Source organism: Thermus sp. NMX2.A1 (genome assembly GCF_000511705.1).
Classification (GTDB): domain Bacteria; phylum Deinococcota; class Deinococci; order Deinococcales; family Thermaceae; genus Thermus; species Thermus scotoductus.
The window spans coordinates 1-47,889 of the sequence record NZ_ATNI01000080.1; the positions used below are offsets into that span (position 1 = coordinate 1).

The window sequence follows — 47,889 nt, forward strand, 5'->3', positions numbered from 1 at the left end:
AGTTCCAGGATCCCTTGGCGAAGAAGGGCGGGGAGGAGGGTGGACCGCCCCCGGCCTAGGGCCGCCCTTGCCCGCAAAGCGGCTCGCCACAAGGGGGTCGTGGTAAGGCGGATGTGCCCCTGTGTACGGGGGGTATGCCCTTCTCGAAGCATCTCCTCCAGCACACAAACCCCTACACACTATCCGGTCTCTTCTCCCGGGAAAAGGGGGTCCGGGAAGCCCTCACCCTCCCGTGACATAGACCCTAACCACCAGCCCCACACAGAAGAGCATTCCCAGGGCCACGTAGACCTCGGGGCGGCGCGGGGGGTCCTTGAGGCCCCGGTAGAACCACGCCCCTGGCTCCAAACCTCCCAGATAGTGGAGCCCAGCGGCGAGGAGCAAGCCGTAGAGGAGGTGGAGGCCGTCTTTGGGCCTAAGGCCCTGGAGGAAGAGGAAAAAGCCCAGGAGGACCTGAAGGATGGCCACCCAAGCCACCCCCCGCAAGGCCCGAAAGAAGCCCCCGGGCAGGGGCCGAAAAAACCCCTGCAAGCCCACCAAGGCCAAGGCGGGCACCGCCAGGAGGAGCAAAGCCCCCAAGGAGGCATGCAGGAAAAGCAAAACCGGCATGGGGCCATGATAAGGCACCCCAAAGCGGTTCATTTGGGGTAGGGGCCCCAAAGCGGAGGGCATCCCGGACATTATTGGTAATATTACCAATCTCCTCCCCGGGAACACGCGCCCTCTTGGCCCATCCTTAAGGGGAAAGTGCCGCATTCCTTCTGTGGTATACTAAGGGGGTGAGCTACGACGCTTCCGCCATTAAGGTACTCAAAGGCCTAGAGGGGGTGCGCCACCGCCCCGCCATGTACATCGGGGGCACGGGGGTGGAGGGGTACCACCACCTCTTCAAGGAAATCCTGGACAACGCCGTGGACGAGGCCCTGGCGGGCTACGCCACGGAGATCGTCACCACCCTCAATCCCGATGGCTCCCTCACCGTGGAGGACAACGGCCGGGGCATCCCCGTGGACCTGATGCCCGAGGAGGGCAAGCCCGCGGTGGAGGTGATCTACACCACCCTGCACTCCGGCGGCAAATTTGACAGCAGCGCCTACAAGGTCTCAGGGGGCCTCCACGGGGTAGGGGCCAGCGTGGTGAACGCCCTTTCCGAGTGGACGGTGGTGGAGGTGTTCCGGGAGGGAAAGCACCACCGGATCGCCTTCAGCCGGGGCGAGGTCACCGAACCCCTTGCCCTGGTGGGGCCCGCTCCCAAGGGCAAGACCGGCACCCGGGTTACCTTCAAGCCCGATCCCCTCATCTTCGGGAACCAGGCCTTTGACCCCAGCAAGATCAGGGCCCGCCTGCGGGAGGTGAGCTACCTGGTGGCGGGGCTCAAGCTGGTCTTCAAGGACCTCATCCACGGGCGGGAGGACGTCTACCTGGACAAAGGGGGGGTGGCCTCCTTCGCCAAGGCCCTGGCGGAAGGGGAGGAGCTTCTTTACGAAAAGCCCTTCCTCCTCAAGGGGCAGGAGGGGGAGGTGGAGGTGGAGGTGGGCCTCATCCACACCAAGGGGTACAACGCCGAGATCCTCACCTACGCCAACATGATCCCCACCCGGGACGGCGGTACCCACCTCACCGCCTTTAAGAGCGCCTACAGCCGGGCCCTGAACCAGTACGCCAAGAAGGCGGGCCTAAACAAGGAAAAAGGCCCCCAGCCCACCGGGGACGACCTGCTGGAGGGGCTTTATGCCGTGGTGAGCGTAAAGCTACCCCAACCCCAGTTTGAGGGCCAGACCAAGGGAAAGCTTTTAAACCCCGAGGCGGGGAGCGCCGTAAGCCAGGTGGTCTACGAGAAGTTTTTGGAGATCCTCGAGGAGAACCCCCGCATCGCCAAGACCATCTACGAGAAGGCCCTGCGGGCCGCCCAAGCCCGGGAGGCTGCCCGGAAGGCCCGGGAGCTGGTGCGAAGGCAAAACCCCCTGGAGTCCGACGACCTTCCCGGGAAGCTGGCCGACTGCCAGACGGAAAACCCGGAGGAAGCGGAGCTTTTCATCGTGGAGGGGGATTCGGCCGGGGGAAGCGCCAAGCAGGGCCGCGACCGGCGCTTCCAGGCCATCCTGCCCCTTAGGGGCAAGATCCTCAACGTGGAAAAGGCGGGGCTTTCCAAGGCCCTGAAAAACGCCGAGGTGCGGGCCATGGTGGCGGCCATCGGGGTGGGGATCGGGGGTACGGGCGACGAAGCCCACTTTGACCTCGAGGGCCTCCGCTACCACAAGATCATCATCATGACCGACGCCGACGTGGACGGAAGCCACATCCGCACCCTCCTCCTCACCTTCTTCTACCGCTACATGAGGCCCCTGATTGAAAGGGGGCACGTGTACATCGCCCAGCCGCCCCTTTACCGCCTGCAGGTGGGGAAAAAGGTGGAGTACCTCTACTCCGACGAGGAGCTTGCCGCCCGCCTGAAGGAGCTAGAGGGGAAAAGCTACGAGGTGCAGCGCTTTAAGGGTCTCGGGGAGATGAACCCCGAGCAGCTTTGGGAAACCACCATGAACCCGGAGAAGCGGGTTTTGAAGAAGGTGGAGCTCCAGGACGCCCTCGAGGCCAGCGAGCTCTTCGAGAAGCTCATGGGACAGGAAGTAGCCCCCAGGAGGGAGTTCATCGAGGAGCACGCCCGCTACGCGGAAATTGACATCTAATACCACCCCATGCAGGCCCAAGCCTGCATGGGGGCCCCGGTAGGGAGTCCCTGTGAAGTTTTTTGGGAACCTGGAAGCGCAGGAACCAAAAGTAAAGGGTATAAGCCCGTACCCCGGTTTCCTCCCCCCGGCCCCGAGGGGGCCAAGGGGAGCGGGCTCGGCCCCTGGAGGGGTGGAAGGCAGGGCACCAAAAAACCCGCCGCCCGCGGGCGGCTTCCCTTGCTCTGACTCCTTCAGTATACCACGGGTTTCCGGTATGTAAAGTGGTATGCGATAAACCCCGTCCCCAAAAGGGGTTTGACGGGGGTTAGGCGAACTAAAGGAACTCAATCCAAATTAGATCCCGAAGAGCCCCGGGGCCTTCTCCCCAGAGCATCCTTGGGGTTTCCGGAAGGGAAAAGGAGGCACCCCATGGCCCGGTACCTGGGGTGGCCCAAAAGCCCTTGGCGGCAAAGCCAAGGGAGAACCTAGGGCAGGACCTCGAGGCCGAATTCGTCCTCTGGTGCCCGCCATACTCCCGCCCGGGTGGGTCTATGAGGAAAACGAGAGGCAAAGGCGGGCCCAGGCAGAAGCCGAGGCGGCCAGGCAAGCCCTAGAGGCCCAGGGCATCCCCATCGCCTTGGCCAAGGCCGGGGACGTCTCCCCCCTCCTGGCCCATCCCGGGACCTGCCGGGCCACCCTCTCCCGGGGCTTTCCCCCTGGCTCAGGCCGAGCGCTTCGGCCTGCCCGTGATCCACGTGATCGCCCACTGAGCTCCCGCCTCCTGCGCTTGTTTCTCATCCTGGCCCCGTATACTCGGCCTGGTGCTGGGTCGGTATGTCCTCAAGGAGGTCCTGATCCCCTACCTGGTGGGGGTCCTGCTTTTCGCGGCCCTCCTCACCTTTGACCTCCTCTCCAGCCTCTCCGGGGTGCTCCTAAGCCGGGGAGCCGGCGTGGAGGCCATCGCCAGGCTCATCCTCTACCGCCTGCCCTGGACCCTGAGCCTGGCCCTTCCCCTGGGCCTGGTCTTCGCCATCTTGGTGGGTCTTGCCCGCCTCATCCGCCAATCGGAGCTGAAGGCCGCTTACGCCGCAGGCGTACCCCCCTGGGCCCTTTTGAAACCCCTGGCCCTTCTGGCCCTTCTGGTTAGCCTCTTCAACCTCGTCAACCTGGCCGAGCTTCGCCCCCGGGCCCTCGAGGCCTACGACCAGCACCTGGCCCGGCTCCTCTACGGGGAAGGAGGCCTAAGCGGGGTGTTGCGCAAGCAGCTTTACGCCGCGGAGGGCCTTGGGGTCTACTACGCGGAGGAGGTACGGCCCGAGGTGGGGCAAAACCGCCTCTACGGCATCCGGGTGGTGGACGAAAGGGGCCGGATCTATAGCGGCCAGGAAGGAGTCTGGGACAAGGAGGGGTGGCACTTCCGAGGGTACGTCCTGGAGGGAGGAAAGCCTAAGCCCTTTGCCGGCACCCTTCCCTTCCCCACCCAGTTCCGCCCCAAGGAAAGCCTGGGCTCCCGCGATCCCTACGACTCCACCACCCTGCGGGAGCTTTGGGAAAGGAGCCAGGTGGAGCCCAGTGCCCGCTTCGCCCTGTACCGCCGGCTTTCGGATGCCCTCGGGGGCTTCTTCCTGGGCTTGGTGGCAGCTGCCTTGGGGCTTTCCTTCCGGGAGGCCGCCTGGGCCTTCCTCAGCATCGTCCTCCTCATCTTCGGCTACTACGTGCTCTGGACCCTGAGCGCCCAGCTCGCCCGCTACGACGTGAACCCCCTCCTGGCCTTCCTCCCCAACGCCTTCTTCGCCGCCTTGGCCCTTTACCTCACCTGGAGGCTCAGATGAAGACCCTGGACCGCTACCTCCTGCGCGAGGTCCTGGCCCACTTCAGCCTGGGGCTTGCGGTCATCGTCCTTCTCTTCCTGGCCGGGGCGGTCTACGAGGTCCTGGCCCCTTTGGTGGCCAAGGGTGCGGATCCCTACACCCTTCTCCTCTACCTCTTCTACCGCACCCCCGAGGCCCTGGTGCGGGGAGCCCCCGTGGCCTACCTCTTCGCTCTACTCTTCCTCCTCTCCCGCCTGGGCGAGGACTCGGAGCTCAAGGCCCTCCTGGCCCTGGGGATAAGGCGGGAACGCGTGCTTTTACCCCTTTTGGGCCTCGGGGCGCTCCTGGCCCTTTTGGGCTTCCTTTTGGGGGAAAGCCTGGTGCCCAAAGCCCTGGCCCAAGGGCAGGACCTCCTTCGCAGGCAGGTGCTGGAACGGCCCAGGGCCCTTCTCACCCCGGGCACCACCTTCCAGGACGCCAGGGGCAGGGTGGTCTACGTGGGGGAGGTGGCCGGGGATAGAATCGGGAAACTTAGAATCCTCTCGCGGGAGGAGGTGGTCTTGGCGGAGGAAGGAAGATTCCAAGGAGGGGTCTTGCGGGTGGAAAGGGGCCTAAGGATCACCTACGAGGGGGATAGGCCCAGGACCGTAACCCGCTTCCAAAGCGGGGAGCTGGTCCTCAAGGACCTAACCTTTGAGCCCTGGCAGAACCCCGCCAACCGCATGACCCTATGGGAGCTTAAAAGGGAGGTGGAGAGGCTTAGGCAGGCGGGGGTGAAGGCGGGCCTCGAGGCCACCACCTACTACCGCCGCTACGCCGAGCCGGCGGCCAGCCTGGTCTTCGCCCTCTTCGCCACCGGCCTGGCCTTCTACCTCCTGGGAGGGTCCCGGAGTCTAGGGCTTGTGGGGGTGGCGGTCCTCACCTTCTTCTACTACGCCACCTGGAGCGTGGGGCGGATCATGGGGGAGCAAAACGCCTTGGATCCCATTTTGGCCGCCTGGGGGCCCAACCTGTTCTACGGGATCCTGGGCCTCCTCCTCTTCCTGGGAGGGCGGAGGTGAGCCGGCCCTGGCCTGGGGCTATCCGAAAAGCCACTTTTGGGCTGGCCGCGGTCCTGCTCCTCTTCTCCCTGGCCCTGGCCCAGGAGAAGGTGTTGAGGATCCTGGAGGCGGAAAAGCTGGAGCTAAGGCAGGAAGGAGGGGAGGAGGTCTACGTGCTCACGGGAAACCCCGTGCGCCTGGAGCGGGATGGGGAGGCCATCGAGGCGGGAAGGGCCACCTACTTTCGCACCCGTAAGCTCCTTTTCCTCTCGGAAGGGGTGCGCTACCGGGACCGGGAGGGAAGGCTTGTGGAGGCGGAGGAACTTCAGATAGACCTCTCCGACGAAAGCTTTGACGCCCTCGAGGTGCGCATCGAGGCCAAGGACCTCCTGCTCACCGGCCCCCTTTGCCAGCGGGTGGCAGGGGCCATCCTCCTGGAAAACGGCTACGCCACCCCTTGCGCCTCGTGCGGCCAGGAGGTACCCGACTACGCCTTCCGCGCCCGGGAGATCGTCCTGTACCCAGGGGACCGGGTGGTGGCCCGGGGGGTGGTGGTGCTGGTGCAGGAGAAACCGGTTCTGGAGCTTCCCGTCCTCCTCCTCTTCCTCTCCGAGCGCCGGCCCCGGTTCGAGGTGGGCCAGGACGAAGGGGGCTTTTACCTGAAGGCCGCTTTGCCTTACGTGGCCGACTTCGGCCTGGGATTCACCCTCCTCTCCTACTACCAGGGCCGGGGCTACGGCTTCGGCTTTGACCACTACGGCACCGGGGAGGCCAAGGAGCGCTACTTTTTCCTCCACACTCCCCCGGACACCTTCCAGTACCGGGGGGAGTACGCCCTAAAGCGGCAGGGGTTTTCCCTCAGCGCCCTGGTGGAGCGGGACGATACCCGGGACAAGATCTCCCGCTTCCGCCTGGAAGCCCTTCTCCCCGGCATCCCTACCCCCCAGGACTGGCGGTATGCCCTAAGGCTTGAGGGCTTCCTGGACCACGACCCCGCCACCCCACCCCCCCGCACCCTCCAGCGCCTGCCCGAGGTGGAGGCCCAAAGCCCTGTGTTCCGGGAAGGTCCTTTTAGCCTGCAGGCAGGCTTCGTCCTGGGCCGCTACCTGGCGGAGACCAACCCCCTAAACCGCTCCACCCGGGTCCTCGGGCCCTATGCCGAGGCGGGAAGAGCCCTCCTTTCCCATAGCGAAAGCCTTTCCCTCTCCCCCTGGCCCGGGGCCACCTTCCGGGCCGAGAACCGCTTCCGGGGGTTTTACTACACCACACAAAACCCCGATGGGGAGCGCGAGCGGCAGGTGGACTGGACCACCTCGGCCAGCCTGCGGCAAAGCCTGGGGGGATTCAGCGTGGAGGTGGGCTATGCCCGAAGCGTCCAGGAGGGGGAAACCCCCTTTCGCTTTGACGCCCTACCCCAAAGGCGAAGCCACCAGGCCACCTTGGCCCTGGGTTTCCAGGAAAGACCCCTTTCCTTGAGCCTGAAGGCGGGCAGGAACCTGGAGGAGGAAAGGTACCTCCCCCTGGAGGCCCAGGTCCTCCTGCAGGACCAGGGCTACAGCCTCACGGTGGGGCACAAGCGGGGCCTCGAGGGGGAAGGCCCCTTGGAAACCCGCCTCGAGGCGGGCTTCACCCCCTATCCCTTCTCCCTCAAAGCCAGCCTCCGCTTCGACCACCCGAAGGCCCTCTTTGACCCCCTCCTCCTGCAAGCAGGCTATGCCCTTCCCGGAGGAAGCCTCAACCTCACCCACCGTCACGACCTGAACGGCAAGGGAGCCCTCACCACCGACCTCACCTATGCCCTGCGGGAGGGAGTTACAGCCTACACCCTGCAAGGCCGGCGGGACTGGGAGGTGGACACCCTGGCCCTGCAAGGCCAGGCCATCCTCGGTCCGGAAAGCCTCTCCTTGCGGACCACCCTGGATCCCAAGGCCCTGGGCTACGCCCTGGGCTACCGCTTTGGGGCCGTTCCGGGACCCCTATTGGACCTGGAGCTTTCCGGACGGTACCAGGAGGGCTTCCGGGCCACCAACCTGCGCCTGGGCTTGACCCAGGCCCTCCCCGAGGTGGGCTTCCGCCTAAACGCCAACCTGCACCTGCCCGAGGTGGAGGATAAGGACATCTACCTCAAGGACGCCACCTTCAGCGGCGGCATGGAGCTTTGGAAGCCCGTGCCCGCGGACGAGGCGGGGGAAGGAGCCATCCCCGGGCTTTCCCTCTCGGGAAGCCTCACCTACACCCGAAGGCCGCAAACCCCCGAGGGCTACGGCCTGGCCTTACGCAGCTTCGGACCCACCCTCACCTTCCTGGGCAGGGAAAACACCAAGCTCCACCTGGCGGCCCTTCTCACGCAAAACCTTCCCGGAGAACCCTTAAAACCCCGCTTCATCCTGGTCCTGGACCGGTGTTGCTGGGCCATGCGCTTCACCCTGGACGCCGCCAAGGGGAGCGTGGGCCTGGCCTTCCTCTACGGGGGACAGGCGGCAGGGCTTCTCCTTTCCGAGGAGGGGGTAAAGCTGGGAGGTGGCCGGTGAAAAAGCTTTGGCCCTTACCCTTAGCCCTCTTGGGGCTCATCCTGAGCGCCTGCACGGGAAGCCAGGAGCCTCCCCTGCCCGCCCTGGTGGCCATGGGGGGACAGGACGAGGTGCGCTTCTTCCGGGCCCGGGACCTCCAGGCGGGCGCGGCAAGCCCCGTGGCCACCTGGTCTACCCCAGGCCTTCAGGACCTGGCCAACTCCAACGCCTTTCGAAGGCTTTACCTTCTCTTCCCGGACCGCCTCGAGGCCTACTCCACCCAAGGCTTTAGCGAAAACGGAGCACCCCAGGCCTCCCCCACCACGGCCAACCTCCCACCCGGGGTGGACTGCACAGAGGGGTATCTCCGCCTTGGCCAAAACCGGCTTTTGGCCCACTGTCCAAACGCCACCCGGGCCTTCCTCTTTAGCCTGGATGGGTCGGGGAGCCTGGAGGAGGCCGACCTTACGGACCTCGCCCCGGAGGTGCGCCTGGCCCTTTTCCCCCAAGGGGGGCAGGAGCTTCTGGCCTATATGAGCCGGCAAGCCCTGGGCTACCGTCCTGCCCTGAATCCCACCGGCACCCCCAGCCTGGAGAAATCCCTGGACCCCCAGGCGGACCAAGGACCCTATGACCTTCAGCCGGACCGCCTTCAGGGACGGCTTCTCGGGCTTGCCGCCACCCTGGCCGAGGTACGGCTTTACACCCTGGAAGGCGAGTCCCTCTCAAGCCGCAAGGTTCTGGCGGATTTTCCCCGGCCTAGCCGCCTGGCCCTGGATCCCGTGGGGGGAGGGGTGGCCTATGGGCAAGGATTCCAGGTGCTCTTTCCCCGGGAGTCCCCCGTGCAGCGGCAGTTCGACACCTATACAGCCGGGCTCGTGGGCCAGGATGGCTACCTTTACCTGGTCCAGGGGCAGGCCCTGGAGGTCTACGATCTGGTACCCTCCCCGCCCCTTTTCCTGCGGAGCCTGAACCTGGGCTTCAGTCCCACCACCTTGGCCTTCATCCCGGTAGAATGAGGCATGCTCCAGGGTAAAGCCTTCTTGGTCACGGGGGCCGGGGGGGCCTTGGCCCGGGCGGTGATCCCCGCCCTGCACCGCGCCGGGGCCCGGCTTTTCCTCTCCGACCCCCGGGAGGAACGGATGGCGGAACGGGCCCGGGCCTACGGGGCCAAGACCTTTGTGGCCGACCTCACCCGGCTGGAGGAGGCCGAGGCCTTGGCCCGCTTCGTGGAGCGGGAGGCTCCCCTTTTCGGGGTGGTGCACACCGTGGGCGGGTTCGCCGCCGGGCGCTTTTTGGACTCGGACCCCGGGCTTTACGACTGGCTTCTGGACCTGAACCTGCGCACCACCTTCAACCTCCTCAAGGCCACCCTGCCCTACCTGGAGGCTCGAGGCGAGGGGTTTTTCGCCGCCATCGCCGCCGGCCCCGCCTGGACGGGGGCCGGCCCAGGAAGAGCCCTCTACACCATGGCCAAGACCGCCTTGGCCAGCCTCATCCGCTCCCTCCAGGGGGAGGTGCAGGGAGTGCGCTTCCTCCTCGTCTACCCCATGGGTACCCTGGACACCGAGGCCAACCGGAAGGCCATGCCGGAGGCCGACCCCAGCCGCTGGATCGCCCCCGAGCTGGTGGCGGAGATGGTGGTCCAGGCGGCCGGAGCTAGGGGCGGCCGGCTCCTGGAGCTCCCCATCTACCCCCCCACCTAGCCCCCAGACAAGCTCCTAGAAAGTCCGCCACAAGGTCCCAGCCGAAGGCCTCCCGTCCGGGAACCCAGCTTTGGTGCCACTCGTCCACCACCCCGTAGAGGGCGGCCAGGAGGAGGGCGGGACGGAAATCCCCGAAGGCCACCCCCAGGAGGAAGCCCAAAAGCCCGTAGGCCAGGAAATGGGCACCCTTGTCCCAGGGATGGGGCAGGCCCATCCCGGTGGCGGGCTGGTCCGAAAGCCACCAGAGTAGCCCCATCTCCCCCAGGGCGAGGAGGGCCGGCACCCAGCGGAACCCTGGCCTACGCACCCTCCGTCTCCACCAGTTCCCAAAGCACCCCGAGGCCAAAGCCGGGGTGGAGGAAGACCACCCGGTGCCCGCCAAAACCCGGCCGGGGGACCTCGTCGATGAGCCTGGCTCCCACCCCCTTCAGCCGGGCAAGCTCCTCCTCAATCCGGGAGGTGGCAAAGGCCAGGTGATGAAGCCCAGGGCCCCGCTTGGCCAGAAAGCGCCCCACCGGGGTATCCGGCCCCAAGGGGGCGAGGAGCTCCAGAAGGGTCTCCCCTTCCCCCCGGAGCAGGGCCACCCGCACCCCCTGGGCGGCCACCTCCCCTTCCGCCACCACGCCAAAGCCCAAAAGCCCGTAACGGGCCTTGGCCTCCTCTAAGTCCTCCACCGCAATGCCCACGTGGTGCAGCCGCATGGGAGGATTCTACAGGTCGTACCAGGGGGGCTTCCCCCGGTAAAGCTCCAGCTCCTGGAAAAGCTCCTCCTTACCCGCCTCCTCGAGGCGGATCACCTGAGGCGGGCAGCTTTCCACACAGGCCCCGCATCCCGTGCAGGCCTCCACCTTGAGCCTGAGGACATACTCCTCCCCCTCCCGCACCCTATAGACCGCCTCCGTGGGGCAGACGTTGGTGCACACCGGGCAAAGGGTGCATCCCTCCTCCACCAGGATCCTGGGCCAGCGCACCTCGGAAGCCCGCCTGGCCGCCAAAAGGCGCAGGCGAAGCTCCGCCGGCATACCCTTTTCCTCCTCCGGGGCAGGAAGGGGAAGCTCGGGCACCAGGTCGGCGGCGGTGCGCTTGGCGCTTCCCATAAGGGCCTGGAAAAGTTCCCTCCGCCCCACCTTCTCCCCGGGAAGCTCCCCTTGCAGGACCTCCACCTCCACGGGGTGGTAGCGCTGGGCCTCCTCCACCATCCTTTCCAGGTGCTCGGGCACCGCAGGCCCCCCGATCCTACAGGAGGCGCAATCCCCCCGGGCCAAGACCACCTTCCCGAAACGGCTACCCGCCTCCGCCAAAAGCCCCGGGGTCAAGCGGCCCAGGCACAACACCTCCTCCCCCTTGCCCTCGGCCTTGGAGCAACGGATCTGCCCCTTGCCCCGGATCAAGGCCTCCTGGATGCCTCCCAAGGGATACTCCAGGGCCACCCCAGGGCAGACCCCCGTGCAGAGGCCGCACCCGGTGCAGAGCACCTCGTCCAGCTCCACCCGGAAGCTTTCCAAGCGTACCGCCCCCTTGGGACAGGCCTGGTGGCAACGGTCGCACCCCCCCACGCTGTTCTTGTAGAGGAGACAACGAGCCTCCGTGTAGCGGGGCCTGGGGTCCGTGGCCTTGAGGAAGGCGTTCAGAAGGTTATCCAAGAAGCCCATTCACGCCCCTAGAAGGTCCTCTATGGCCTTAAGGAAGGCCTCAAACTGCCGGAAGTCCATCTGCTGTTGGTTATCGGAGAGGGCTACCTTGGGGTTGGGGTGGACCTCCACGTGCACCCCATCCGCCCCCACCGCCAAGGCCGCCCGGGCCAGGGGAGCCAGAAGATCCGTGCGTCCGGCGGCGTGGGTCACATCCACCACCACAGGCAGGTGGGTTTCCTGCTTGGCCAAGGCCACGGCGGAAAGGTCCAGGGTGTTTCGGGTCCAGCGCTCAAAGGTGCGGATTCCCCTTTCCGCCAGGATGACCTGCTCATTGCCCTGGCTCAGGATGTACTCGGCGGCATAGAACCACTCCTCCATGGTGGCGGAAAGCCCCCTCTTGAGAAGGACGGGCTTACCCGAGCGCCCCACCTCCTTGAGGAGGGCGAAGTTCTGCATGTTCCGGGCCCCGATTTGGAGGATATCCGCGTATTCCGCCACCACCTCCACGTCCCGGGTATCCATGACCTCGGTGACGAAAACCATGCCAAAAGCTTCCGCCGCCTTGCGGCCAAGCTTCAGCCCCTCCACCCCCAGGCCCTGGAAGCCATAGGGGCTGGTCCTGGGCTTGAAGGCCCCGCCCCTTAGGACCTTGACTCCCTTGGCGGAAAGGAAGCGGGCGGTTTCCATCATCTGCTCCTCGGACTCGATGGAGCAGGGTCCGGCGATGAGGAGGGGCTTTTCCCCAAAGACCACCTCCCCCACCCGCACCCGGGTGGGCTCGGGCTTGTGCCTGCGGGAATAGAGGAACTTCTTCTGGTCCTCCCGCTCCTCGAGGTCCAGGCTGGCCTTGAAGATCTCTTTGAAAAGCTTTCGGATGGTTTCCGGAGGAAAGGGACCGGGGTTTTCCGCGGTGAGGTAGGCCAGCATCTCCTCTTCCCGCTTGGGGTCGTAGTGGGGCAGGCCGAGCTCGGTCTGGATGCGGCCGATCTCCTGCACCAGCCTTCCCCGTTCGGAGAGGAGGCGCAGGATTTCCCGGTTAACCCGGTCCACCTCCTTACGCAGGGCCAGGATGCGCTCGTCCATGGGCTATTCTATGGGGCAAAGCCCCTTAGGGTGTCAAGCGGCTTCTTCCTTGGGCCTGGCCCGCTCCGCCACCCTGGCCACCAGCACGGAGATCCAGTAAAGGACCAATAGGGGACCGGTAACGATGGCCAAGGACACCACGTCCACCGTGGGGGTGATGAGGGCCGCCAGGGTGAGGAGCAGGACCACGGCGATCCGCCAGTTGCGGGCCAGGAAGGTGGAGGAAAGGATCCCCAGGCGGGCCAAGAGGTAGCTCACCACCGGCATCTCAAAGACCAGGCCCATGACCCCCATCATCATGAGGACCTGGCCCATGTAGCGGCCGATGGAGATCTGCGGGGTGATGACCTCACCCAAAAAGCCCAGGAGGAAGGGTATGGCGAAGGGCAAAAAGCCGTAGTAGGCGAAGAGGGCCCCCAAGGCGAAGCTAAACCCAGCCCCCAGCAAGAAGGGCACCGCCAGCCGCTTCTCGTGCTCGTAAAGCCCAGGAGCGATGAAGGCCCAGACCTGGTAGACGATGAAGGGCAGGGCCAACACCAGCCCCCCGAAGGCCGCCACCTTCAAGGAAACCAAGAAGGGCTCGGTGATGTCCAAGACGATGAGGTTCACCTGGATGTGGTTCTGCTGGGCCGCCAGGTCCAAGGGCCGCTTCAGCCACTCCAGGAGCTGGACCCTAAAACTCCAGGCCACCCCCGTACCCACCACCCAGGCCACCAGGGACCAGAGGATACGGGCCCTGAGCTCCTCCAGGTGTTCAACCAGTGGGGCTTCCTTCAAGCCTTGCGCTCCTCTTGGGGTTCGGAAACCTCGGGGGCCTTGGAGGAAGCCTCAGAAACCGGCTTCTCCCTAGCTAACCTAGCCCCTTCGGGGCCCTTATCTTCCCTAGCCAGCCTAGCCCCTTCGGGGCCCTTATCTTCCCGCACGTCCACGCTTTTCTCCAGCTCCTCCCGGATCTCCTGGGCCCCCCGCTTGAACTCCCGGATGCTCTGGCCCAGGGAACGGCCGAGCTCGGGGAGTTTCTTGGGCCCGAAGATGAGGAGGGCCACCACCAGGATCACCAGGATTTCCGGCATGCCCAGGTTCATACCCCCCAGTTTACCACCCGGGCTGAAAGGAAGGTGAAACCCTAGTCCCCCTCCAGCTTGCGCCGGGCGTAGCCCTCGAGGTTCCGCTGCCTCTCCCGCGCCACGGCCAGTGCATCCTCGGGCACATCGTGGGTGATCACGCTCCCCGCCCCCACCATGGCCCCATCCCCCACCCGCACCGGGGCCACCAGCACGCTGTTGGAACCGATGAAGGCTCCCTTGCCGATGAAGGTTCTGTGCTTGCGCTTGCCATCGTAGTTGGCGGTGATGACCCCGGCCCCGATGTTGGTGCCCTCCCCCACCTCGGCATCCCCCAAATAGGCCAGGTGCCCCGCCTTGACCCCGGGGTGGAGGAGGCTATTCTTCACCTCCACGAAGTTGCCCACGTGGACCCCCTCCCTGAGAACGGCCCCGGGGCGTAGCCGGGCAAAGGGCCCGGCGTCGGCTCCCCTACCGATCACCGCCCCCTGGGCCACGGTGTGGGCCAATACCCGGGCCCCCGGTTCCAGGAGGGTGTCCTCGAGGACCGCATAGGGTCCCACCTCCGCCCCCTCGCCGATCTGGGTCTTTCCCTTAAGCACCACCCCTGGCCAGAGGGTCACGTCCGGGGCCAGCTCCACGCTGGCCTCTAGGTAGATGCTCTCGGGAAGGATCATCCGCACTCCCTTTCGCATCCACTCCCGGCGCAAGGCCGAAAGGAGCACTCCCTCCACCCGGGCGAGTTCCTCCCGGGTGTTCACCCCCAAGGCTTCCTCCACCACGCCCTTCACCGCCACCACCCTCCGCCCCCTGGCCCGGTAGATGGCGATGAGGTCGGGGAGGTAGTACTCCCGGGCGGCGTTTTCGTTTCGCACCTCCTTAAGGGCCTGGAAGAGGAAGCCGTCAAAGGCATAGGCCCCGGCGTTCACCTCCCGGATGGCCTTGACCTCAGGGGAGGCATCCTTCTCCTCCACGCTGCCCAAGACCTCCTCCCCCTGGCGCAGGATGCGGCCGTAGCCGGTGGGGTCAGAAAGCTCCACGGTGAGGAGGGCCATCCCCGCTCCCTCCTCCACCCTTTCCAGAAGGTCCCTTAGGGTTTCCGGGCGAAGAAGGGGCGTATCCCCCTGGGTAACCAGGGTGGGGCCAGGAAAGTCCTTTAGCAAGGGCTCCGCCTGCAAAAGGGCGTGGGCGGTGCCGAGCTGCTCTTCCTGCACCGCCACCTCCACCGGATAGGCCTTTAGGACCTCCATCACCTGCTCGGCTCCATGCCCCACCACCACCACCAGCCTTTGGGGTTCCAGGGCCAGGGCCGTTTCCACCGCATAGGCCAGCATGGGCTTGCCCAGGAGGGGATGGAGTACCTTGGGCAGGCGGGATTTCATGCGGGTCCCCTGCCCGGCGGCCAGGATCACATGGGCGTGCATAGGGCTATTTTAGGGCGTGGGCTAGGTGTGGTCCTGGACCACCTCGAGGCCCACCCCCCCGAGCTCCCGCACCAGGGCCCGCACCGCCTCCTTCACCCCCTCGGTGATGAGGGGGCTACCGAAGCGGCTAACCCCTGCGTAGAGTCCGTGGGCACTCCTCCTCACCTCCAGAAGCAAATCCTGGGTGAGGTCTTCTTCCTCCACGTGGGTGAGCACGTAAAACCCTTCCTCCCCCCGGGCTACCTCCAGAAAGACCGCCACCCCCCCGGGGATGGCCACGGGAGCCTTGGCAAGGGTAAGCTCCTTGGGCAGTTCCCCCCTTAACAGCGCATGGGCCACCTCGTACCTCCTTATGGGCGGCCAAGGCGTGGGATCCTCGGCCACCTTGGTGAACACCGCATGGAAGAAGGTCCGGCCCGCCTCCTTCCACTTGAGGGCATACTTGGTGCGCAGGTGGGCCTCAGGGGGCTCCTTAACTTCCACCCGGTAAAGCCCGCTCCGTTTCGCCTCCTCCAGGGCGAAGCGGAAGTACTCCTCGTGGTCGGTGGTGAGGAGGAGGTCCCCGCCCCCCATGAGCCTAGTGGAAAGCCTGCGGAAAAATCCCTCCTGCAAAAGCCGCTTCCGCTGGTGCCGCTTCTTGGGCCAGGGATCGGGGAAGTTGACGATGACCCGCCTTAAGCTCCCCGGCGGCACCAGGTTCCTCAGGGCGAAGGGGCCTTGCCCGTGGTAAAGGCGCACGTTTCCTATGCCCTCGCGCTTCAGGCGCCTATAGGCCCTCAGGACGCTGGCCGCCGAGACCTCAGCCCCCAGGATGAGCCATTCCGGATGGGCCTTGGCAAGCTCCGCGGTGAAGCGCCCGTCGCCAAAGCCCACCTCGAGGACCAAGGGCCCTTCCCGGCCAAAGAGGTCCTTCACCCGAGGAGGCCAAAGGGGAAGAAGGGCGGGCCGCACCAGCACAAGGGGGGATTATACGGCCTTTTCAAATCGTTTTCACAGGGGGGGCTCTAGGGTGAAGGCAGGAGGTTGGGTTATGGCCCTGTTTGGAAGCCTCAATGCACTGCCCCTCGAGAAGCTCCTCCAGCTTCTCGCCCACAAGGAGGGGGCCCTGGAAACTTGGAACGTGAAGGATATTCCCGCCACCACCCTTTACTTGAAGCCCGGCTATATCCGCTCCATTGACCAGCACGGCAAGCCCCTCGAGGCCCTGGCCGCCAAAGCCACCCTGCAAGCCTTGCTGCAAGCCCGGGAGGGCAGCTTCGAGTTCCTCCCCGGAGCCAAGCCCAAGCACAAGGTGCGCTTGAACTGGCCTGTGGAGAAGGTTCTTCTGAGCACCGTCACCCTCCAGGATGAGCTAGAGCGCTACCGCCCGTACTTCCCCCATCCCAAGGCCATCTTCAAGGGCCAAGAAGCACCTCCCGGAGGAAAGCTTTCTGGCCAAGTCGCTTCCCTACCTGGAAAAGGGGGTGTCCGCAGAAGGCCTCTCCAAGGCCCTCAGCCTGCCCCTGGACCTGGTTCGGTTTCACCTCTTCCGCCTGGAGCGGAAAGGGCTGGTGCAACGCACAGGGCAAATGGAGAGCAGCCGCCCAGGGCTTCTGGACCAGCTACTCAGCGGGGTGAGGCTATGAAACACCCCCAGTTCCCCCATGCAAAAGGGTGTTGCTGGTAGACGACGAACCCATCCAGCGCCTCCTCCTCATGCGGGCCTTGGAGCCTTTAGGTGTGGAGGTCCAGGAGGCGAGAAACGGGCAAGAGGCCTTGGACCTCCTTCGGGATAGCCTCCCCCATGTGGTGCTCACCGACCTGCACATGCCCATCATGGACGGCCTCGAGCTCACCCGCAGGGTAAAGGCCCTGGACCCCTTGCTTCCCGTCATCCTCCTCACCGCCGATGGGGACCGGGAGGTGCGCCTTAAGGGTATTGAGGCCGGGGCCGACGACTTTCTAAACCGCCCCGTGGATTTGGCGGAGCTCAGGCTTCGGGTCAAGGGCCATCTGGCGCGCCGGAAACTGCAAGAGAAGCTGGAGGACCTGGAAAGGGCTCTTCTCGCCCTGGTGCGGGCGGTGGAGGCCAAGGACGTCTACACCGCAGGCCACGGGAAAAGGGTGGCCCAGTACGCCGCGGAGGAACTCGGGGCGAAACCCGAGGAGCTCGAGGACCTCCACATGGGAGCGCTTCTTCATGACGTGGGCAAGATCGGCATCCCCGACCACATCTTGCGGGGAGACTACGCCCTCACGGAGCACGAGTGGCGCCTTATCCGGGAGCACCCGGTGAAGGGAGACGAGATCATCCGGCCCCTAAGGGCCTACACCCGCTTAAAACCCTACGTGCGCTGGCACCACGAGAAGCTGGATGGCTCCGGCTACCCCGACGGCCTTACCCAGATACCCCTCTTGGTGCAGGCGGTGACCGCCGCCGACATCTACGATGCCTTGACCAGCGTGCGCACCTACCGCAAGGTAGCCCGGCCCGAGGAAGCCTTGCAGGCCCTGGAAAACGAGGTCCGCCAAGGACGCCTGGAGCGGGAGGTGGTCCGGGCGTTTAAAAGCGCCCTCCTTCGCAACCGGGCCCTGCGAACCGCCTAAAAGCCGTACTCCTCCCAGCGGGAGTCCACCAGGGCTTTGATCCGGGCATCCATAAGGATGCGCTCGGGCCAGGTGCGGGCAAAGCCCTCCTGGGGCAGCTTGCGGGTGCCGTCCAGCACCAAGACGGGGCCCTCCACTCCCTCCATCACCCGGGCATCCCGCTCCGGATCTATGTTGTTAAGCACAGCCCAAAGAAGCTCCTCGGGGGTAAGGAGGATGTCGTGGTCTGCCAGGAGCATCAAGCGTATGCCAGCGCTTTGCGGGGTCTTGAGGAGCCTTTCCGCCAGGGCCAGGGCCTGGCCTGGCCTCTCCTTGCCCAAAGTAACCCCCCAGATGCCCGGCCACTGCCTTTGGGCCTGGGCCTCCGGGTCCTGGGGAAGCTCGGCATGAACCCTGGGGATGAAGGGTACCTCCCCCCCCTCCTCGGGAAGCTTACGGGTACCATCCACAAGAAGCTTCCCACCGAAGGCGAAGCTCCTTGAGCTATGGTCCAGCACATCCATAGGCCCCCGAAGGAGGAGGGTATCCCGCCCGGGCAGGGCATGCTTGAGGGCTTCCAAAAGGGTTTGAAACCCCGGCCTCACCGGAACATCCCCATCCACGGCCACGATCACCTTGGCGAACATCATCTGCCCAAGCCCCAGCATCCCGTAGGCCACCTTGTAGGCCTGGCCCGGATAGGCCTTGCGCAAGGCCACGTTCACCCAGTTGTGGGCCACCCCTTCCGGGGGCATGTGGTAGTCCACCACCTCGGGAAGGATGAGGCGCAAAGGCGGCAGGAAAAGGCGCTCGGAAGCCTCGATAAGGTAGGCGTCCTCCATGGGAGGTACCCCCACGATGGTGGCGGGGTAGATGGCCCTTTTCCGGTGGGTAATGGCGGTCACGTGGAAGCGGGGATAGAGATCCACGGGGGTGTAGAAGCCCGTGTGGTCCCCAAAGGGACCCTCCTCCACCAGGGGCTCTTCCGGGTCAATGTAGCCCTCCAGCACGAACTCCGCCTCGGCGGGGACAGGAAGGTCCACGGTGACACCCCGGGTGAGCTCCAGGGGTGCACCCCGCAGGAATCCCGCCAGGTGGAACTCGCTTACCCCGGGAAGAGGGGGCAAAGGGGCGGTGGCGGCGTAGGTGAGGATGGGATCCCCCCCCAGGGCCACGGCCACCTCCAGCTTTTTCCCCAGCTTCCTGGCCTTTTCCAGGTGCTGGCGGCCCACCTTGTGGAGCTGCCAGTGCATGGCCGTGCTCCTTTTGTCCAGAACCTGCATGCGGTACATGCCCACGTTGAGCTCTCCGGTCTCCGGATCCTCGGTGATCACCAGGGGCAGGGTGAGGAAGGGCCCTCCGTCCAAGGGCCAGCACTTCAGGATGGGAAGGCGGAAGAGGTCCACTGCCTCTCCCTTCAGGATCACCTCCTGCACCGGGGCCCTCCCCACCCACCTGGGGAAGAACCCTCTAAGAAGGGGAAGCTTGGGAAGAAGGCCCATGAGGGCGGAGATCCCCCCCCTTCCCGGCTTCAACTCCAGCAAGCGGGCCACCTTCTCAGAAAGCTCGTCCAGGTCCCGAACCCCCAGGGCGAAGGCGGTGCGCTCCCGGGTGCCGAAAAGGCCGATGGCCACAGGGAAATCCTTCCCCGCCACCGTTTCAAAGAGGAGCGCAGGACCCCCCGTCTTCACCATGCGGTCGGCGATCTCCGTGATCTCCAACTCGCTGGAAACGGGTACCCTGATCCGCTTGAGCTCCCCCCGCCTCTCCAAGGCTTGGAGGTAGGCCTCGAGGTTCCTAAACACCCCCAAGCTTACCCAAAAGGGGAAAGCCGTGAGGATTGCCGCCTACACTTCCAACACCAGGTGCTCTATCCGGTGGGCCCTCGGGGTCCCGTGGACCAGGATGGCCTCGAGCCTCACCGGGAGATCGTCCCGACCCAGGAGATAGCGGGCGCTTTTCAGCAGGCGCTCCACTTTCCTAGGGGTAATGGCCTCCAAAGGACTTCCAAACGCCCCTGAGCTCCTTTGCTTGACCTCCACCAGCACGTAAATCCCGTCCTGTTCCAGAAACAGGTCCACCTCCCCAAAGGGGGTGCGGCGGTTGCGGCCAAGAAGCCGGTAGCCCCGCTCAAGAAGGTAGGCGAGCGCCAGGTCCTCGGCCCAGCCTCCTTTCACGCCTTCCTCCCCAATCCAGGGAAACCTCAGGGGGCCCACTCCTGGAAGAGCTCCCCGTCCAGGTAAAGGCGGAAGTGGGCCTCCCCCACCGCTTCGTAGGTACCCGAAACCCTCAGGCCCTCACGGCCTTCCCCCTCGTAAACCAGGTGCTCCCCCCGGTCGTCCACCAGCACCAGGCGCACCTGGCGTCCTTCCACCTCCGGGGGCAGGTTCAGGGCCAGGGTCACGGTACGGGCCTCGGGCTTAGGGGCAGGCAGAGGGCTCAAAGCCCCCACCCGCACCTCTCCCCTCGCCGCCACCCTCAGGCGCACCCCGCTTCCTGGCGGCATGGGGGTGCCGGGGGCGGGCTCCTGGGCCAGCACCGTGCCGGGCGGAGCCCCGGAGGGCACCTCCTCCACCTGGACCTGCAGGCCCATGGCGTTCAGGAGGAAAAGCGCCTCCTTCTGGCTTAAACCCGTGAGCTGGGGAAGGGGCACCGTGGGACCCAGGGAAGCACCCCGGGAAACCAGAAGCCGCACCGGGGCCCCAGGAGGCAGGGGGGTGCCAGGAGGTGGGTCGCTGGCCAGGACCGTGCCCAGGGGCTCGGGGCTTTCCACCTGGGCCACCCCGGCCAGGCGGTAGCCCAGCTCGGAGAGCCGGGCTTCCGCCTCCTCCTGGCGAAGTCCCTTGAGCTCGGGCAGAGGGTTCAGCCGGGCCTGGTTAAGGGTGAGGCGCACGGTGCGCCCCGCCCTAAGGCGGGTTCCCGGTGGAGGCTCCTGGGCCAGCACCACCTCCTTGGGCTTGGCCGGGTCGTTTCCCTCCACCACCTCCAGCCTGAGCCCCATATCCTTCAAAAGGAGAAAGGCCTCCCGGGCGGTTTTGCCCACCAGGTTCGGCACAGCGTACTCCGGAGGGTTGAAGTAGCGGTAAACCCCTTGGGAAAAAAGCCATAGCCCCAGGAGGAAGAGGAGAAGGCCCGGGGCTACCCCTAGAAGGAAGCCCGGCTGGAGGCGGGAAGGACCCCGGGCCAAGGCCCGCCGGCTAGACCCCAGGGGCCAGGGGGAAAGATAGGCCACCCCTTCCTCGGCCATGGCCAGATGCTCCGGGCCAAAACCCAAGGGAGCCAGGGCCTCGAGGGCAGCCCGGGGCGGAGCCTTACGGGCCAGGGGACGTTCGGGAAAAAAGGCGTAGTAGCGCCCGGGCTTGGCGGAAACCGCCGCCTCCACAAGCCCGAGCTCCTCTAGGCGTTTGATGGCCGCCCGGTACCGGTAAAAGCGCTCCTTGTCCTCGGGGGTGCGCACCTGGAAAAAGAAAACCACCCCGCCCTCCACCCGATAAAGGGTGATCCCCTCCTTCTCCTCGAGGGTCTCCAGCACCGGGTAGCGGTCGTCCAAGATCATGCGCCGCCGATTATACCTTGCCTTCTCTCCTCCGTTCCCGACCCATATACTCTAAAAGGTATGTGGGACGTTCTCGTGGTAGGCGGCGGCCCCTCGGGTCTTTCCGCGGCCCTTTTCCTCGCCAGGGCCGGGCTTAAGGTCCTGGTGCTGGACGGGGGCCATTCCAAGATCGCCCAGGTAAGCCGGGTCCCCAACTACCCTGGCCTGCTGGACGAACCCTCGGGCAAGGAGCTTCTAGAGAGGCTAAAAGAGCACGCCCGCCGCTACGGGGCAGAGATCCAAAGGGGCGTGGTCAAGGGAGTGCGGGACCTGGGAGGGGTCTTTGAAGTGGAAACCGAGGAGGGCGTGGTGGAAGCGGAAAGGCTTCTCCTTTGCACCCACAAAGACCCCACCCTGCCCTCCCTCCTGGGCCTTACCCGCAAGGGAGTCCACATAGAAACCGACGAGGCTGGCCGTACCAGCTATCCCAGGGTCTACGCCGCTGGGGTGGCCCGGGGCAAGGTGCCGGGACACGCCATCGTGAGCGCAGGGGACGGAGCCTACGTGGCCATCCACTTGATCTCCGACCTGCGGGGAGAGCCCTACAAGGACCACGCCACGTGATGCCCTTTTTCGCCATATCGGTAAAAGTCTAAATAGCACGGGCCAGGGATTGGCCGGGCCCCGCCCCCCACCCTGGCAAAACCAGGGTGGGGCGGCGCTACACTGGCCTACCCGCCATCATGAAGCTGGCCGTCATCCCCCCGTCCACCACCAGAATGGCCCCGGTGATGAAGCTGGCCTTCTCCGAGGCCAGGAAAAGCACTGCCTCCGCCACTTCCTCAGGCTGGCCCAGCCTCCTCAGGGCGTGAAGGTCCTCCCAGTCCCGGCGGGTCCTCTCCGGGTCCTCGGAAAGAGCGATGGCCTCCAGTACCGCCTCCGTGGCAATGGCCCCCGGGGCCACGGCGTTCACCCGGATGCCCAAGGGAGCCAGGTCCAGGGCCAGGGAACGGGTGAGGTTGACCAGCCCTCCCTTGGAGGCGTTGTAAGCGGCGTTTTCCTGCTCGGCGAAAAGCGCCTGGACACTGGCCACGTTCACGATGGCCCCCCCGCCCACCTTGGCCATCTCCCTGGCCGCCAGGGCGGAGAGGTGCATGGGAGCGGTGAGGTTCACCTCCAGAACCCTTCGCCACTCGGGGAGCTTCACGGTCAGGGCCGACCCTGGGGCGCTGATGGCTGCGTTATTGACCAGTACGTCCACCCGCCCCAGGGCATGGGCTGCCTCCTCCACGAAGCGCACCCGGTCCCTTTCCTCGGCCAGGTCCGCCTGCACGAAGAAGCCTCCGATCTCCTCCGCCACCCCCCGCCCCACGGGATGCAGATCGCAAAGGGTCACCAGGGCCCCTTCCCGGGCGAAGGCCCGGGCGATGGCCCGGCCGATACCCCGGGCCGCTCCCGTCACCAGGATTCCCTTTCCCTCAAAAAGCCCCATGGCCTCACCTTACGAGGCTTGGATCCAAGGCCGCGGCCACCTTTTCCTTGGGCAGGCTTCCCTGGACCACCTCCTTTCCCCCGCCCTTGGCCCCAAGGGCCTTAAGCCTTTCCAAAACCTCCTGCCGGCCGGGGCCCAGGGCGGCGAAGCGACCCTCGGGGGAAAGGAGCAAAAAGGTCTTCTCGCTCCAGGAAAGAAGCCTCTTGGCCAGGTCCCCCAGGACGGGAGCCGGCACCAGGAGCACCCGCTCCTCGAGGGCCCGGGGCAGGAGGGCCTCCACCAAAGCCTCCTTAAGCTCCAGGTTCTCGCCCTTTAGGGCGTACACCTCTTCCTGAAGCCGACGCACCGGTTTTTCCAGCTCCAGGGGGCTGGTGGAGAAGGAAAGGGCCAGGCGGGAAAGCAGGGCGTGCTTGGCATGGTAGTCCTCCAAAGCCTCCCACCCCGCCATGAAGTACACCCGGCTTCCCCCCTTGTACCGCTCCCACTTCAGGACCTTGATGGGGCCCGCCTGAGCACTGGTCCTCAGGTGGGTGCCCCCGCAGGCCGCCAGGTCAAAGTCCCCGATCCGCACCAGGCGCACCTGGCCCTGAACCTTGGGAGGCCGCCTTAAAGGGTAACGGGCAAGCTCCTCCTCAGAAACCCAAAAGGCCTCTATGGGGTAGTCCGCGTACACGGCGAAGTTGGCCAGGGCCTCCGCCTCCTGGAGCTTGGCCTCCTCCACTTCCTCCTCGAGGTCCACGGTGGAAACCGGGCTATCCAGGCTCACGGCGATGGTGTGGTACCCCCCGGCCCTGAGGAGGGCCTGGGAAAGAATGTGCTGGGCGGTGTGGCGCTGCATGTGTCGAAACCGCCGGTTCCAGTCAATCTCTCCCTCCACCTCCGCTCCCTCGGGGATAGGGCCGTCCACACGGTGCACCACATCCCCGAAGGCCTTGGCTTCCTCAAAGACGTAAAGCACCCGCACCTGGCCAAACTCCCCTTTCAGCACGCCCGTGTCCGCAGGTTGCCCCCCGGACTCCGGGTAAAAGAGGGTTTGAGAAAGCACGACATGGTGGCCCTGCTCATCGCTCCAAGCCCGCACCACCCGGGCCTGGAAGCGGGTGGCGTAGCTGTCCTCCTGGTAAAGCCTCATGCCCTTTAGAATAAAGAGGATGGCACCCCTGGACTGGGAGGAATGGGCAAGATGGCACGCGCAAGCCCAGCATACCCTGGCCTCTGGGAAGCGGGACCTGGAGGAAGGGGACTACGACTGGGCCAGCTTTAAGGCCCACCAGGCAGGGGAATACGCCCTTAAGGGCCTGCTACGGGGACTAGGACAGCCCGCCTTTGGTCACGCCCTGATCCGCCTGCTCCAGGCGCTGAAGGAAGCGGGCCATGAGGTCCCCGAAGCCTTGGAAGAAAAGGCGCGCACCTTAGACGCCCATTACATTCCCGCCCGCTATCCCGATGCCTACCCCGAAGGAAGCCCCTACGAGTACTACACGCGGGCCCGGGCTGAGGAGGCCCTAAGGGCAGCCGAGGGCGTTCTGAAATGGGCAGAGGAGGTTTGGCGTGGCCTCGGAAGCCCTTAGGCTGCGAATGGCCGCCTGGGAGGCCCTCCTGGAAGAGGCCCAAGCCTACGCCACAAGGGTGCGGGCAACCCTGGGAGAGGCCCGGGTTTACCTTTATGGCTCGGTAGCCCGGGGTAGCTTCAACCTGGAAAGCGACATAGACCTCCTGGTGGTCTCCCCCCATCTGCCGAAAGACCCCTTAGAGCGCTTCCTCTTCCTCCAAGGCCTCAACCCCGGGCGGGTGGAGGCCAAGGGCCTAACCCCGGAGGAGTTCGCCCAGGCCATGGCCAAGGGGGCCCTGTGGTGGCTGGAAGGAGCCTTGGAGCTATGAGGGGGGAAAGGCTCGACAAGCTCCTGGCCCGCCTGGGCCTGGGAAGCCGTAAGGAGGTGGCCCGCCTGGTGCGAAGCGGCCAGGTACAGGTGGAAGGCCAGGTGGTCAGGGACCCAGCCTTTCACGTGCCCCCAGGTGCCCGCCTCGAGGTGGACGGTGAACCCCTTGTCTTGCGGTGCCACCACCACATCCTCCTGCACAAGCCGGCGGGGTACGTGACCAGCCGGAGGGAAGGCCCTTCGGTCTACGCTCTCCTGGAAGGCTTTCCCACCCGGGACCTCTCCCCGGTGGGCCGCCTGGACAAGGACACGGAAGGGCTTCTCCTCTTCACCACCGACGGCGAGCTTCTCCACCGCCTCACCCATCCCCGGCACAAGGTGGAAAAGCGCTACCTGGTCCATCTGGAACGCCCCGCCACAAGGGAGGACCAGGAGGCCTTTAGAGAGGGCCTGGTTCTAGAGGGCACGCGGCTTCTTCCCGCGGAGCTCTCCTGGGACCAAGACCCCACCCGGGTGGAGCTGGTCCTGAGGGAAGGGCGCTTTCACCAGGTAAAGCGCATGTTCCAGGCTCGAGGGAACCGTGTCCTCTACCTGAAGCGGCTCTCCCTGGGCCCCCTCACCCTAGGGGACCTCCCCGTAGGACAGGCGCGCTACCTCTCCCAAGAGGAGGAGGAAGCCCTGTACCGGGTGGTGGGGCTTTTCACAGACCTTTAACAGAACACGTGATAGATTGCCCCCATGCTTCGGCGATTCGCCTGGACGCTGGCCCTGGGCCTTGCCCTGGCCCAGGGTAGCACCACCCCTGATTCCTCCCCTATCACCGCCATCCTGGTCCTGGAAGAGGACGTCATTGAAGATGGTCAGATTCTCAGCTATGTAGGTAGCCAACCCTATCCTGTGGCCACGGAGAAGGAGCTGAGAGTCCTCATCAAAAAGCTGGCCCGTGAACCCAAAAGGCCCCGCTTCATCCTGCAGGATGGGCGCTGGCGGGGGGTGGAGAAAAAGGGGCTCGCCTTTGACGAGGCCGAGGTTTTGGCCGCCTATCGCGAGGCTCTGGCCAACGGGCGCAAAAGCTTCCGCCTGCCCGTGCGCTACCTCCCGCCCACCCCAAGCCTCAAGGACCTCTACGCCCTGGGAATCCGGGAGCACCTGGCCACCGGGGAAACGGACTTCCAGGGTTCCAGCCGGGAGCGTGCCCACAACCTGCTCCTTGCCTCCAGCAAGCTGGACGGCCTCTTGATCCCCCCGGGCACCTTCTCCTTCAATCAAGCCCTGGGGCCCATCACCGAGGAAGAGGGATACAAGGAAGCCTTCGTCATCGTAGGGGACCGCACGGAGCAGGGGGTGGGGGGCGGGGTCTGCCAGGTTTCCACCACCTTGTTCCGGGCGTTTTTCCTGGCCGGGCTACCCATAAAGGAGCGCCACGCCCACAGTTACCAGGTGGCCTACTACAAGCCCACGGGCCTGGACGCCGCGGTGATCCAACCCTACAAGGACCTCAAGGTGGTGAACGACACCCCGGGGCACATCCTGGTGCAGCGCTCCGTGGTGGGCACCCGGCTCCGCTTTCACCTCTTCGGCACCAAGGACCGGGAAGTGCGCTGGGAAGGCCCCTTCATCTCCGATAGGAAGCCTCCCTTACCCCCCCGGGAGATCCCGGCCCCCTCCTTGCCCCCTGGCGTGCGCAAACAGGTGGACTTCGCCGCCGAGGGGGCCAGGGTAGAGGTGAGGCGCACCGTGCGCTACCGGGACGGCCGGGTGCTGGAGAACAAAGTGGTGAGCGTGTACAGGCCCTGGGGTGCCGTGTACCTGGTAGGGCCTACCCCACTTCCAGAAGCACCACCCGCTCCACCGGCACAAGGCGGTGGGGCTCCGTAACCCGGGCGGCCTCCCCCCTTTTCAGGTGCAGATACTGGCCTTGGGGCAGGTCAATGACCAACTCCCCTTCCAGAACCAGGTAAAAGGCCATATCCTGGCGTTCTTCTTCCCCCACCAGGGTATAACCCCGCACCGGCACGCCGGGTACCTCCACCTTCCCCTCCCGGGCCAGGCGCAGGAGGTGGAGCTTGAAGCTTTCCATCAGGTAACCGCCTCCTTCCTGGCGCGGCCCTTCTTCATGCGTAGCTTGAAGATGGCCCGCTGGGCCAGCTTGGCCGCTTCCGGGGAAAGGACTTCCCCAAGGGCCAAGGCCTCCGCCGCCTGGCGCTCTTCCGGGGTGAGTTCCCCAAGGAAGGGTTTCAGCTCCTCCCAGTCCTTGGGAGGTTTGGGTGGGGAAGGTTCCTGAACCTTCGCCTTGGCCTTCGCCCCAGTGCGGCTTTCTCCTGCCCTAGCGGCCTTGCGGCGGGAGGACCTCCTGCCCCTGGAAGCCAAATCCCCTGACGAGGAGGCAGCCCGGCTGGAAGCTTTGGGGGGAGGAACCAGCTTGGGGTCGTGAACCGGGCAGGCAGGGTTCATGCAGGCTCCTTCCCCCTTCTTCACCAAGGGCCAGCCGCAGGAGGGGCAGGTCTGGTCCAGAAGGGGATAGAAGGAAAGGAAATCGCAGGCGTTGTTCTCGCACTTGTAGTAGGGCTTACCGCGGCGGCTTCGCTTCTCGAGGACCTGGCTTCCGCACTTGGGGCAAGTATGCCCCGTGGGCTCGCCATCGTCCCGGGTGTAATCGCACTCGGGGTAGCCGGAGCAGGCGATGAAGCTGCCATACCGGCCCTCCTTGCGCACCAGGGGTCTTCCGCACTTGGGGCAAGCCTCCCCGATGGGCTCGGCCTCCTTTTTCCTCTCCAAAGGCTCGGTGTAGGTGCACTCCGGGTAGCCCGTGCACCCCAGAAACTGGCCGAACCGGCTTACCTTTAGCTCCAAAGGCCTCCCGCACCGGGGACAGGTCTTCTTGGGCACCTGGGAAAGCTCCCCCAGAAAGGGCTCGTAGAACTCCCAAACCACCTTGGGCCAGGGGGCTTTCCCCTCCTCCACCTGGTCCAGGCGGTCCTCCATGCGGGCGGTGAACTCGTAGGCCACCACCTGAGGGAAGCGCTCCTTGAGGTAGTGGGTCACCTGGCGGCCCAGGGGAGTGGGCAGCAGGGTGCGCCCCTTGCGCATCATGTACCCCCGCTTTTCCAGGGTTTCCAGGGTGGGGGCATAGGTGGAGGGACGCCCGATGCCAAGCTCCTCCATGGTCTTCACCAGGGTGGCGTCCGTGTACCGGGGCGGGGGCTCGGTAAAGTGCTGCTGGGCCTTGACCTCCAAAAGCTCAGCCCCTGTGCCCTCCGCCACCGGGGGCAAGGGGGGTTCCACCTCCGCCTCTTGGCCCTCATTTACCGCCTGCGCCACCCCCCCTTCATCCCCCCGCCCCCAGGCCTTCAGGTACCCCTCAAACTTAAGCACCGAGCCCGAGGCGCGGAAGGTGAAACGGGGCTTCTCCCCCTCATCTTTGAGAAGCACCACCGTCTGGTCGTAGAGGGCATCCCGCATCTGGCTGGCGACAAAGCGCCGCCAAATGAGGTCGTAAAGGCGATACTCCTCGTCGGAAAGGTACTTCCTCACGCTATCGGGAGTGCGCCGCACGTCGGTGGGGCGGATGGCCTCGTGGGCGTCCTGCACCCCCTCCTTGCGGTTCCGGTAAACCCTGGGGCCTTCCGGCAGGTACTCGAGGCCAAAGATCCTTTGAATGACCTCCCGGGCCGCTTGCAATGCCTCCGGGGAAACCCGCACCGAGTCGGTGCGCATGTAGGTGATGAGGCCCACCGTCCCCTCGGGAAGGTCCACGCCCTCGTAGAGGCGCTGGGCGATGCGCATGGTGCGGCTTGCCGTGTAGCCTAGACGGCTGCTGGCCGCCTGCTGCAAGGTGGAGGTGGTGAAAGGAGGCGGGGGGGATTTGCGGCGCTCCCTGGTTTCCACCTGGACCACGCGGTAGGACGGCCCCTTGACCTCCTCGGCCAAGGCCTGGGCCTGGGCCTCGTTCGCCAGGTGGAGCTTCCCCTCCTTCTCCCCCTGGCCGGCCCATAGCCGCTTGCCCTCCACCTCATAGAGGCTTGCGGGAAGGGTTCGGTCCTGGCCCAGGGCGAAAACCCCCTCCAGGGTCCAGTACTCCTCCGGGCGGAAGGCCTCGATCTCCTCCTCCCGCTCCACTAAAAGCCGCAGGGCCACGCTCTGGACCCTTCCCGCGGAGAGGGCCCGCTTGCGGAACTCCAGGGAAAGAAGAGGAGAGAGGTTATAGCCCACCAGACGATCCAGGACCCTCCGGGCCTGCTGGGCATCCACCAGGTTCTGGTCTATGGGCCTCGGGTTTTGCACCGCCTGCCGCACCACCCTGGGGGTGATCTCGTGGAACTCCACCCTTAGAGGCTCCTTGGGATCGCGGCCCAGAAGCCTCGCCACATGCCAGCCGATGGCCTCCCCCTCCCGGTCAGGGTCGGTGGCGATGAGAAGGCGCTTGCCCTTTGCAGCCCGCTTCAACGCCTCCACCACGGGCTTCTTGTCCTTTTTCACCTCGTAAGTGGGGGCGAAGTCCCGCTCCACATCCACCCCGAGCTCTCGTTCCGGCAGGTCGGCCACGTGCCCCAAACTCGCCCGCACCTCATAGCCGGGCCCCAGCATCTTTTGAATGCTCCTGGCCTTGGCGGGGGATTCCACCACCACCAGGGTGGAAATCCCTCCCTCCCGGGGAGTCCCGGCCCGGTCGGCATCCAGGCTGGCCGACGACGCAGGGCTCGCGCGCTGGGTATCTTTCAAGCCTTTCTCTCGTCCTTTGGTCGCCTTTCGCGCCCCCTCGGGCCGGCTCTTGCTCGGCATCGCCCCCTATTTAGGAGCCTCATCCCCCCACTTGTCAAGGCCGCTAGGCCCCAAACAACCAGGAAAACCTAGGGCAACGCCTTCCTAGCCAGAACCCTTAGGCCCCAAGTCGATGCCCGGATAAACCCTGGGCAGAAGCCTCCTCTCCCACGCCGCTTTCAAAAGCTCCTCCCGGAAGTCGGGGTGGGCCACCTCGATGAGGGCCAGGGCCCTCTCCCTTAGGGAGCGGCCGAAGAGTTCGGCGATGCCCCACTCGGTGACCACGTAGTGCACATCGGCCCGGGTGGTGACCACCCCGGCCCCCGGCTTCAAGTAGGGAACAATGCGGCTTTGCCCCTTGGCGGTGGAGGGCAGGGCGATGATGGGCTTGCCCCCCTCGCTCCGGCCTGCCCCGCGGATGAAGTCCAGCTGGCCGCCGAAGCCCGAGTAGATGCGGGTGCCGATGGAGTCCGCCACCACCTGGCCGGTGAGGTCCACCTCGATGGCGGAGTTGATGGCCACCATCTTGCGGTTCTGGGCCACCACGAAGGGATCGTTCACGTAGTCCGCGGGGTGGAGTTCAAAGAGGGGGTTGTCGTGGACGAAGCGGTAGAGCCGTTCCGAGCCCAGGACAAAGGTGCCGATCACCTTGCCAGGGTGGAGGGTCTTGCGGGCCCCGGTGATAAGGCCCTTTTCAAAGGCCTCCAGAACCCCGTCGGAGATCATCTCCGTGTGGATGCCTAAGTCCCGCCTGCCCTCGAGGCTGGCCAGCACGGCATCGGGAATGGCCCCGATGCCCATCTGCAAGGTGGCCCCATCCTCAATGAGGCTCGCCACGTGCTCCCCGATCCTCCGCTCCACCTCGCCAAAGCCCTCCCGCTTCAGCTCGGGCAGGGGCCAGTCCAGCTCCACGATGGCCGTGAAGCGGGAGACGTGGACGAAGGTATCCCCCAGGGTTCTCGGCATCCTGGGGTTCACCATGGCGATCACAATGGGAGCCGCCTCGAGGGCCGCCTTGGTGGCGATCACCTCCACCCCCAGGGAGCAGAAGCCGTGCTCGTCGGGTGGGGAAACCTGGACGATGCCGGCATCCAGGGGAAGGATGCTCCTTTTGAAAAGCCACGGCACCTGGTGGAGCATGATGGGCACGTAGTCGGCCCGGCCCTGGTTCACCGCCTCCCGGTCGGTGGGCCCCACGAAGAGGGAGCGGCGCCGGAAGTGGCCCTCCATCTCCGGGGAGGCAAAGGGATCCTCCCCCAACTGGAGGAGGTGCACGAGCTCCACGTTCACAAGCTCGTCCTTGCGATCAGCCAGGGCCTTCAGGATGGGGGTAGGGGTGGCGGCGTTTCCGGAAACGAAGACCCGCATCCCGGATCGGATGAGGGTGACGGCATCCTCGGGGGAAGTCAGCTTCTTGCGGTAGCTCATTCCAGGTGGCCTCCTTTCTGGCCCAGGAGGAGGTAAGCCCCTTGCCGGAGCTCGGGAACCCCCAAGGGATCCTCCTCCACCTCCAGGAGAAAGGGCAAAAGGGTGGCGGTGAGGGCGTGGCTGCTGGTACGGGGCACCAGGGCGGGAACGTTGGGGAGGCAGAAATGGGTAATGCCCATCTCCTGGTACACCCCCACCCGGCTGGTTTCCGCAATCCCCCCCTGGTCGATGGCGAAATCCAGGAGCACGGCCCCCGGGCGCATGCGAGAGAGCAGGGCCCGGCTTAGGAGGAAGGGGGCCCTCTCCCCAGGCACCGCCACCGCCCCCACCAGGACGTCGGCAAAGGCGGCGTACCGCTCCAGCCGGCTTTGGGTGATGAGGGCGGCAACCGCCCCCTTGGCCTCCTTGGAGGCTTCCTCCAGGGCGGAAAACTCCTTGTCCAGGAGGTAGACCGAGGCCCCCATTCCCAAAAAGGAGCGGGCCGCCGCCCTTCCCAAAACCCCCGCCCCCAGGATGACCACATCCGCAGGGGGAATCCCCGGCAGCCCGGAAAGAAGCACCCCGGGACCAAAGGGAGCCTCCAGAAGCCTCCCGGCGATCTGGGGGGCCAGGCGGCCTGCGATCTCGCTCATGGCCTTGAGCACGGGGCGCCTCCCCCCGGCCCCGATGAGTTCGTAGCCGATGGCGGTCAAACCCTTTTCCGCCATGGCCTCCACCAGGGAGGATTCCGCCACCGCCAGGTGCATGAAGGCCATGATGGTGGCTCCGGGCCGGAGCAAGGCGATCTCCTCGAGGGTGGGCCTTCCCACCTTCAAGACCACCTCCCCACGGCCAAAGGCTTCCTCCCGGCTCACCAGCCGGGCCCCGGCCTCCTCGTAGGCCCCATCGGGGAAGCCCGCCCGCTCCCCCGCCCCCCGCTCCACATAGACCCGGTGGCCCCTCTCCACCAGCTCCCGCACCCCTTGGGGGGTAAGGGCCACCCGCCCCTCCCGCACCTCCCCGAAGGGGGGTTGGGTCTTGACCACGGCTTGCTCCTTGGGTAGGCCAAACTCCATACCCGCCTCCTCGCCTCGAGCTTAAGGCCCTGCCTCAGGGCGGATGTCCTTTTCCTTCTCATGAAATCCCACCCTAGGCTTTTTTCATGGATACCTTCGCCGACTGGCTCTTCGTGGTCCTTTGGGGGGCGGGGGTGCTCCTCACCCTGGTGCCCTTCGTCCCCGCCACCCTCCTGATCCTGGCGGCCGCCCTCCTCCACGAGGCCCTGGTGGGCTTCCGGGAGCTTTCCCTGGGCCTGTGGCTGGCCCTGGGCGTCCTGGCCCTTCTGGCCATGAGCCTGGACAACCTCGCCACCCTCCTGGGAGCCAGAAGGTACGGGGCCGGGCGGGCAGGGCTTTGGGGGGCCTTTCTGGGGGGAATCCTAGGCCTTTTTCTGGGTGTCCTGGGGGTGCTGATTCTTCCCTTCCTCCTGGCCTGGCTCTTTGAGTACCTTTCGGGAAGAAGGCCGGAGGAAGCCCTTAAGGCCGCCTGGGGAACCCTGGTGGGCCTCATGGGGGGCGTGGTGGCCAAGGCGATCGTCCACGTGGCCATGGGGATCCTGGTGATCCGGGCCATCTTCTGATGGCACCCCAACCTGGCCAAACCAGGTTAGGGGCCCCTGGCGGTACTACCCCAGTGCAAGGTATGCTTTTCCCCATGGACCTGGTCTTCGTCACCCGCGAGGGGTGCGGCCTTTGCGAAAAGGCGGAAAGGGCCCTCTGGACCCTGGGAATACCCTATGTGCGCCGGGATGTGGACCAGGACCCCGGGCTTTTCCGCCTCTACACCTTCCGGGTACCCGTGCTCCTCCTGGGGGAAGAGGTGCTTTTGGAAGGAGCCTTTGGCGAGAAAGACCTGCTGGCCCTGGTGGAGCGCTGGCAGGAGTCCAAGGGAGGTGAGGCATGAACCCCACCATGATCCAGATAGGCCCCTTGCGCATCCAGTGGTACGGGTTCCTCCTGACCCTGGCCATCTTCATCGGCTTTGAGCTGGCCAAGCGCAGGCTTAGGGCCTGGGGGTTGGATGCGGAGAAGTTTGAGGTGGTGGCCTTCTGGGCAGTCATCTTCGGGGTGGTGGGGGCCAGGCTGGGCTACGTGCTCACCTCCCCCAGCTACTTCCTGCAAAACCCCGTGGAGGTCCTGTACATCTGGCAGGGGGGCCTCTCCTTCCACGGGGCCATTCTGGGCGGGGCTTTGGTCTTCTTCTACTTCCATAAGCGAAAGGGCTACCCCCTCTGGCCCTACCTGGACGCCGCCACCCCGGGGGTGGCCTTGGGCATCATCGCCGGCAGGATCGGGAACCTGATGAATGGCTCGGATACCGTGGGGCGCCTCACCTCCTTGCCCATCGGCTTCACCTGGCCGGAGTGGGCCAAGGGCTTCCCGGGAATCTGCCCTGGCATAGAGGACATCTCCCAGGTGTACCGGTGCGCGGAGCTCCTCCGGGGCCCCGTGCACCTCACCCAGATCTATGGGGCCCTGGTGGGCCTCATCCTTCTGCCCCTCTCCTACTACTGGCTTCGCAAAAAGCCTTTTTACGGGTATGCCTTCTGGAACTTCATCCTCTGGTACAGCGTGCTCCGCTCGGTCCTCGAGGAGCCCTTCCGGCTGAATCCCCTGTGGCTTCCCGTGTACCGCAATGACGAGCTGGGCATCGGCCTCTTCACCGCCACCCAGGTGGTGAGCCTGCCCCTCATCCTCCTTTCCTGGTACATGCTCCGCCGGCTGGGGAAGGGCCCCGGTTAAGATAACCCCATGGAGCTTCCGCCCCGCAAGGACTCCCTCAAGTGGAGCACCTATCCGGAAGGTGTCCTGCCCCTGTGGGTGGCGGACATGGACTTCCCCGTGGCCGAACCCATCCGCCGGGCCATAGAGGAAAGGGCCAAGGGGTTCTTGGGCTACCCACCCCGGGAAGGGGACGAGGAGCTCCAGGCCCTCCTTCTTAAGAGGTGGGGCCTGGAAGGCGAGGTGGCCTTCATGCCCGGGGTGGTGGTGGGGCTCTACGGGGCGGTGGCCGCCTTCACCGCACCCGGGCAGGGGGTCTTGACCCAGGTCCCCATATACCCCCCGTTTCTGGCCGCCATCCGCCAGCAAAGGCGCACGGTTCTGGCCAACCCCTTACGGGAAACGGAGGAGGGGTACAGGCTGGACCTCGAGGGCCTGGAGCGCCTGGCCTACGCCAGCAGGCTCCTTCTCTTCTGTCACCCCCATAACCCCACAGGTAGGGTCTTTGGCGAAGAGGAACTTGCGGACTTGGCCACCATCGCCCGCAAGCACGACCTCATCGTGGTTTCCGATGAGCTCCACGCCCCTTTGACCTACGAGAAGCCCCACGTGCCCCTGGCCCGCTTCCTCCCCGAGCGCACCCTCACCCTGCTGGGTCCGGGAAAAGCCTACAACCTGGCTGGGCTGCCCATAGGGGCGGTGGTGGGGCCTAGGCCCCTGGTGGAGGCCTTCAAGCGCCACCTGCCCCACACTTTCCCCAACGTGTTGGCCATGGCCGCCTGGAAGGCCGCCCTGCTGGAGGCTGGGCCCTGGCTTCGGGAAACCCTAGCCCGGCTTAGGGCCAACCGCGACCGGGTGGCGGCCTGGGCCAAGGAGGTGGGCCTCGGGCACTTCCCCCCGGAGGGCACCTACCTGGCCTGGTTCAAAACCCCCATTCCCCAGGCGGCCTCCTTCTTCCTCAAGGAGGCCCGGGTGGCCCTGAACCCCGGGGAAAACTTCGGGGAAGGATACGACCGCTACGTGCGCCTCAACTTCGCCACCTACCCCGAGGTGCTGGAGGAAGCCCTGAAGCGCCTTGCCGAGGCTCTAAAGAAAGTGTAAACCCCCCGGGGACGTTCCCCAGGAAGGGAAGGAGCTTCCGGGCTTACTGGACCACCTCGATGGGGATCCGCTTGGCCCGAGCCTCGGCCACCTTGGGCAGGGTGAGGCGCAGGATCCCGTGGCGGAACTCCGCCTTGGCCTGGGAGGCATCCACCTCCACGGGGAGGGTGAAGGTGCGCACGAAGGAGCCGTGAGGGATCTCCTGCAGGTAGTAGCGGCGCACCTTAACCTCCTCGGCGGGCTTCACCTGGCCCCGTACGGTGAGCTTGCCCCCCTCGAGGCTCACCTCCAGGTCCTCGGGAGCCAGGCCCGGCACCGCCATCTCCAGGACCAAGGCCTCGTCGGTCTCGTAGAGGTCGGCCGGAGCCACGTAGGTGGCCACGGGCCGGGCAAAGTCGCCCAGGACCTCCTCAAAGAGCCGGTTGGCCTCCTCCAGGAGGGAGAAAGGACCCCAGGTACGGAAGGGAGTGATCTCCGCAGGACGCACATCCCTACGAACCAGGGCCATACCTATCACCTCCCTTTTCACTTATATCACCTGCGCGCCTTCTTGTCAAGTACCTTTAGGCTTATGCACCTACCCTTGCGCCCCCTATAATCAAGGGCATGGAGATCCCTCCTGAGGCTGTCTTGGTGGACACCCGGCCCAGGGCCGCCTACGAGGCAGGCCACCTGCCAGGCGCCCGCCACCTGGATCTTTCCGTTCCCAGGCTCCGCCTGCGGGAAGAGGCGGAGCTTAAGGCCCTCGAGGCCGGCCTCACCGACCTCTTCCAGGAACTTGGCTTACGAAGCCCGGTGGTCCTCTACGACGAGGGGCTCACCAGCCGCCTTTGCCGCACCGCCTTCTTCCTGGGCCTTGGGGGGCTAGAGGTGGAACTTTGGACGGAGGGCTGGGAACCCTACGCCACCGAACGGGAAGAGCCCAAGCCCGAGCGCACGGAAACCCGGGCCCAGCTCCGGCGGGACTGGCTCCTCACCGCGGACGAGGCGGCCAGGCACCCTCTTCTTTTGGATGTGCGAAGCCCCGAGGAATACCAGGGCAAGGTCCACCCCCCCTGCTGCCCCAAGGGGGGACGGATCCCGGGGAGCCGGAATGCCCCCCTGGAGCTTTTCCTGGAGCCGGACAAGGTGCTAAAGCAACTCGGCCTGGAGCCGGGACAGGAGGTGGGGGTCTACTGCCACTCCGGGGCCCGGAGCGCCGTGGCCTTCTTTGTGCTTAGGAGCCTGGGGGTGAGGGCCAGAAACTACCTGGGCTCCATGCACGAGTGGCTGCAGGAAGGGCTTCCCACCGAGCCATGAAGGTGTACGGCCTGAGCGTGGGCCCCCTCCAGGAAAACACCTACCTGGTGGAGGGGAAGGAAGGAGCGGTGCTCATAGACCCCGGGGACGAGGCGGAAAGGATCCTGGCCCTTTTGGAGTCCACGGGATTAACCCCCAAGGCCATCCTCCTCACCCACGCCCACTTCGACCACGTGGGAGCGGTGGCCCCCTTGGTGGAGGCCCTCTCCCTGCCGGTCTTCCTCCACCCCCTGGACCTTCCCCTTTACCGGCATGCGGCGGAAGTGGCCCGCATGTGGGGCCTCGCCATCCCCGACCCTCCCCTCCCGGTAGAGCCTCTGGAAGAGGGGCAGGTCCTTTACGGCTTCACCGTCTGGCACCTTCCCGGCCATAGTCCCGGCCATGTGGCCTTCATCCATCCCGGCGAGGCCGGGGAACCCCCCCGGGTTCTTTCCGGGGATCTCCTCTTCCAAGGGAGCATCGGCCGCTACGACCTGCCAGGGGCAAGCCGGGAGGACCTTTTCCGCTCCTTAAAGCGCCTCCTCACCCTGCCCCCACAAACGGAGGTCTACCCGGGGCACGGACCCCCCACCACCCTGGCCCTCGAGGCCAAGACCAACCCCTTCCTCCTCGGGTTAGAATGGGAAACGTGAACGGGGCGGATGCTCCCCACAGGGGACAGCTTGAGGCGCTCAAGGCTCTTTATGACCTGCAGGAAAAGGACCTGGAGATAGACCGATTGCAAAAGGAGGCGGAAACCCTTCCCGAGGACCTGGTTTCCGTGAAGGCCCAGGTGGAGGCCCTGGAAGACCGGCTTGCCGAGCTCCTGGAGCGCCAGGCAGAGCTCCGCAAGGAGTACAACCGCCACAGCCTGGACATCGAGGACCTCACCGCCAAGGAAAAGCAGGCGGAGGCCGAGCAGCGCCAGGCCCAAAGCGCCCGCGAGCAGACCCAGTACGAAAACCGCATCCAGCAGATCAAGGACCGCATCAAGGAGCTCCTGGAGCTTTCCACCCCCATCATGGAGGCCATGGAGAACCTGGAAAACGAGATCCAGGAGGTGGAAGCCCAGCTGGCGGCCTTAAGGCCCCACCTGGAAGAACTCTTGGAGGCCAACCGGGTGCGGGTGGAGGCCCTAAAGGCCGAGATTGCCGTCAGGCTGGAGGAACGCTCCCTGATGGCCCAGGCCATCCCTGCCCCTGTCCTGAAGGAGTACGAGGCCATCCGCCGGGCCCGGAAGGGCACCGGCATCGCCCGCATGCACCGCCAGGCCCAGGTCTTTCGCTGCGAGGGGTGCAACGTGGTCCTGCCCACCCACGTGGCGCAAAAGGTGGTGCAGGGGCAGCTGGTGCGCTGCCCCTCCTGTGGCCGGCTTCTCTGGAAGGGGGAAGGTTAGGCCAGGCGAGCCTCGAGGGTGATTTCCTTCACCCCCCCCAGGGCCCGGGAAACCGGGCAACCCTCCTTGGCCGCCTGGGCGATCTCCTGGAACTTCTCTGGGGTTATCCCCGGCACCTCCGCCTCGGTGATGAGCTCAATCCGGGTGATGGTGGCCTTCCCCTCCACCATCTCCAAGTGCACCCGGGCCTCGGTGGAAACCCGCTTGGGGGGAAATCCCTCCCGTTCCAGCGAGGCCGCCAGGGCCATGGAGAAGCACCCCGCATGGGCCGCGGCGATGAGCTCCTCGGGGTTCGTCCCCTCCCCCTCCTCAAAGCGGGAGGGATAGGAGTAGGCCCCCTTGAAGGCCTGGCTTTCTAGCTCCATAACCCCCTTTCCCTGCCTAAGCCCGCCTTCCCATACCGCCTTCGCCTTGCGAACCGGCATAATACCCTCCTTCCCCCAAAGCTTACCCCATGCCCAAAGGCCCTTTGGGCATGGGGACACAAACCCCAAGGCGCCTTAGCCCCCGCCCCCCACGGCGCTGGCGATGTGGCCGTAGTAGGCCATAAAGCCGGTAAGGAAGGCCCCCAGGGCCATCAGGGCCAGGACCAAAGCCCCGAGGTAGGCCCAGGTGCGCCGGGCCTCGGGGCGGCTATAGGCGTAGAAGAGGATCCCGAGGCTGGCGAGGCCCGCCGCCCCCCACATGAGGGCGGTGAGGGGCGGGTTCCGGGTGAGGCCGAAGTCCAACACCGCCCGCGCTCCCTGGAGGAGGTAAAGCCCGAGGAAGGCGGAGGGCCAGGCCAGGGCCTTAAGCTCCAGGCCCTGGTAGAGGTAAAAGCCAGCGAGGACCATCATGAAGGCGAAAAGCCCCGTGGCCACCCCGAAAAGCTCCGTGTACTGGGGCGCCGGACGGCCCGCCCAGTTGGTCCAGTAGAGCTGGGCCACCGCCCCAAGGGCAAAGACCCCAAGGGTGAAGAAGAGGGGACCGTAAAGCCGGCCCAGGGCCTTCTCGTCCCCACCCCGGGCCACGGCGAGCAAGTAGGCCACCCCCGAGACCCCGGCCGCCGTGACCAGGCCTAAAACGAAGACCAGCGGGTTGTAGCTTCCCATATCCCTTCACCTCCCAAGCTCAGGATAGCCCTCACCCTCCAGGACAGATGCCCCCCCTTAGGATGGAAAGGTGCTCTTCCTCTTCGTGGACGGCCTGGGCCTGGGGGAGGCCTTGGAGGACCTTTTCCCCCTTCTTTTGGAGCTTTCCCCCAGGGCCCTGGACGCCACCTTGGGGGTGGAGGGCCTGCCCCAGTCGGGCACGGGCCAGACCACGCTCCTCACCGGAGTCAACGCCGCCAGGCTCCTAGGCCACCACCAGGGGCCTTTCCCGAGCCCCAGGCTCAGGCCCCTTCTCCGGCAAAGCCTTTACGCCTGGGCTAAGGAAGCCGGCCTCAGGGTCCTCCACGCCAACGCCTACCGCCCGGAATACCTGAAGCGAGCCACGGGGGGAAGGAGGCTTATGCTTTCCGCTTTCGCCCAGGCGGCCCTCCTGGCAGGCCTCCCCCTTCTGCCCTTGGGCCATTCCCTGGCACTCCCTCCCGCCTTCTGGGAGGATCCCCACGGGGTGGGGGCCAGAATGGCGGCCTTGACCCGAAGTTTCGACCTGGTGGTCCTGGAGTACTGGGCCCTGGACCTGGCTGCCCACCGCCATCCGGATACCCTTCCCGAGCGCTTCCGCGAGCTCTCCCTGTTCCTGAAGGGCTTCCTGGAGGAAGGGGGCACCCTCCTCCTCACCTCCGACCACGGGAATGCCGAGGAGCCCTGGCACCCCAAGCACACCCGAAACCCCGTACCCCTGGTGTATACCGGGAAAACCCCCTTCTGGCCGCAGGACCTCGTGGGGGTGTTTTCCTGGCTGCAAGTGATTATCACTTCTAAACTTACAAAATCCGACCGGAATACTTGACTTTAATCCCCCCTTGGGGTAAAGTCCCCAGGCAGAGGGCGCCCTCGCCCCGGGGAACCCCTGGGGATGCAGGAAGGAGGCAAGATGCAGCTTGGAAGGTTCATACCCCTGATCGGCCTTGCGGCTTTAGGACTAGCCTTCGCCCAGCAGCAGACCCTAACCCTCTACTCCGGGCGGGGGCAGAGCCTGGTGGAACCCTTGGTGAAGCAGTTCCAGGCGGAAACGGGTATCCGGGTCCAGGTGCGCTACGGCACCGACGCCCAGATCCTGGCGGCCCTGCAGGAGGAAGGAAGCCGTTCCCCGGCGGATGTCTTCTGGGCCAACACCGCGGGCGCCCTGGGCCAGGCGGCCAGCAAAGGCCTCTTAAGGCCTCTGGGGGACACCCTCCTTAGGCAACCCGTAGCCTTCGTGCCCGCCTCCAAGGCCTGGGTGCCGGTGACCCTGCGCCTGAGGGTGCTGGCCTATAACCCCCAGAAGCTTAAGCCGGAAGAGCTTCCCGCAAGCATCCTGGACCTCCCCCGCTTCGCCCAGGAAAAGGGCCTGGTGGGCAGGGTGGGCTGGACCCCCACCTACTCCAGCTTCCAGGACATGGTGGCGGGGATGATCGCCCTCTACGGGGAAGGCAGGACCCGGGAATGGCTTTCCGCCATGAAGGCCCTAAACCCCAAGAGCTACGCCTCCAACCCAGCCATGCTGGACGCCATCCGCGCCGGGGAGATCGACCTCGGCTCCACCAACCATTACTACGTGGTGCGCTTCCGCCGGGCCGGGTACAACCTGGGGCTCCACTACTTTAAGGATGGGGACGTCGGCAACCTGGCCTTGGTCACGGGAGCGGGCATCCTCAAGAGCTCCAAGAACCTGGTGGCCGCAAACCGCTTCCTCACCTACCTGCTCTCCCCCAAGGGGCAGCAGTACTTCGCGGGCACCGTGGGGGAATACCCCTTGGTCAAGGGAGTGGTGGCCGATGCCCACCTCCTGCCCCTCGAGGAGGCCCTGGCGAAAAGCCCCAAGCTGGACTTTGAGAAGCTCCCCCTGGACCAGGCCCTTAAGCTCCTTCGGGAGCTGGGTATCCTCTAATCCCACCCCACCTTGGCTTGGGCCAAGGTGGGGGCCCCGGGACGGAGGAGCCCAAGGGGACGCCAACGGGATCTAAGATGACCAGCGCAAGAAGGCTCCATCAGCTTCCCGGGCTTCTGCCCTTCCTGGTGCCCGCTCTCCTCACGGGGGGCGGGGTGGCCCTTCCCCTCCTCTACCTAGCCTTAAGGGCCCTCGAGGCCGATCCCGAAACCCTTCGGGATATCCTCCTTCGCCCCAAGAACCTGGAGCTGGTGAAGAACACCCTTTCCCTCCTCCTCGGGGTCCTCCTTTTCACCACCCTCATCGCCCTGCCCCTGGCCTTCCTCACCACTCGCACCGACCTCAAGGGGAAGCGCCTCTTCTCCATCCTCCTCACCCTGCCCCTGGCCATCCCCGGCTACGTGGGAGCCTACGTGATCCTTTCGGCCACGGGGCCCGGGGGGGTCCTGCCCCTGCCGCGCCTCGAGGGGTACTGGGGAGCGCTTTTGGTCCTCTCCCTCATCACCTACCCCTACCTCTTTCTGGGTTTGCGGGCTGCTTTTTTGGGGCTGGACCCCAGCTTGGAGGAAGCCGCCCGAACCCTTGGGGTGGGACCCTTAAGGACCTTTTTCCAAGTGGTCTTTCCGCAACTCCTCCCCGCCCTCCTTTCGGGTTACCTGGTGGTGGGCCTCCACGTCCTGGGGGATTTCGGCACCGTGAGCCTCCTTCGCTACGAAACCTTCTCCTACGCCATTTACCTTCAGTACAGCGCCGCCTTTGACCGGGTGTACGCCGCCTGGCTGGCCCTTTTCCTCCTCCTCTTTACCGGAGGGCTTCTCCTTTTGGAAGGTGCCTTCCTCCGCCGCCTTAGCCTGGCCCGCACGGGAAAGGGTAGCGGGAAAAAGGCCAGGTCCGTGCGCCTGGGCAGGTTCACCCCCTGGGCTTACCTCCTACTCCTCCTCCCCGTCCTCCTGGCCCTGGTCCTCCCCCTCTATGCCCTTTTCCACCTGGCAAGCCGCTTTCCCCGGGAACACCTCACCGGGCTTTGGGAAGCCCTCTCCCACTCCGCCATGGCCGCCACCCCCGCCGCCTTCCTGGCCGTGGGCATGGCCCTGCCCATCGCCTACCTGGCGGTGCGCTACCCCTCGCCGGCCTCCCGCTTCCTGGAAAGGCTGGGCTATCTGGGCTACACCATTCCCCCCTTGGCCTTCGCCCTAGCCTGGATCTTCTTCAGCCTGAAGAGCCTTCCCTTCCTTTACGGGACCCTACCCCTTCTCATCCTGGTTTTGGCCTTCCACTTCCTGGCCGAGGGCCTGGGGCCGGTGCGGGGAGCCCTTTACCAGGTGCCAAGGCGCCTCGAGGAGGCAGCCAGGACCCTGGGGGACACCCCGGCGCGGGCCTTCTTCCGCGTCACCTTTCCCCTCCTCTGGCGGGGAGCGGTGGCGGGAGGGGCCTTGGCCTTCATCGGGGCGGTGAAGGAGCTTCCCATCACCCTCCTCCTCGCCCCCATGGGCTATAGCACCCTCTCCACCCGGGTTTTCGGCTACACTCAGGAAGCCATGTTCGCCGAGGCCGCTCCCTTTGCCCTTCTCATCGTCCTGCTCTCGGCGGCCTTCGTGGGGGTGTTGCTTTGGAGCGAGCGCCGCTTCTGACACTTGTGGGCATCGCCAAGCACTTCGGGGAGCACGAGGTGCTTAAGGGAATCGACCTCGAGGTCTACCCCGGAGAGATCCTGGCCCTTTTGGGGCCCTCGGGCTGCGGCAAGACCACCCTCTTAAGGGTGGTGGCCGGGTTGGAGAGCCCGGATAGGGGGCGGATCTTCCTGGAGGGCAGGGAGATCACCCTCCTGCCCCCGGAGAGGCGGGGCATCGGCTTCGTCTTCCAGGACTACGCCCTCTTCCCCCACCTCACCGCCTTGGGCAATGTGGCCTTTGGACTTAAGGGGAAGGACCGCCTGGAGAGGGCCAAAAGGGCCCTGGAGCGGGTGGGCATGACCCTTTTCCAGGACCGCAGGCCGGGCGAGCTTTCCGGGGGGCAGCAGCAGCGCATCGCCCTGGCCCGGGCCCTGGCCCCGGGGCCGAAGCTGGTCCTCCTGGACGAGCCCTTTTCCAGCCTGGACGCCAGCCTCAAGGCCAGCACCCGGGAGGAGGTGCGGAAAATCCTCAAGGAAACGGGTACCACCGCCCTCCTGGTCACCCACGACCAGGAGGAGGCCCTTTCCTTCGCCGACCGCCTGGGGGTGATGCGGGGAGGAAGGCTAGAGCAGGTGGGTACCCCCGAGGAGGTCTACCTAAGGCCCAAGACCCCCTTCGTGGCCCAGTTTCTGGGGCGCACCAACCTGCTTCCGGGGGAGGGATTCGGCCGGTATGCGCAAACCTGCCTGGGCCCCGTGCCCCTGGCGGAGCCCGCCCACGGACCCCTTCTCCTCTCCCTGCGCCCCGAGGCCCTAAGGCTTCTTCCCCCCGAGACTCCGGAGGGTGCCCTGGGACAGGTGCTGGCCCGGGAGTTCAAGGGGCACGACCTCACCTACCGGGTGCGCCTCCTCTCCCCGGAGAAGGAGATTCTGGTGCAGGAAGGTCCGGAAAGCCCTTTCCGGGAGGGAGACCGGGTGCGGCTAAAGGTGGTGGGGAAAGGGGTGGCCCTCGAGGGGCATCCCTCCAAGGCCCCGGTGGGTGCGGATTAAGCTGGGCCCGTGCGCCGCATCCTGATCCTCACGGAGTACGACGGCACCCATTTCGCCGGGCTTCAGCGCCAGCGAACAGGCCTTCGCACCGTGCAGGGCGAGCTGGAAAGGATTTTGCCGGAAATCGGGGCCCTGCCCAAAGCGGTGGCCGCAGGCCGCACGGACGCCGGGGTGCATGCCCTGGCCATGCCCTTCCACTTTGACCTCCTAAGCAGGATTCCCACGGAAAGGATCCCCGAGGCCCTGAACCGCCTTCTCCCCGAGGACCTGAAGGTGATCGCCGCCAAGGAGGTGGCCCCAGACTTCCATGCCCGCAAGGATGCCCTTTGGCGGGCTTACCTTTACCGCCTCCTCCTTAGGCCCCACCCCTCCCCCCTCCTCCGCCACCGGGCCCTTTGGATCCGCCACTCCCTGGACCTCGCCGCCATCCGGGAGGCCCTCGCCCACCTCCCGGGCCGGCACAGCTTCCTGGGCTTCGCCAAGGAGGAGGTGCGGGCAGGGGAAAGGGAGCTTTACGAAGCCCGCATGGAGGAGGTGGAAGGGGAAGCAGGTAGGGAGCTTCGCTTCTACTTCCGGGGCCAGAGCTTTCTGAGGGGCCAGGTGCGGGGGATGGTGGGAACCCTCCTCGAGGTGGGCCTGGGCAAGCGCTCCCCGGAGAGCATCCGGCTCATCCTGCAAACCCAGGACCGGGGCCAAGCGGGCCCCTCGGCACCACCCCAGGGGTTATATTTCCTCGAGGCCGCCTATCCCCCGGAAAAGCTATCCCCTCGGTAGACCGGGGGCCCCACCCTGGCTTTGCCAGGGTGGGGTGGCATCAGAGACGGCTCCTTGGGTCCAAAGCATCCCGAAGCCCATCCCCCAGGTAGTTAAAGGCCAAGACGGTGATGAAGATCATGAACCCCGGCGGCAAGGCCAGCCAGGGAGCGGTGAAGATGTACTCCTGGGCGTTCGTCAGCATGTTGCCCCAGGTGGCCACCGGGGGCTGGATGCCGAAGCCCAGAAAGGAAAGCGCCGCCTCGGTGAGGATGGCCCCGCCGATCTGCAGGGTGGCCTGCACGATCAGGGGCGCCAAAGTGTTTGGCACCAGGTGCCGGAACATGATGCGGGCGTCGCTTGCCCCCAAGGCCTGGGCGGCGGTGGCGTAGTCCTGCTCCCTTAGGGAAAGGATGTTCCCCCGCACCAGCCGGGCCGTGCCCAACCAGCCGAAGAGCACCAGGATGGCGATGATGATGAAAACGCTGGCCGCATCGCCGAAGACTCCCTGGGCCCACTGCCCCACCTTCACCCCGGGGTCGCGCAACAAGGCGGAAAGCACAAGAAGAAGGGGAAGGGTGGGGATGGTGAGCATGAAATCAATGAGGCGGCTTATGACGATATCCAGATCCAAGCGGATCTGTCCTTTAAGCCCATACCATGCCGCCCAGAGCACCAGGGCCAAGACCAGGCCAAAGCTCAGGTAACTCCCCACGCTTCCCGTCTGGATTCCATCCTCAGCCAAGGCCCAGGCGATGGAAAGGGCCAGGTACAAGACCCCGTAGTAGAGGAACCAGGAGAACACCCGCCACAGGGCAAAGCTCCAGGGATAAAACCCTTCCCGCTCCCGCCTTAAAGGCCCCAGGTAGAATCGCAAGGGCCGGCCCGAGAAGTACCCCGCCAGGGTACCCATGATGGTACCCAGGATCACGCTGGAAAAGGCCACGGCAAAGCCCACCAAGAGGGAGATGCGGGAACCGTAGATGATGCGGGAAAGCACATCGCGCCCCAGGTCATCGGTGCCCAGAAGGTGCTCCCGGGAAGGAGGGTTGAAATAGTACTGGCCTACGTCCTCCCCCGTAGGCTGGGCCGTGGGATCGTAAGGGGCAATCCAAGGGGCAAAAATGGCCATCAGAATCAGGAAAATGATAACCACCAACCCAGCCATGGCCATCTTGTGCCGCCTTAAGCGGCGCCAGAAGAGGCTGAAAAAGGTGCGGGGCTTGGCTTTAGTTGGGTGCGCTTGTGTCGCCATGCTCCACCTCTAGCTGTAGCGGATGCGGGGGTCCACCACCGCATAGGCCAGATCCGCCAGCAGGTTGAAAAGCGCCGTCATCAAGGCCAAGAAGGCCAGAGCCGCCATGGCCACGTTGTAATCCTTCTCCACCAGGGCGTCAAAAATGGCCCGCCCCATCCCGGGGTAGCTGAAGATGGTCTCGGTGATGGTGGCCCCGCCCAATACCCCGGGAATGGCCAGACCCACCAGGGTCACGATGGGGATAAGGGCGTTCCTGAGGGCGTGCTTGTAGAGCACCACCCGCTCGGCCAAGCCCTTGGCCCGGGCGGTGCGGATGTAGTCCTGGGAAAGCACCTCCAGCAAGGAAGCCCGCATGAACCGGGTCCACTCCGCCATCTGCAAGGAGGAAAGGGCGATGACCGGCAGGATGAGGTGCCAGGCCCATTGCCCCAGGAAGTACCAAAAGCTTATCGCCCCCGAGCGCACATCCTCCCAGAGCACCCCGGGCACCCCCCCGGTGGGGAAACGGGGGAAGCCCGGGATGTGGTCGGGTAACCAGATGGCGAAGAGGTAAAGGAGCAGGATGCCCAGGAAGAAGACAGGCATGGAAAACCCCACGAAGGAGAAAAAGGTGATGACGTAATCCGCCAGGGAGTACTGGCGCACGGCGGAGAAGATGCCCACGGGGATGGCCACCAGGAGGGCCAGGGTAAGGGCAAGCCCCGAGAGGAGGAGGGTCTTGGGCAGGCGCTGGACGAAGATGTACTCCGCCGCAGGGATGCCGTAGGTACGGCTGTAGCCAAGATCCCCCCGCACCGCCCGGGAAAGCCACTTGAAGTAACGGATATGGAGGGGCTGGTCCAGGCCGTAAGCCCGCTTCAAGGCCTCAAACTGCTCGGCGGTCATGCGGGGATTCTGCCGCTTGAGCTCCTCCAAGGGATCCCCCGGCTGCAGGGCCAGCAGGGCGTAGATCACCACGCTGGCGGCAAGGAGCAAGGGGATCATCTGTAAAAGCCTGCGCACCGTGTAGGCAAACACCTTTGTACCTCCTGTTTTTTAGCCTCCAAATAGCCTATCGGCCGACCAAAAAGCCCGCTGGGCAGAAAGCCCAGCGGGCCCTACTATACCACCTCAGGTTACTTGACGGAAAGAGCGTACTTCGCCTGGTCCCACTTCTTCACGGCGCCACGGCTTTCCCAGCCGATCTCCCAAGCGTTCCAGCCGGGGTAACCGTAGCCGCCCGCGTAAGCGCTGGCCACGTAGTTGACCAGGCCCTTGCGCACCACGTAGGGGTTGGCCCGGAAGTAGAGGGGCAGGGCGGGAAGCTCCTGCGCCCAGATCTCCTGGGCCCTCCAGAAGAGCTGCTTCCGCTTGGCCTCGTCGAACTCCAGCACCGCCTGGCTGGTGAGGCGGTCAAACTCGTCGTTGCGCCAGCCGCCGATGTTCTGCCCCTGGTAGTTGTTCTCCTTGGTGGGCACCATGATGGCCCCGGTGTTCAGGTTCTTGTACTGGAAGAGGGAGCCATCCTCGGCCAGGTTGGAAACCCAAGCGAACTCAAACAGCCCGGTCCACTTGCACTCGCTGGCCCGCTGGATGTACTCGTCGGCGAAGACCACGGCGCTGGGGGCGTTATTGATCTTGACCGCGATGCCGATCTTCTTCAAGTCCTCGGCGAAGAACTGCTGGGTGCGCTCGCGGATGGCGTTGCCCGCGGTGGTGACGAACTCAATCTCAAAGCGCACGGTGCGGCCACCCACGGTGCGCTGGAGGATGCCATCCGGCCCCTTCCTCCAGCCCATCTCCGCCAAGAGCGCCTCCGCCTTCTTCAGGTCAAACTCGTACTTCCGCACATTGGGGTTGAAGAGGGGGTTGACGGGGGCGATCCAGGTGTGGGCCACGGGCTGGAGGCCGTCAAAGAAGGCTTTGACCAACCCTTCGCGGTTCAGAGCGTGGAGGAGGGCCCGACGGGTGCGGACATCGTTTAGGCCAAGATCGCGTACCGTCTGACAGTTTTCAAACTTATTGATGTCAATGTGCTCCCAGATGGCCCCGGGCACAAACCAGATGTCAAAGCGGCCAGGGGCGCGGGAGGTCAGCTGACGGCTACGGCCCTGATCAAAGGTGAGGGAAACGCTGGAGGTGGCGTCAATGGAGCCACCGATCACCGCCACCAGGAGGGAGTTGGTGTTCTGGATGAAGCGGTAGACCACCTTCTGCACGTACTTGCTCTCCCCACCCTCCGGCTTGATGGGGAAGTTGGGGTTCCGCTCCATCTCGATGGAGTTCCCCGGCACCCAGCGCTTCAACTTGAAGGCGCCCGAGTAGACCATGGCCCCCCGGTTCAAGGCCTGGGGAGTGGAGAACTTGAGGAAGAAGTTGCGGTAGAGCTCATTGAGCTTCTCCGCGTCCTTGTCGGGGTCCAGGCCCCGGGCCGCCGCCTTCACCTTCTCCCACTCCGGCCCCATGATGTGCTTGGGAGCATAGCCGATGGGGGAGCCATAGGTGTCGTAGTAGTAGGCGGGCTCAAAGATAACGGTGAAGTTCCGGGCATCCTTTACCTTTAGGCTTACCCGCTCCCAGTAGTCGGGGTTCAGGACGGGCATCCCCTTGGCCTTGCCCACCTCGTAGTAGAAGGCCACATCCTCGGTGGTGATGGGCTTGCCGTCGGACCAGCGGGCATCGGGCCGGATGGTGAGGTCCATCTCCAAGCGCTTCTTGCCCCCGCCGATGTCCGTCACCCGCAAGCGCCCGTTCTGCTGGGTGGGCACCTCGGTGGCCAGAACGGGGAAGTTCTGGCTGTCGGCGTTGAAGCCGATGAAGGGAGCGAAGAGGTATCCCTCGATCTCGCTCTTGATGGCCTGGTTGGAGATGATGCTGAGGAAGTCACCCGCCAGCACCCTGGGCTCCTGGGAAGCCCCTATGACCAGGCTGTTGTCCTGGGGACCTGCTAGGGCCAGGCCCAGGGCGGTCAAACCGAGTACAGCCAGCTTGCCTACTTTTCTCATACGGCCTCCTTTCGTGGTCGCGGCACTATCCTTAGTGGCCGAGGCTATTATACGGCGCCTCCCATGAAGGTCAATGGG

48 protein-coding genes and 1 pseudogene are annotated in these 47,889 nt (G+C 65.4%); 25 read left to right on the forward strand and 24 right to left on the reverse strand.

Features of this window, described 5'->3' with window-relative positions; translation table 11 throughout:
- Window positions 1–222 precede the first annotated feature (222 nt).
- Window positions 223–609, reverse strand: coding sequence for a hypothetical protein (locus TNMX_RS09335; RefSeq protein ID WP_038031606.1), 387 nt, complete (start codon window positions 607–609; stop codon window positions 223–225).
- A 170-nt stretch (window positions 610–779) separates the two neighbouring features.
- Here TNMX_RS09335 and TNMX_RS09340 point away from each other — a divergent pair, with 170 nt between their 5' ends.
- The 6 genes from TNMX_RS09340 (at window position 780) to TNMX_RS09365 (ending at window position 9,736) form a co-directional block, all read left to right on the forward strand.
- On the forward strand, window positions 780–2,687 hold the full coding sequence (locus TNMX_RS09340) for a DNA topoisomerase subunit B (protein WP_038031542.1): 1,908 nt from the start codon (window positions 780–782) through the stop codon (window positions 2,685–2,687).
- Between the two features lie 803 nt (window positions 2,688–3,490).
- The gene (locus TNMX_RS09345; RefSeq protein WP_038031544.1) at window positions 3,491–4,501 is read left to right on the forward strand and encodes an LptF/LptG family permease; all 1,011 of its coding nucleotides are present in this window, start codon (window positions 3,491–3,493) and stop codon (window positions 4,499–4,501) included.
- Complete coding sequence (locus TNMX_RS09350; protein WP_038031546.1) at window positions 4,498–5,541, forward strand: LptF/LptG family permease; 1,044 nt, start codon at window positions 4,498–4,500, stop codon at window positions 5,539–5,541. Before TNMX_RS09345 ends, TNMX_RS09350 begins: the two co-directional genes overlap by 4 nt.
- Window positions 5,538–8,051: a hypothetical protein gene (locus TNMX_RS09355; protein ID WP_038031548.1), complete on the forward strand. Its 2,514-nt coding sequence runs from the start codon at window positions 5,538–5,540 to the stop codon at window positions 8,049–8,051. Before TNMX_RS09350 ends, TNMX_RS09355 begins: the two co-directional genes overlap by 4 nt.
- Entirely contained in the window at window positions 8,048–9,049 is a 1,002-nt protein-coding gene (locus tag TNMX_RS09360; RefSeq protein WP_038031550.1) for a hypothetical protein, read from the forward strand. Before TNMX_RS09355 ends, TNMX_RS09360 begins: the two co-directional genes overlap by 4 nt.
- Before the next feature lie 3 nt (window positions 9,050–9,052).
- Entirely contained in the window at window positions 9,053–9,736 is a 684-nt protein-coding gene (locus TNMX_RS09365) for an SDR family oxidoreductase (RefSeq protein ID WP_038031552.1), read from the forward strand.
- Here the strand turns inward: TNMX_RS09365 and TNMX_RS09370 are convergent.
- From TNMX_RS09370 to trmB, 8 genes and pseudogenes are all read right to left on the reverse strand, one after another.
- Complete coding sequence (locus tag TNMX_RS09370; protein WP_052037971.1) at window positions 9,690–9,992, reverse strand: VanZ family protein; 303 nt, start codon at window positions 9,990–9,992, stop codon at window positions 9,690–9,692. The genes TNMX_RS09365 and TNMX_RS09370 overlap by 47 nt on opposite strands.
- A gap of 43 nt (window positions 9,993–10,035) precedes the next feature.
- Window positions 10,036–10,437, reverse strand: a complete 402-nt coding sequence (gene mce / locus TNMX_RS09375; RefSeq protein WP_038031554.1) for a methylmalonyl-CoA epimerase — start codon at window positions 10,435–10,437, stop codon at window positions 10,036–10,038.
- A gap of 9 nt (window positions 10,438–10,446) precedes the next feature.
- Window positions 10,447–11,388, reverse strand: coding sequence for a 4Fe-4S dicluster domain-containing protein (locus TNMX_RS09380; RefSeq protein WP_038031556.1), 942 nt, complete (start codon window positions 11,386–11,388; stop codon window positions 10,447–10,449).
- Window positions 11,389–12,453, reverse strand: coding sequence for a bifunctional 3-deoxy-7-phosphoheptulonate synthase/chorismate mutase (locus tag TNMX_RS09385; RefSeq protein WP_038031559.1), 1,065 nt, complete (start codon window positions 12,451–12,453; stop codon window positions 11,389–11,391). It lies immediately after the preceding gene.
- A 33-nt stretch (window positions 12,454–12,486) separates the two neighbouring features.
- Window positions 12,487–13,230, reverse strand: coding sequence for a twin-arginine translocase subunit TatC (gene tatC, locus TNMX_RS09390; RefSeq protein ID WP_038031561.1), 744 nt, complete (start codon window positions 13,228–13,230; stop codon window positions 12,487–12,489).
- 98 nt (window positions 13,231–13,328) lie between these two features.
- A pseudogene (locus TNMX_RS13570) lies at window positions 13,329–13,538 on the reverse strand (TatA/E family twin arginine-targeting protein translocase); the annotation flags it as partial.
- A gap of 41 nt (window positions 13,539–13,579) precedes the next feature.
- Window positions 13,580–14,941 carry a bifunctional UDP-N-acetylglucosamine diphosphorylase/glucosamine-1-phosphate N-acetyltransferase GlmU gene (glmU, locus tag TNMX_RS09400; protein WP_038031565.1) on the reverse strand — a complete coding sequence of 454 codons (1,362 nt, stop codon included), beginning with the start codon at window positions 14,939–14,941 and terminating at the stop codon, window positions 13,580–13,582.
- A 21-nt stretch (window positions 14,942–14,962) separates the two neighbouring features.
- A complete protein-coding gene (trmB, locus tag TNMX_RS09405) occupies window positions 14,963–15,898 on the reverse strand; it encodes a tRNA (guanosine(46)-N7)-methyltransferase TrmB (protein ID WP_038031567.1) in 936 nt (311 codons plus the stop codon).
- A gap of 73 nt (window positions 15,899–15,971) precedes the next feature.
- Between trmB and TNMX_RS09410 the strand changes: the two genes are divergently transcribed.
- On the forward strand, window positions 15,972–16,607 hold the full coding sequence (locus TNMX_RS09410) for a DUF4388 domain-containing protein (protein ID WP_253269391.1): 636 nt from the start codon (window positions 15,972–15,974) through the stop codon (window positions 16,605–16,607).
- A gap of 29 nt (window positions 16,608–16,636) precedes the next feature.
- The gene (locus tag TNMX_RS09415) at window positions 16,637–17,527 is read left to right on the forward strand and encodes an HD domain-containing phosphohydrolase (protein ID WP_052037972.1); all 891 of its coding nucleotides are present in this window, start codon (window positions 16,637–16,639) and stop codon (window positions 17,525–17,527) included.
- Here TNMX_RS09415 and TNMX_RS09420 read toward each other — a convergent pair.
- Genes TNMX_RS09420 through TNMX_RS09430 form a run of 3 tightly spaced genes read right to left on the reverse strand, consistent with a single transcriptional unit; the run spans window position 17,524 to window position 21,062 of the window.
- Window positions 17,524–19,311 carry a menaquinone biosynthesis decarboxylase gene (locus TNMX_RS09420; protein ID WP_038031571.1) on the reverse strand — a complete coding sequence of 596 codons (1,788 nt, stop codon included), beginning with the start codon at window positions 19,309–19,311 and terminating at the stop codon, window positions 17,524–17,526. The two genes, TNMX_RS09415 and TNMX_RS09420, sit on opposite strands and share 4 nt — an antisense overlap.
- 42 nt (window positions 19,312–19,353) lie before the next feature.
- Window positions 19,354–19,683, reverse strand: coding sequence for a YraN family protein (locus TNMX_RS09425; RefSeq protein ID WP_026328985.1), 330 nt, complete (start codon window positions 19,681–19,683; stop codon window positions 19,354–19,356).
- Window positions 19,684–19,709: 26 nt separating this feature from the next.
- Complete coding sequence (locus tag TNMX_RS09430; RefSeq protein ID WP_038031573.1) at window positions 19,710–21,062, reverse strand: PASTA domain-containing protein; 1,353 nt, start codon at window positions 21,060–21,062, stop codon at window positions 19,710–19,712.
- Between the two features lie 60 nt (window positions 21,063–21,122).
- On the opposite strand from TNMX_RS09430, the gene TNMX_RS09435 reads away from it, so the two are divergent.
- Entirely contained in the window at window positions 21,123–21,665 is a 543-nt protein-coding gene (locus TNMX_RS09435; RefSeq protein ID WP_015718158.1) for an NAD(P)/FAD-dependent oxidoreductase, read from the forward strand.
- A gap of 97 nt (window positions 21,666–21,762) precedes the next feature.
- Here the strand turns inward: TNMX_RS09435 and TNMX_RS09440 are convergent, their stop codons facing one another.
- Both TNMX_RS09440 and TNMX_RS09445 read right to left on the reverse strand, forming a co-directional pair.
- A complete protein-coding gene (locus tag TNMX_RS09440) occupies window positions 21,763–22,533 on the reverse strand; it encodes an SDR family NAD(P)-dependent oxidoreductase (protein WP_038031575.1) in 771 nt (256 codons plus the stop codon).
- 4 nt (window positions 22,534–22,537) lie between these two features.
- Complete coding sequence (locus TNMX_RS09445; protein WP_038031577.1) at window positions 22,538–23,665, reverse strand: alanyl-tRNA editing protein; 1,128 nt, start codon at window positions 23,663–23,665, stop codon at window positions 22,538–22,540.
- 19 nt (window positions 23,666–23,684) lie between these two features.
- Here TNMX_RS09445 and TNMX_RS09450 point away from each other — a divergent pair, with 19 nt between their 5' ends.
- Genes TNMX_RS09450 through TNMX_RS09465 form a run of 4 tightly spaced genes read left to right on the forward strand, consistent with a single transcriptional unit; the run spans window position 23,685 to window position 26,291 of the window.
- The gene (locus TNMX_RS09450) at window positions 23,685–24,104 is read left to right on the forward strand and encodes a HEPN domain-containing protein (protein ID WP_172640115.1); all 420 of its coding nucleotides are present in this window, start codon (window positions 23,685–23,687) and stop codon (window positions 24,102–24,104) included.
- Window positions 24,085–24,414: a nucleotidyltransferase domain-containing protein gene (locus tag TNMX_RS09455; RefSeq protein ID WP_028494118.1), complete on the forward strand. Its 330-nt coding sequence runs from the start codon at window positions 24,085–24,087 to the stop codon at window positions 24,412–24,414. Before TNMX_RS09450 ends, TNMX_RS09455 begins: the two co-directional genes overlap by 20 nt.
- Window positions 24,411–25,127 (forward strand): pseudouridine synthase, encoded by a 717-nt coding sequence (locus TNMX_RS09460; protein WP_015718163.1) that lies wholly within the window; start codon window positions 24,411–24,413, stop codon window positions 25,125–25,127. Before TNMX_RS09455 ends, TNMX_RS09460 begins: the two co-directional genes overlap by 4 nt.
- Window positions 25,128–25,151: 24 nt before the next feature.
- The gene (locus TNMX_RS09465; RefSeq protein WP_015718164.1) at window positions 25,152–26,291 is read left to right on the forward strand and encodes a VanW family protein; all 1,140 of its coding nucleotides are present in this window, start codon (window positions 25,152–25,154) and stop codon (window positions 26,289–26,291) included.
- Here the strand turns inward: TNMX_RS09465 and TNMX_RS09470 are convergent.
- From TNMX_RS09470 to TNMX_RS09485, 4 genes are all read right to left on the reverse strand, one after another.
- A complete protein-coding gene (locus TNMX_RS09470) occupies window positions 26,233–26,493 on the reverse strand; it encodes a hypothetical protein (protein ID WP_019550693.1) in 261 nt (86 codons plus the stop codon). The two genes, TNMX_RS09465 and TNMX_RS09470, sit on opposite strands and share 59 nt — an antisense overlap.
- Window positions 26,493–29,000, reverse strand: coding sequence for a type I DNA topoisomerase (gene topA, locus TNMX_RS09475; RefSeq protein ID WP_253269392.1), 2,508 nt, complete (start codon window positions 28,998–29,000; stop codon window positions 26,493–26,495). The genes TNMX_RS09470 and topA overlap by 1 nt, the downstream gene beginning before the upstream one ends.
- Before the next feature lie 279 nt (window positions 29,001–29,279).
- Window positions 29,280–30,602: an acetyl-CoA hydrolase/transferase family protein gene (locus TNMX_RS09480; protein ID WP_038031579.1), complete on the reverse strand. Its 1,323-nt coding sequence runs from the start codon at window positions 30,600–30,602 to the stop codon at window positions 29,280–29,282.
- Window positions 30,599–31,657 carry an alanine dehydrogenase gene (locus TNMX_RS09485; RefSeq protein ID WP_038031581.1) on the reverse strand — a complete coding sequence of 353 codons (1,059 nt, stop codon included), beginning with the start codon at window positions 31,655–31,657 and terminating at the stop codon, window positions 30,599–30,601. The genes TNMX_RS09480 and TNMX_RS09485 overlap by 4 nt, the downstream gene beginning before the upstream one ends.
- Window positions 31,658–31,743: 86 nt before the next feature.
- Between TNMX_RS09485 and TNMX_RS09490 the strand changes: the two genes are divergently transcribed.
- From TNMX_RS09490 to TNMX_RS09505, 4 genes are all read left to right on the forward strand, one after another.
- A complete protein-coding gene (locus TNMX_RS09490) occupies window positions 31,744–32,220 on the forward strand; it encodes a DUF456 domain-containing protein (RefSeq protein WP_019551371.1) in 477 nt (158 codons plus the stop codon).
- A gap of 62 nt (window positions 32,221–32,282) precedes the next feature.
- Complete coding sequence (locus TNMX_RS09495) at window positions 32,283–32,543, forward strand: glutaredoxin family protein (RefSeq protein ID WP_126169685.1); 261 nt, start codon at window positions 32,283–32,285, stop codon at window positions 32,541–32,543.
- A gap of 8 nt (window positions 32,544–32,551) precedes the next feature.
- Entirely contained in the window at window positions 32,552–33,382 is an 831-nt protein-coding gene (gene lgt / locus TNMX_RS09500; protein ID WP_126164419.1) for a prolipoprotein diacylglyceryl transferase, read from the forward strand.
- 9 nt (window positions 33,383–33,391) lie between these two features.
- Complete coding sequence (locus tag TNMX_RS09505) at window positions 33,392–34,462, forward strand: MalY/PatB family protein (protein ID WP_038031583.1); 1,071 nt, start codon at window positions 33,392–33,394, stop codon at window positions 34,460–34,462.
- 43 nt (window positions 34,463–34,505) lie between these two features.
- On the opposite strand, the gene TNMX_RS09510 is transcribed toward TNMX_RS09505, so the two are convergent.
- Window positions 34,506–34,970, reverse strand: coding sequence for an Hsp20/alpha crystallin family protein (locus TNMX_RS09510; protein ID WP_038031621.1), 465 nt, complete (start codon window positions 34,968–34,970; stop codon window positions 34,506–34,508).
- A gap of 98 nt (window positions 34,971–35,068) precedes the next feature.
- Between TNMX_RS09510 and TNMX_RS09515 the strand changes: the two genes are divergently transcribed.
- Genes TNMX_RS09515 through TNMX_RS09525 form a run of 3 tightly spaced genes read left to right on the forward strand, consistent with a single transcriptional unit; the run spans window position 35,069 to window position 37,136 of the window.
- Window positions 35,069–35,761: a sulfurtransferase gene (locus TNMX_RS09515; RefSeq protein ID WP_019551376.1), complete on the forward strand. Its 693-nt coding sequence runs from the start codon at window positions 35,069–35,071 to the stop codon at window positions 35,759–35,761.
- The gene (locus tag TNMX_RS09520) at window positions 35,758–36,393 is read left to right on the forward strand and encodes an MBL fold metallo-hydrolase (RefSeq protein WP_019551377.1); all 636 of its coding nucleotides are present in this window, start codon (window positions 35,758–35,760) and stop codon (window positions 36,391–36,393) included. The genes TNMX_RS09515 and TNMX_RS09520 overlap by 4 nt, the downstream gene beginning before the upstream one ends.
- Window positions 36,381–37,136: a zinc ribbon domain-containing protein gene (locus tag TNMX_RS09525; RefSeq protein ID WP_038031585.1), complete on the forward strand. Its 756-nt coding sequence runs from the start codon at window positions 36,381–36,383 to the stop codon at window positions 37,134–37,136. Before TNMX_RS09520 ends, TNMX_RS09525 begins: the two co-directional genes overlap by 13 nt.
- Here the strand turns inward: TNMX_RS09525 and TNMX_RS09530 are convergent.
- Both TNMX_RS09530 and TNMX_RS09535 read right to left on the reverse strand, forming a co-directional pair.
- Window positions 37,133–37,561 (reverse strand): OsmC family protein, encoded by a 429-nt coding sequence (locus TNMX_RS09530; protein ID WP_038031587.1) that lies wholly within the window; start codon window positions 37,559–37,561, stop codon window positions 37,133–37,135. The genes TNMX_RS09525 and TNMX_RS09530 overlap by 4 nt on opposite strands.
- A gap of 75 nt (window positions 37,562–37,636) precedes the next feature.
- Window positions 37,637–38,227 (reverse strand): DUF981 domain-containing protein, encoded by a 591-nt coding sequence (locus tag TNMX_RS09535; protein WP_038031589.1) that lies wholly within the window; start codon window positions 38,225–38,227, stop codon window positions 37,637–37,639.
- 70 nt (window positions 38,228–38,297) lie between these two features.
- Here TNMX_RS09535 and TNMX_RS09540 point away from each other — a divergent pair, with 70 nt between their 5' ends.
- From TNMX_RS09540 to truA, 5 genes are all read left to right on the forward strand, one after another.
- Window positions 38,298–39,074, forward strand: coding sequence for a metalloenzyme (locus tag TNMX_RS09540; protein ID WP_038031591.1), 777 nt, complete (start codon window positions 38,298–38,300; stop codon window positions 39,072–39,074).
- A gap of 84 nt (window positions 39,075–39,158) precedes the next feature.
- Complete coding sequence (locus tag TNMX_RS09545) at window positions 39,159–40,154, forward strand: iron ABC transporter substrate-binding protein (RefSeq protein WP_038031622.1); 996 nt, start codon at window positions 39,159–39,161, stop codon at window positions 40,152–40,154.
- Between the two features lie 77 nt (window positions 40,155–40,231).
- On the forward strand, window positions 40,232–41,785 hold the full coding sequence (locus tag TNMX_RS09550) for an iron ABC transporter permease (RefSeq protein ID WP_038031593.1): 1,554 nt from the start codon (window positions 40,232–40,234) through the stop codon (window positions 41,783–41,785).
- Complete coding sequence (locus TNMX_RS09555; RefSeq protein ID WP_038031595.1) at window positions 41,764–42,816, forward strand: ABC transporter ATP-binding protein; 1,053 nt, start codon at window positions 41,764–41,766, stop codon at window positions 42,814–42,816. Before TNMX_RS09550 ends, TNMX_RS09555 begins: the two co-directional genes overlap by 22 nt.
- Window positions 42,817–42,825: 9 nt before the next feature.
- The gene (truA, locus tag TNMX_RS09560) at window positions 42,826–43,590 is read left to right on the forward strand and encodes a tRNA pseudouridine(38-40) synthase TruA (protein ID WP_038031597.1); all 765 of its coding nucleotides are present in this window, start codon (window positions 42,826–42,828) and stop codon (window positions 43,588–43,590) included.
- 40 nt (window positions 43,591–43,630) lie between these two features.
- Here truA and TNMX_RS09565 read toward each other — a convergent pair whose 3' ends face one another.
- The 3 genes from TNMX_RS09565 to TNMX_RS09575 all read right to left on the reverse strand — a co-directional run bounded on the left by TNMX_RS09565 (window position 43,631) and on the right by TNMX_RS09575 (window position 47,811).
- A complete protein-coding gene (locus TNMX_RS09565; RefSeq protein WP_038031599.1) occupies window positions 43,631–44,824 on the reverse strand; it encodes an ABC transporter permease in 1,194 nt (397 codons plus the stop codon).
- A gap of 9 nt (window positions 44,825–44,833) precedes the next feature.
- Entirely contained in the window at window positions 44,834–45,844 is a 1,011-nt protein-coding gene (locus tag TNMX_RS09570; RefSeq protein ID WP_038031601.1) for an ABC transporter permease, read from the reverse strand.
- A 98-nt stretch (window positions 45,845–45,942) separates the two neighbouring features.
- Window positions 45,943–47,811, reverse strand: a complete 1,869-nt coding sequence (locus TNMX_RS09575; RefSeq protein WP_038031603.1) for a peptide ABC transporter substrate-binding protein — start codon at window positions 47,809–47,811, stop codon at window positions 45,943–45,945.
- Window positions 47,812–47,889: the final 78 nt, after the last annotated feature.

Excerpts from the sequence above, each read along its gene's own strand:
- TNMX_RS09335 (WP_038031606.1), bottom strand. The coding sequence starts at position 609 with ATGCCGGTTTTGCTTTTCCTGCATGCCTCCTTGGGGGCTTTGCTCCTC.
- TNMX_RS09350 (WP_038031546.1), top strand. The coding sequence starts at position 4,498 with ATGAAGACCCTGGACCGCTACCTCCTGCGCGAGGTCCTGGCCCACTTC.
- TNMX_RS09365 (WP_038031552.1), top strand. The coding sequence starts at position 9,053 with ATGCTCCAGGGTAAAGCCTTCTTGGTCACGGGGGCCGGGGGGGCCTTG.
- TNMX_RS09370 (WP_052037971.1), bottom strand. The coding sequence starts at position 9,992 with ATGGGGCTACTCTGGTGGCTTTCGGACCAGCCCGCCACCGGGATGGGC.
- mce (WP_038031554.1), bottom strand. The coding sequence starts at position 10,437 with ATGCGGCTGCACCACGTGGGCATTGCGGTGGAGGACTTAGAGGAGGCC.
- TNMX_RS09380 (WP_038031556.1), bottom strand. The coding sequence starts at position 11,388 with ATGGGCTTCTTGGATAACCTTCTGAACGCCTTCCTCAAGGCCACGGAC.
- TNMX_RS09385 (WP_038031559.1), bottom strand. The coding sequence starts at position 12,453 with ATGGACGAGCGCATCCTGGCCCTGCGTAAGGAGGTGGACCGGGTTAAC.
- glmU (WP_038031565.1), bottom strand. The coding sequence starts at position 14,941 with ATGCACGCCCATGTGATCCTGGCCGCCGGGCAGGGGACCCGCATGAAA.
- TNMX_RS09410 (WP_253269391.1), top strand. The coding sequence starts at position 15,972 with ATGGCCCTGTTTGGAAGCCTCAATGCACTGCCCCTCGAGAAGCTCCTC.
- TNMX_RS09415 (WP_052037972.1), top strand. The coding sequence starts at position 16,637 with ATGCGGGCCTTGGAGCCTTTAGGTGTGGAGGTCCAGGAGGCGAGAAAC.
- TNMX_RS09430 (WP_038031573.1), bottom strand. The coding sequence starts at position 21,062 with ATGATCTTGGACGACCGCTACCCGGTGCTGGAGACCCTCGAGGAGAAG.
- TNMX_RS09435 (WP_015718158.1), top strand. The coding sequence starts at position 21,123 with ATGTGGGACGTTCTCGTGGTAGGCGGCGGCCCCTCGGGTCTTTCCGCG.
- TNMX_RS09440 (WP_038031575.1), bottom strand. The coding sequence starts at position 22,533 with ATGGGGCTTTTTGAGGGAAAGGGAATCCTGGTGACGGGAGCGGCCCGG.
- TNMX_RS09445 (WP_038031577.1), bottom strand. The coding sequence starts at position 23,665 with ATGAGGCTTTACCAGGAGGACAGCTACGCCACCCGCTTCCAGGCCCGG.
- TNMX_RS09450 (WP_172640115.1), top strand. The coding sequence starts at position 23,685 with ATGGCACCCCTGGACTGGGAGGAATGGGCAAGATGGCACGCGCAAGCC.
- TNMX_RS09460 (WP_015718163.1), top strand. The coding sequence starts at position 24,411 with ATGAGGGGGGAAAGGCTCGACAAGCTCCTGGCCCGCCTGGGCCTGGGA.
- TNMX_RS09465 (WP_015718164.1), top strand. The coding sequence starts at position 25,152 with ATGCTTCGGCGATTCGCCTGGACGCTGGCCCTGGGCCTTGCCCTGGCC.
- TNMX_RS09470 (WP_019550693.1), bottom strand. The coding sequence starts at position 26,493 with ATGGAAAGCTTCAAGCTCCACCTCCTGCGCCTGGCCCGGGAGGGGAAG.
- topA (WP_253269392.1), bottom strand. The coding sequence starts at position 29,000 with ATGCTGGGGCCCGGCTATGAGGTGCGGGCGAGTTTGGGGCACGTGGCC.
- TNMX_RS09480 (WP_038031579.1), bottom strand. The coding sequence starts at position 30,602 with ATGAGCTACCGCAAGAAGCTGACTTCCCCCGAGGATGCCGTCACCCTC.
- TNMX_RS09485 (WP_038031581.1), bottom strand. The coding sequence starts at position 31,657 with ATGGAGTTTGGCCTACCCAAGGAGCAAGCCGTGGTCAAGACCCAACCC.
- TNMX_RS09490 (WP_019551371.1), top strand. The coding sequence starts at position 31,744 with ATGGATACCTTCGCCGACTGGCTCTTCGTGGTCCTTTGGGGGGCGGGG.
- TNMX_RS09495 (WP_126169685.1), top strand. The coding sequence starts at position 32,283 with ATGCTTTTCCCCATGGACCTGGTCTTCGTCACCCGCGAGGGGTGCGGC.
- lgt (WP_126164419.1), top strand. The coding sequence starts at position 32,552 with ATGATCCAGATAGGCCCCTTGCGCATCCAGTGGTACGGGTTCCTCCTG.
- TNMX_RS09505 (WP_038031583.1), top strand. The coding sequence starts at position 33,392 with ATGGAGCTTCCGCCCCGCAAGGACTCCCTCAAGTGGAGCACCTATCCG.
- TNMX_RS09510 (WP_038031621.1), bottom strand. The coding sequence starts at position 34,970 with ATGGCCCTGGTTCGTAGGGATGTGCGTCCTGCGGAGATCACTCCCTTC.
- TNMX_RS09515 (WP_019551376.1), top strand. The coding sequence starts at position 35,069 with ATGGAGATCCCTCCTGAGGCTGTCTTGGTGGACACCCGGCCCAGGGCC.
- TNMX_RS09520 (WP_019551377.1), top strand. The coding sequence starts at position 35,758 with ATGAAGGTGTACGGCCTGAGCGTGGGCCCCCTCCAGGAAAACACCTAC.
- TNMX_RS09525 (WP_038031585.1), top strand. The coding sequence starts at position 36,381 with ATGGGAAACGTGAACGGGGCGGATGCTCCCCACAGGGGACAGCTTGAG.
- TNMX_RS09530 (WP_038031587.1), bottom strand. The coding sequence starts at position 37,561 with ATGCCGGTTCGCAAGGCGAAGGCGGTATGGGAAGGCGGGCTTAGGCAG.
- TNMX_RS09535 (WP_038031589.1), bottom strand. The coding sequence starts at position 38,227 with ATGGGAAGCTACAACCCGCTGGTCTTCGTTTTAGGCCTGGTCACGGCG.
- TNMX_RS09545 (WP_038031622.1), top strand. The coding sequence starts at position 39,159 with ATGCAGCTTGGAAGGTTCATACCCCTGATCGGCCTTGCGGCTTTAGGA.
- TNMX_RS09550 (WP_038031593.1), top strand. The coding sequence starts at position 40,232 with ATGACCAGCGCAAGAAGGCTCCATCAGCTTCCCGGGCTTCTGCCCTTC.
- TNMX_RS09565 (WP_038031599.1), bottom strand. The coding sequence starts at position 44,824 with ATGGCGACACAAGCGCACCCAACTAAAGCCAAGCCCCGCACCTTTTTC.
- TNMX_RS09575 (WP_038031603.1), bottom strand. The coding sequence starts at position 47,811 with ATGAGAAAAGTAGGCAAGCTGGCTGTACTCGGTTTGACCGCCCTGGGC.